The sequence below is a fragment of the Enterococcus faecalis genome (assembly GCF_029024925.1).
Lineage (GTDB): Bacteria > Bacillota > Bacilli > Lactobacillales > Enterococcaceae > Enterococcus > Enterococcus faecalis.
The window spans coordinates 173014-217500 of record NZ_CP118962.1; the positions used below are offsets into that span (position 1 = coordinate 173014).

At 39.4% G+C, this 44487-nt stretch carries 48 protein-coding genes, 1 rRNA gene and 1 riboswitch (2 of these 50 cut by a window edge); of the genes, 42 read left to right on the forward strand and 7 right to left on the reverse strand.

Going from position 1 to position 44487, the window contains the following annotated elements; genetic code table 11:
- From rplE to truA, 23 genes are all read left to right on the forward strand, one after another.
- Positions 1–8, forward strand: partial view of a 50S ribosomal protein L5 gene (rplE, locus tag PYW42_RS00780; RefSeq protein WP_002356213.1) — the end only. It extends 532 nt beyond the left edge of the window; the window shows 8 of its 540 coding nt (coding positions 533–540); its start codon lies beyond the left edge, outside the window; it ends in the stop codon at positions 6–8.
- A gap of 18 nt (positions 9–26) precedes the next feature.
- Entirely contained in the window at positions 27–212 is a 186-nt protein-coding gene (locus tag PYW42_RS00785; protein WP_002356214.1) for a type Z 30S ribosomal protein S14, read from the forward strand.
- Between the two features lie 35 nt (positions 213–247).
- Entirely contained in the window at positions 248–646 is a 399-nt protein-coding gene (gene rpsH / locus PYW42_RS00790; protein ID WP_002356215.1) for a 30S ribosomal protein S8, read from the forward strand.
- 31 nt (positions 647–677) lie between these two features.
- Complete coding sequence (rplF, locus tag PYW42_RS00795) at positions 678–1214, forward strand: 50S ribosomal protein L6 (RefSeq protein ID WP_002356217.1); 537 nt, start codon at positions 678–680, stop codon at positions 1212–1214.
- A 160-nt stretch (positions 1215–1374) separates the two neighbouring features.
- The gene (gene rplR / locus PYW42_RS00800) at positions 1375–1731 is read left to right on the forward strand and encodes a 50S ribosomal protein L18 (protein WP_002356218.1); all 357 of its coding nucleotides are present in this window, start codon (positions 1375–1377) and stop codon (positions 1729–1731) included.
- A 20-nt stretch (positions 1732–1751) separates the two neighbouring features.
- Positions 1752–2252, forward strand: a complete 501-nt coding sequence (gene rpsE, locus PYW42_RS00805; protein WP_002356219.1) for a 30S ribosomal protein S5 — start codon at positions 1752–1754, stop codon at positions 2250–2252.
- Positions 2253–2266: 14 nt separating this feature from the next.
- Entirely contained in the window at positions 2267–2446 is a 180-nt protein-coding gene (rpmD, locus tag PYW42_RS00810; RefSeq protein WP_002356220.1) for a 50S ribosomal protein L30, read from the forward strand.
- 47 nt (positions 2447–2493) lie between these two features.
- Positions 2494–2934, forward strand: a complete 441-nt coding sequence (rplO, locus tag PYW42_RS00815; protein WP_002356221.1) for a 50S ribosomal protein L15 — start codon at positions 2494–2496, stop codon at positions 2932–2934.
- On the forward strand, positions 2935–4233 hold the full coding sequence (gene secY / locus PYW42_RS00820; protein ID WP_002359350.1) for a preprotein translocase subunit SecY: 1299 nt from the start codon (positions 2935–2937) through the stop codon (positions 4231–4233).
- 86 nt (positions 4234–4319) lie between these two features.
- Complete coding sequence (locus tag PYW42_RS00825; protein WP_002356223.1) at positions 4320–4970, forward strand: adenylate kinase; 651 nt, start codon at positions 4320–4322, stop codon at positions 4968–4970.
- A 210-nt stretch (positions 4971–5180) separates the two neighbouring features.
- Positions 5181–5399: a translation initiation factor IF-1 gene (gene infA / locus PYW42_RS00830; RefSeq protein ID WP_002356224.1), complete on the forward strand. Its 219-nt coding sequence runs from the start codon at positions 5181–5183 to the stop codon at positions 5397–5399.
- Between the two features lie 32 nt (positions 5400–5431).
- The gene (rpmJ, locus tag PYW42_RS00835; RefSeq protein ID WP_002288710.1) at positions 5432–5548 is read left to right on the forward strand and encodes a 50S ribosomal protein L36; all 117 of its coding nucleotides are present in this window, start codon (positions 5432–5434) and stop codon (positions 5546–5548) included.
- 19 nt (positions 5549–5567) lie between these two features.
- Positions 5568–5933: a 30S ribosomal protein S13 gene (gene rpsM / locus PYW42_RS00840; protein ID WP_002356225.1), complete on the forward strand. Its 366-nt coding sequence runs from the start codon at positions 5568–5570 to the stop codon at positions 5931–5933.
- Between the two features lie 27 nt (positions 5934–5960).
- Positions 5961–6350: a 30S ribosomal protein S11 gene (rpsK, locus tag PYW42_RS00845; RefSeq protein ID WP_002356226.1), complete on the forward strand. Its 390-nt coding sequence runs from the start codon at positions 5961–5963 to the stop codon at positions 6348–6350.
- 80 nt (positions 6351–6430) lie between these two features.
- Positions 6431–7369: a DNA-directed RNA polymerase subunit alpha gene (locus tag PYW42_RS00850; protein WP_002356227.1), complete on the forward strand. Its 939-nt coding sequence runs from the start codon at positions 6431–6433 to the stop codon at positions 7367–7369.
- A gap of 73 nt (positions 7370–7442) precedes the next feature.
- Entirely contained in the window at positions 7443–7826 is a 384-nt protein-coding gene (rplQ, locus tag PYW42_RS00855) for a 50S ribosomal protein L17 (protein ID WP_002356228.1), read from the forward strand.
- A gap of 45 nt (positions 7827–7871) precedes the next feature.
- The gene (locus tag PYW42_RS14125) at positions 7872–8084 is read left to right on the forward strand and encodes a hypothetical protein (protein WP_002411018.1); all 213 of its coding nucleotides are present in this window, start codon (positions 7872–7874) and stop codon (positions 8082–8084) included.
- Positions 8085–8100: 16 nt separating this feature from the next.
- Positions 8101–9300 (forward strand): hypothetical protein, encoded by a 1200-nt coding sequence (locus tag PYW42_RS00860; RefSeq protein ID WP_010816083.1) that lies wholly within the window; start codon positions 8101–8103, stop codon positions 9298–9300.
- Between the two features lie 15 nt (positions 9301–9315).
- The gene (locus PYW42_RS00865; RefSeq protein WP_002359353.1) at positions 9316–10491 is read left to right on the forward strand and encodes a M20 family metallopeptidase; all 1176 of its coding nucleotides are present in this window, start codon (positions 9316–9318) and stop codon (positions 10489–10491) included.
- A gap of 201 nt (positions 10492–10692) precedes the next feature.
- Positions 10693–11532, forward strand: a complete 840-nt coding sequence (locus PYW42_RS00870; RefSeq protein ID WP_002359354.1) for an energy-coupling factor ABC transporter ATP-binding protein — start codon at positions 10693–10695, stop codon at positions 11530–11532.
- Positions 11508–12377 carry an energy-coupling factor ABC transporter ATP-binding protein gene (locus PYW42_RS00875; protein ID WP_002381364.1) on the forward strand — a complete coding sequence of 290 codons (870 nt, stop codon included), beginning with the start codon at positions 11508–11510 and terminating at the stop codon, positions 12375–12377. Before PYW42_RS00870 ends, PYW42_RS00875 begins: the two co-directional genes overlap by 25 nt.
- Positions 12374–13171 (forward strand): energy-coupling factor transporter transmembrane component T family protein, encoded by a 798-nt coding sequence (locus tag PYW42_RS00880; RefSeq protein ID WP_002373841.1) that lies wholly within the window; start codon positions 12374–12376, stop codon positions 13169–13171. The genes PYW42_RS00875 and PYW42_RS00880 overlap by 4 nt, the downstream gene beginning before the upstream one ends.
- Before the next feature lie 18 nt (positions 13172–13189).
- The gene (truA, locus tag PYW42_RS00885) at positions 13190–13939 is read left to right on the forward strand and encodes a tRNA pseudouridine(38-40) synthase TruA (RefSeq protein WP_002364524.1); all 750 of its coding nucleotides are present in this window, start codon (positions 13190–13192) and stop codon (positions 13937–13939) included.
- 50 nt (positions 13940–13989) lie between these two features.
- On the opposite strand, the gene PYW42_RS00890 is transcribed toward truA, so the two are convergent.
- From PYW42_RS00890 to PYW42_RS00900, 3 genes are all read right to left on the reverse strand, one after another.
- Entirely contained in the window at positions 13990–14301 is a 312-nt protein-coding gene (locus tag PYW42_RS00890) for a heavy metal-binding domain-containing protein (RefSeq protein ID WP_002381365.1), read from the reverse strand.
- A gap of 132 nt (positions 14302–14433) precedes the next feature.
- Entirely contained in the window at positions 14434–15789 is a 1356-nt protein-coding gene (gene brnQ / locus PYW42_RS00895; protein ID WP_002361550.1) for a branched-chain amino acid transport system II carrier protein, read from the reverse strand.
- A 90-nt stretch (positions 15790–15879) separates the two neighbouring features.
- Entirely contained in the window at positions 15880–16371 is a 492-nt protein-coding gene (locus PYW42_RS00900) for a GNAT family N-acetyltransferase (RefSeq protein ID WP_002389663.1), read from the reverse strand.
- A 173-nt stretch (positions 16372–16544) separates the two neighbouring features.
- On the opposite strand from PYW42_RS00900, the gene PYW42_RS00905 reads away from it, so the two are divergent.
- A complete protein-coding gene (locus PYW42_RS00905; RefSeq protein ID WP_002411019.1) occupies positions 16545–17129 on the forward strand; it encodes an LOG family protein in 585 nt (194 codons plus the stop codon).
- 46 nt (positions 17130–17175) lie between these two features.
- On the opposite strand, the gene PYW42_RS00910 is transcribed toward PYW42_RS00905, so the two are convergent.
- The 3 genes from PYW42_RS00910 to PYW42_RS00920 all read right to left on the reverse strand — a co-directional run bounded on the left by PYW42_RS00910 (position 17176) and on the right by PYW42_RS00920 (position 20366).
- Complete coding sequence (locus PYW42_RS00910; RefSeq protein WP_002356242.1) at positions 17176–17916, reverse strand: amino acid ABC transporter ATP-binding protein; 741 nt, start codon at positions 17914–17916, stop codon at positions 17176–17178.
- Positions 17917–17927: 11 nt separating this feature from the next.
- A complete protein-coding gene (locus PYW42_RS00915; protein ID WP_002388748.1) occupies positions 17928–19511 on the reverse strand; it encodes an ABC transporter permease subunit in 1584 nt (527 codons plus the stop codon).
- 194 nt (positions 19512–19705) lie between these two features.
- Positions 19706–19880: riboswitch (Lysine riboswitch) on the reverse strand.
- Between the two features lie 189 nt (positions 19881–20069).
- On the reverse strand, positions 20070–20366 hold the full coding sequence (locus tag PYW42_RS00920; RefSeq protein WP_002356244.1) for a hypothetical protein: 297 nt from the start codon (positions 20364–20366) through the stop codon (positions 20070–20072).
- Positions 20367–20538: 172 nt separating this feature from the next.
- On the opposite strand from PYW42_RS00920, the gene PYW42_RS00925 reads away from it, so the two are divergent.
- The 5 genes from PYW42_RS00925 (at position 20539) to PYW42_RS00945 (ending at position 26130) form a co-directional block, all read left to right on the forward strand.
- The gene (locus PYW42_RS00925) at positions 20539–21252 is read left to right on the forward strand and encodes an NAD-dependent protein deacylase (RefSeq protein WP_002381369.1); all 714 of its coding nucleotides are present in this window, start codon (positions 20539–20541) and stop codon (positions 21250–21252) included.
- Positions 21253–21256: 4 nt separating this feature from the next.
- Positions 21257–22102, forward strand: a complete 846-nt coding sequence (locus tag PYW42_RS00930) for a chorismate mutase (RefSeq protein ID WP_002389702.1) — start codon at positions 21257–21259, stop codon at positions 22100–22102.
- A 10-nt stretch (positions 22103–22112) separates the two neighbouring features.
- The gene (locus PYW42_RS00935; protein ID WP_002356248.1) at positions 22113–22625 is read left to right on the forward strand and encodes a transcription repressor NadR; all 513 of its coding nucleotides are present in this window, start codon (positions 22113–22115) and stop codon (positions 22623–22625) included.
- A 227-nt stretch (positions 22626–22852) separates the two neighbouring features.
- Positions 22853–24364: a glucosaminidase domain-containing protein gene (locus PYW42_RS00940; protein WP_025187662.1), complete on the forward strand. Its 1512-nt coding sequence runs from the start codon at positions 22853–22855 to the stop codon at positions 24362–24364.
- A gap of 275 nt (positions 24365–24639) precedes the next feature.
- Positions 24640–26130, forward strand: a complete 1491-nt coding sequence (locus tag PYW42_RS00945; RefSeq protein ID WP_002356250.1) for an aldehyde dehydrogenase family protein — start codon at positions 24640–24642, stop codon at positions 26128–26130.
- Positions 26131–26356: 226 nt separating this feature from the next.
- Here PYW42_RS00945 and PYW42_RS00950 read toward each other — a convergent pair whose 3' ends face one another.
- Positions 26357–27340, reverse strand: coding sequence for an L-lactate dehydrogenase (locus PYW42_RS00950; protein ID WP_025189128.1), 984 nt, complete (start codon positions 27338–27340; stop codon positions 26357–26359).
- A 335-nt stretch (positions 27341–27675) separates the two neighbouring features.
- Here PYW42_RS00950 and pth point away from each other — a divergent pair, with 335 nt between their 5' ends.
- From pth to PYW42_RS01015, 13 genes are all read left to right on the forward strand, one after another.
- Positions 27676–28242 (forward strand): aminoacyl-tRNA hydrolase, encoded by a 567-nt coding sequence (gene pth, locus PYW42_RS00955; protein ID WP_002361556.1) that lies wholly within the window; start codon positions 27676–27678, stop codon positions 28240–28242.
- Positions 28243–28261: 19 nt separating this feature from the next.
- On the forward strand, positions 28262–31801 hold the full coding sequence (gene mfd, locus PYW42_RS00960) for a transcription-repair coupling factor (protein WP_002364517.1): 3540 nt from the start codon (positions 28262–28264) through the stop codon (positions 31799–31801).
- A 15-nt stretch (positions 31802–31816) separates the two neighbouring features.
- Positions 31817–33406: a putative polysaccharide biosynthesis protein gene (locus tag PYW42_RS00965; protein WP_002364515.1), complete on the forward strand. Its 1590-nt coding sequence runs from the start codon at positions 31817–31819 to the stop codon at positions 33404–33406.
- 14 nt (positions 33407–33420) lie between these two features.
- Positions 33421–33684: an RNA-binding S4 domain-containing protein gene (locus PYW42_RS00970; protein ID WP_002356255.1), complete on the forward strand. Its 264-nt coding sequence runs from the start codon at positions 33421–33423 to the stop codon at positions 33682–33684.
- Between the two features lie 254 nt (positions 33685–33938).
- Positions 33939–34418 carry an FtsB family cell division protein gene (locus PYW42_RS00975; protein ID WP_002356257.1) on the forward strand — a complete coding sequence of 160 codons (480 nt, stop codon included), beginning with the start codon at positions 33939–33941 and terminating at the stop codon, positions 34416–34418.
- A gap of 44 nt (positions 34419–34462) precedes the next feature.
- Complete coding sequence (locus PYW42_RS00980) at positions 34463–34942, forward strand: S1 domain-containing RNA-binding protein (RefSeq protein WP_002356258.1); 480 nt, start codon at positions 34463–34465, stop codon at positions 34940–34942.
- An 85-nt stretch (positions 34943–35027) separates the two neighbouring features.
- Entirely contained in the window at positions 35028–36416 is a 1389-nt protein-coding gene (gene tilS / locus PYW42_RS00985; protein ID WP_002389622.1) for a tRNA lysidine(34) synthetase TilS, read from the forward strand.
- 18 nt (positions 36417–36434) lie between these two features.
- A complete protein-coding gene (gene hpt, locus PYW42_RS00990) occupies positions 36435–36980 on the forward strand; it encodes a hypoxanthine phosphoribosyltransferase (protein WP_002356260.1) in 546 nt (181 codons plus the stop codon).
- Positions 36981–37073: 93 nt separating this feature from the next.
- Positions 37074–39224 (forward strand): ATP-dependent zinc metalloprotease FtsH, encoded by a 2151-nt coding sequence (gene ftsH / locus PYW42_RS00995; protein ID WP_010816085.1) that lies wholly within the window; start codon positions 37074–37076, stop codon positions 39222–39224.
- Between the two features lie 161 nt (positions 39225–39385).
- Entirely contained in the window at positions 39386–40282 is an 897-nt protein-coding gene (gene hslO, locus PYW42_RS01000; RefSeq protein ID WP_002359370.1) for an Hsp33 family molecular chaperone HslO, read from the forward strand.
- A gap of 11 nt (positions 40283–40293) precedes the next feature.
- The gene (dusB, locus tag PYW42_RS01005; protein WP_002356263.1) at positions 40294–41292 is read left to right on the forward strand and encodes a tRNA dihydrouridine synthase DusB; all 999 of its coding nucleotides are present in this window, start codon (positions 40294–40296) and stop codon (positions 41290–41292) included.
- Positions 41293–41385: 93 nt separating this feature from the next.
- Positions 41386–42882 (forward strand): lysine--tRNA ligase, encoded by a 1497-nt coding sequence (gene lysS, locus PYW42_RS01010; protein ID WP_002389561.1) that lies wholly within the window; start codon positions 41386–41388, stop codon positions 42880–42882.
- A gap of 653 nt (positions 42883–43535) precedes the next feature.
- Positions 43536–44487 (forward strand): 16S ribosomal RNA (locus tag PYW42_RS01015) (it continues 609 nt past the right edge of the window).

The window sequence follows — 44487 nt, forward strand, 5'->3', positions numbered from 1 at the left end:
AAAAATAATATAAGGAGGCGAACTACGTGGCTAAAAAATCAATGATTGCTAAAAACAAACGTCCTGCTAAACATTCAACACAAGCTTATACTCGTTGTGAACGTTGTGGACGTCCACATTCAGTTTATCGTAAATTTCATCTTTGCCGTATTTGCTTCCGCGAACTTGCCTATAAAGGTCAAATTCCCGGCGTGAAGAAAGCTAGCTGGTAAACAAGTAAACTCGCATAAAGGAGGTAAATAGTTCAATGGTCATGACAGATCCAATTGCAGATTTTCTAACTCGCATTCGTAATGCGAACATGGTTAAACATGAAACTTTAGAAGTACCTGCTTCAAAAATCAAACGTGATATCGCAGAAATCCTGAAACGTGAAGGATTTATCCGCGACGTAGAATACATCGAAGATGACAAACAAGGCGTAATCCGTGTTTTCCTAAAATATGGTAAAAACGAAGAACGTGTTATCACAAACTTAAAACGTATTTCTAAACCAGGTTTACGTGCATACGTAAAAGCTGACGAAGTACCAAAAGTATTAAACGGTCTAGGAATTGCAATCATCTCTACATCAGAGGGTGTAATTACTGACAAAGAAGCTAGAGCGAAAAATATCGGCGGCGAAGTAATCGCCTACGTATGGTAATTCTAAAAAATACACAAGGAGGTGTCTCTAAGTGAGCCGTATTGGTAATAAAGTTGTTGTTCTTCCTGCTGGTGTTGAAATCAAGCAAGACGGAAACAACATTACAGTTAAAGGACCTAAAGGTGAATTAACACGCGAATTTTCTTCTGATATCAAAATGAACATCGAAGGAAACGAAGTGACATTCACTCGTCCAAACGATTCAAAAGAAATGAAAACAATCCACGGAACAACTCGTGCAAACTTCAACAACATGGTTGTTGGTGTTTCTGAAGGTTTCCAAAAAGCACTTGAACTTATCGGGGTCGGATACCGTGCCCAAGTACAAGGCAACAAATTAACTTTAAACGTTGGTTATTCTCATCCTGTCGAAATGACAGCACCAGAAGGCGTAACATTTGAAGTACCTGCGAACACACAAGTTATCGTTAAAGGCATCAACAAAGAAGTTGTTGGTGAATTAGCTGCTAACATCCGTGGCGTTCGTCCTCCAGAACCTTATAAAGGCAAAGGGATTCGCTATGTTGGTGAATTTGTACGCCGTAAAGAAGGTAAAACTGGTAAATAATAACAGCTGTGTAGAAAACAGAAGTCAACAACAAGCAACTGTCATTTTATGGGATTTTTCCAATAAAATGCTTTTGTCTTGTCTGCCAGCTTCTCTTTTCCGTAATCTGCTGACTGCTTGAAATATTAGTAGTAAACATTAAATCAAAGAGGTGAAAATTGTGATTACAAAACCAGATAAAAACAAAACACGTCAAAAGAGACATCGTCGTGTACGTAACAAAATCTCTGGTACTGCTGAGTGCCCACGCTTGAACATTTTCCGTTCTAACAAAAACATCTACGCGCAAGTCATTGATGACGTAGCGGGTGTGACGCTAGCAAGTGCCTCTGCCTTGGATAAAGAAATTTCAGGTGGAACAAAAACAGAAACAGCTGCAGCTGTTGGTAAACTAGTTGCTGAACGTGCCGCTGAAAAAGGCATTAAAAAAGTAGTCTTCGACCGTGGTGGATACCTTTACCATGGCCGCGTGCAAGCTTTAGCTGAAGCTGCTCGTGAAAATGGACTAGAATTTTAGGAGAAGGAGGAACACCATTCATGGTTTATATTGATCCAAAACATTTGGAATTAGAAGACCGCGTTGTAGCGATCAACCGTGTAACAAAAGTTGTTAAAGGTGGACGTCGTTTACGTTTCGCAGCTTTAGTTGTTGTCGGTGACAAAAACGGACACGTTGGTTTCGGTACTGGTAAAGCACAAGAAGTACCTGAAGCTATCCGTAAAGCAATAGAAGACGCGAAGAAAAACTTAGTTGAAGTGCCTATGGTTGGTTCTACTATCCCGCACGAAGTAATTGGCGTATTCGGTGGCGGCCGTATCCTTATGAAACCTGCAGTAGAAGGTTCTGGGGTAGCTGCTGGTGGACCAGTTCGTGCCGTATTGGAATTAGCTGGTGTAGCAGATATTACATCTAAATCACTAGGTTCAAACACACCTATTAACGTTGTTCGCGCAACTGTTGAAGGTCTAAAACAATTAAAACGTGCCGAAGAAGTGGCAGCACTTCGCGGTAAATCTGTAGAAGAAATTATCGGTTAAGGAGGACAAAAATAATGGCTGAATTAAAAATTACTTTAAAACGCAGTGTTATCGGACGTCCTCAAAACCAACGTGCTACAGTTAAAGCGTTAGGTTTAGGTAAAGTGAATAGTACTGTTACAAAACCTGCCAATGAAGCAATCAAAGGTATGGTTAACACTATCTCACATTTAGTGGACGTAGAAGAAGTTTAAGATTTATAGATTTGTAATAGAAGATTGCTTAAGGAGGTGCCAAACCTATGAAACTTCATGAATTAAAACCTGCTGAGGGCTCACGCCAAGTACGTAACCGTGTTGGACGTGGTACTTCATCTGGTAATGGTAAAACAGCTGGCCGTGGACAAAAAGGGCAAAAAGCCCGTTCAGGCGGTGGTGTTCGTTTAGGATTTGAAGGGGGTCAAACTCCATTATTCCGTCGTTTACCAAAACGTGGGTTTACAAACATTAATCGTAAAGATTACGCTGTTGTGAACTTAGATACTTTAAACCGTTTTGAAGATGGAACAGAAGTAACTCCTGTTGTCCTAAAAGAAGCAGGAATCGTTAAAAACGAAAAAGCGGGAATCAAAGTTCTTGCAGATGGTGAGTTAACGAAAAAATTAACTGTGAAAGCAGCTAAATTCTCGAAATCAGCACAAGAAGCTATCGAAGCTGCTGGTGGTTCAATCGAGGTGATCTAATTGTTCAAGCTATTAAAGAACGCCTTTAAAGTCAAAGACATTAGATCAAAAATCTTATTTACAGTTTTAATCTTGTTTGTATTTCGCCTAGGTGCGCACATTACTGTGCCCGGGGTGAATGCAAAGGGATTGTCTGATTTAAGTAGCTTACCCTTTTTGAATATGTTGAATATGGTGAGTGGTAGTGCCATGCAAAACTTCTCTATCTTCTCGATGGGGGTTTCGCCATACATTACAGCCTCTATTATTATTCAACTATTGCAAATGGATATTGTACCTAGATTTGTAGAATGGTCAAAACAAGGGGAAGTTGGGCGTAAGAAATTAAATCAAGCTACAAGATATCTAACGATTGTCTTGGGTGTGGCTCAGTCAATGGGGATCACTGCTGGTTTTAATAGCTTAAGTCAAACTGGGATTGTAAACAATCCAACCTTAGGTACCTTTGTGATGATTGCAGTTATTTTAACTGCTGGGACGATGTTTGTGACTTGGATGGGTGAACAAATTACAGAAAAAGGAATCGGAAATGGTGTTTCAATGATTATCTTTGCCGGGATTATTTCTCGTTTGCCAGGAGCAGTCAAAGAAATCTATGAAGATTACTTCGTCAATATCGAGTCTTCTCGTATTTGGCAATCTGTTATTTTCATTGCAATCTTAGTTATTGCTATTTTGGTGATTGTTACAGTCGTAACGTTCTTCCAACAAGCAGAGCGTAAGATTCCAATCCAATATACAAAACGTGTTTCTGGTGCACCAACAAGTAGTTATTTACCGTTAAAAGTAAATGCTGCTGGGGTTATTCCAGTTATCTTTGCCAGCTCGTTAATTGCAACACCAAATGCCATTTTACAAGCTTTCTCATCAAAATTCGCTGGTGAAAATTGGTATGACATTATGACAAAAATCTTCAGTTATAACACAGTTCCAGGGGCAATCATCTATACTGTCCTAATCGTTGCGTTTACGTTCTTCTATGCATTTGTTCAAGTAAACCCTGAGAAATTAGCGGAAAACTTACAAAAACAAGGAAGCTACATTCCAAGCGTGCGACCAGGTAAAGGTACAGAAGAATATGTATCTGGCGTGTTAATGAGATTAAGTGTTGTCGGCTCAATTTTCCTAGGACTTGTTGCTTTACTTCCAATCATTGCGCAAATGGTTTGGAACTTACCTCAATCAATCGGTTTAGGTGGAACAAGTTTACTAATCGTTATCGGGGTTGCATTAGAAACAACGAAACAATTAGAAGGATTAATGATGAAACGTCAATATGTCGGCTTTATCAATAAGTAAGAATCGAGTGTTGAGGTTTTACCTCAGCACCATTCTCACATATGGCTAGCTTCATAAGCCGGTCTTTAAAATTAGGAGGAGAATATATGAACCTCATTTTAATGGGATTACCTGGAGCAGGTAAAGGCACCCAAGCAGAAAAAATCATTGATACGTATGGCATTCCACATATTTCTACTGGAGATATGTTCCGTGCAGCAATGAAAAATGAAACTGCCTTGGGCCTAGAAGCGAAATCTTATATCGATAAAGGTGAACTGGTTCCTGACGAAGTAACAAACGGAATTGTTAAAGAACGCCTTGCTGAACCAGACACAGACAAAGGATTCCTATTAGATGGTTTCCCACGTACACTGGATCAAGCAAAAGCATTAGATACAATGCTTAAAGAATTAAACAAAAAAATTGATGCTGTCATTGACATCCATGTAGAAGAAGATGTATTAATCGAGCGTTTAGCTGGACGATTCATCTGTCGCACATGTGGCGCAACGTATCATAAATTATTCAACCCGCCAAAAGTTGAAGGCACTTGTGATCGCTGTGGCGGACATGAATTCTACCAAAGAGAAGATGATAAGCCCGAAACGGTTAAAAATCGTTTGGCAGTCAACATTGAAAGTAGCGCACCAATCTTAGCTTTCTATAAAGAACAAGGCTTGATGCATACAATCGATGGCAATCGCGAAATCGATACTGTTTTTTCTGATGTGAAAAAAATCATTGACGAAAACTAATTTCCAATTGCCCGCAGTTTAACCCTGTTGTTGTATTCAGTTTCTCTTGCCAAAACATAACTAAATATGGTAGAATATATCAGTCCGACTTCTACAGTTTTGTGACATCAAAATGAATAACGAAGTTAGTTGAGAATTTCTAGGTGGGAGCTGGAGTTTCCGCCGTTTTATCGTGTGAAAACGCGAAACAAGTACAAGGAGGTACTGTGCGTGGCAAAAGAAGATATGATTGAAGTCGAAGGTACAGTCGTCGAAACTTTGCCGAATGCAATGTTTAAAGTCGAACTAGAAAATGGACACCAAGTTCTTGCTACTGTTTCAGGTAAAATCCGTATGCACTACATCCGTATCTTACCTGGTGACAAAGTAACAGTTGAATTATCACCGTATGATTTAACGCGTGGCCGTATTACTTATCGCTTTAAATAATTGTACTCCGTAAAACCACAGGAGGTATTATCATGAAAGTAAGACCATCAGTAAAACCAATGTGTGAACATTGTAAAGTAATTCGCCGTAAAGGACGTGTTATGGTTATTTGCCCAGCAAATCCAAAACATAAACAACGTCAAGGATAATTAGGAGGTGTAACGAATAATGGCTCGTATTGCAGGAGTAGACATCCCTCGTGACAAACGTGTAGTAGTTTCTCTTACTTACATTTATGGTATTGGTAACACTACAGCTAAAAAAGTTTTAGCAAACGTTGGCGTATCTGAAGATGTTCGTGTACGTGATTTAACAAACGAACAAACAGATGCGATTCGTGCGGAAATTGATAAGTTAAAAGTTGAAGGGGATCTTCGTCGTGAAGTGAACTTAAACATCAAACGCTTGATGGAAATCGGTTCATACCGTGGAATCCGTCACCGTCGTGGATTACCAACTCGTGGACAAAACACGAAAAATAATGCACGTACTCGTAAAGGCCCTACTAAAACAGTAGCAGGCAAGAAAAAATAATTCCTAAGTGAAGGAGGTTAGAACTTCATGGCAGCAAAAAAAGTTAGTCGTAAACGCCGTGTCAAAAAGAATATAGAATCAGGTGTAGCACATATCCATTCTACATTCAACAATACAATCGTAATGATTACTGATACACATGGTAATGCATTAGCATGGTCATCAGCAGGATCATTAGGCTTTAAAGGAAGCAAAAAATCAACTCCTTTTGCCGCTCAAATGGCTGCAGAAGCCGCAACTAAAGTGGCAATGGAACATGGACTTAAAACTGTAGACGTAACAGTTAAAGGACCTGGTTCTGGACGTGAAGCAGCAATTCGTTCATTACAAGCAACAGGTTTAGAAGTGACTGCAATTCGTGACGTGACTCCAGTTCCTCATAATGGATGCCGCCCTCCAAAACGCCGTCGTGTTTAATGAGCGCCACTCATTCTGAGTTTGAATTAGGAACGTCATTGAACAAGACACTTTTCGTTTTGAAAGGGGTATAGATAAGAATGATTGAATTTGAAAAACCAAGAATCGAAAAAATTGATGAAAATAGAGATTATGGTAAGTTCGTCGTTGAACCATTAGAACGCGGTTACGGAACTACTTTAGGTAACTCTCTACGTCGTATTTTATTGTCTTCTTTACCAGGAGCTGCAATTACGAATATTCAAATCGATGGTGTTTTACACGAATTCTCAACCATTCCAGGTGTACGAGAAGACGTAACACAAATTATTTTGAATATTAAAGGCTTAGCATTGAAATTATATGCTGAAGAAGAGAAAACCCTTGAGATCGATATTACAGGACCCGCTACCGTGACTGCCGGCGATATTATCGTGGACAGTGATGTTGAGATCCTAAATAAAGATTTAGTTATCTGTAGTGTTGCTGAAGGAGCTACTTTCCATGCTCGCTTAACAGTGAAACCTGGTCGTGGCTATGTTCAAGCAGACGAAAACAAAAAAGAAGATATGCCAATCGGTGTACTTCCAGTTGATTCCATCTACACACCCGTTCGTCGTGTTAACTACCAAGTAGAAAATACACGTGTTGGTCGTCGTGATGATTTCGACAAATTAACAATGGAAATATGGACAGATGGTTCAATCATTCCTCAAGAAGCACTAAGTTTAGCTGCGAAAATCATGACTGAGCATTTAGATATCTTTGTAAACCTTACTGACGAAGCGAAAAACGCTGAAATCATGGTGGAAAAAGAAGAAACTCAAAAAGAGAAAATGCTAGAAATGACGATTGAAGAACTTGATTTATCAGTTCGTTCATATAACTGTTTAAAACGTGCAGGCATTAATACTGTACAAGAACTTACAAACAAATCTGAACCAGAAATGATCAAAGTACGTAATTTAGGTCGTAAATCTCTTGAAGAAGTAAAACTTAAATTGCATGATCTAGGATTAGGATTACGTAAGGACGATTAAGACTTTTACGAAGTTTCCAGTCCTGCTTAACAGCAGTGGCTCGTGAGAACAGAAACGAAGGAGGGAACCCAACGTGAGTTACCGTAAATTAGGACGCACATCAAGCCAACGTAAAGCTATGCTACGTGATATTACAACTGATTTAATCATCAACGAACGCATCGTAACTACTGAAGCTCGTGCGAAAGAAGTACGTTCAACTGTAGAAAAAATGATTACTTTAGGTAAACGTGGAGATCTTCATGCACGTCGTCAAGCAGCTACTTTCGTTCGTAATGAAGTTGCTAGTGTTCGTGAAGAAGATGAGTCTATCGTTGTTGAATCAGCTTTACAAAAGCTATTTAACGATTTAGGACCTCGTTTCGCGGAACGCCAAGGTGGTTACACTCGTATCTTGAAGACAGAACCAAGACGCGGCGATGCAGCACCAATGGTAGTTATCGAATTTGTTAAATAATTAATAAACCGATCACTTTATAGATGTTTCTTTTAGAGTGTTATGATGTTGGAGGCGACTCCGAGTCTAGCTCTGCTTTCCCTGCTAAAGATGGCTTTAGCAGGGGAGCACTCATCATATAAAGGTGATTTTTTTTTGCTTTGGGAAAACGCTGTTTTCTCAAAGCTTTTTTGTTTCTTAAAAGCATTGCAGAAGCTTTTCCGGTTTGTTATACTGGTTATTAATTGGAATTTTCAGATAATTAAACATCTGAGTTAGTAGAAGGGGGAATTATATGTCGCAAATGTTTGCTTTTTCGTTGCTGATGGTTATTTTATACATTGGTGATGTAGTTTCTATCAAAACAAAAGCTTGGATTCCATCTGTTTTTGTTTGTGGTGTTTTATTTATTCTTGGTTATTGGACTATTTTTCCACAAAATATTGTGGAAGTGGCAGGGATTCCTACAGTGGTTGCCACTTTATTAATGTATCTGTTGATTACTAATATGGGCACTCTGCTCTCTGTTAAAGTATTGGTTAATCAATGGAAAACGATTGTGATTGCTTTGTCAGGTATTCTGGGCATTATTGCCTTGTTGTTAGCTGTGGGGACTTTTGTTTTTGACTTAAAAACAGTTTTAGTTGCAATCCCGCCGTTAGTAGGAGGTTTAGTTTCTTCATTAGTAATGTCAGAAGCGGCTCAATCAGCTGGTTTAGCCTCACTTTCAGTTTTGGCAATTTTAATTTATGTCATTCAAGGGTTTGCAGGTTATCCCTTAACTTCAATTGTTCTAAAAAAAGAAGGAAAGCGGAAGCTTCAAGAATATCGAGCAGGGACATGGCAGCCGGTTCATGAACAAGAGGGGCAAGAAACAGGAGCAGAACCAGATGTGCCTAAACTATTTGAAAAAGTACCCAAACGATATCATACAGATTATTCACGAATTTTACGTTTAGCCTTAGTTGCCACACTTGCTTATTATGTTTCTGTGTGGACGGCACCGTTTGTGACGATTAGTCCTTTTGTGCTGTGTTTATGTTTTGGCGTGATTGCAACGTCTTTAGGCTTTTTAGAAAAGCAACCATTGCAGAAAGCAAATAGCTTTGGTTTTGCGATTTTAGGGTTAATGCTTTTTGTCTTTGATGGCTTAAAACAAGCCACACCTGAAATGTTGATGGATTTATTTTTACCAATGATTGGGATTATTGTGATTGGTGTTATCGGGATGTACATCTTTTCAGCAATTGTTGGTCGTGTATTAGGTGTGAGTAAAGAGATGGCATTCGCTGTTTCGTTGACAGCTTTATATGGCTTTCCAGCCGATTATGTTATTACTAATGAAGTGATTCAATCATTGACAGAAGATGAACAAGAACAGGCGGCTTTAACGAGCCATTTAATGCCACCGATGTTAGTGGCAGGTTTCGTAACAGTCACCATTGTTTCGGTTATTTTAGCGGGTATTTTTTCAAGTATTTTATTAAGTTTGTAGAAACGGGGCGTAAGTATGAAAAAAATCAAAGCACTAGTCAAGCAGCATGCACAAGAAATGATTGCTTTTCGACGGGATTTACACCAACATCCAGAATTACAATTTGAAGAATTTCGAACGACAGAAAAAGTCGCGGCAGTTCTTGATCAATTAGGAATTACTTATCGCAAAACAGAACCGACGGGTTTAATTGCTGAAATTGTGGGCGGCAAACCAGGCCGAGTGGTTGCGCTGCGAGCTGATATGGATGCCTTACCTGTACAGGAATTAAATGAAGATTTAGCTTATAAATCTTTAGAAGCTGGCAAGATGCATGCATGTGGGCATGATTCCCATACCGCGATGTTAGTAACAGCGGCTAAAGTATTAAAAGAAATCCAGGAAGAACTTCAGGGAACAGTAAGGTTAATTTTTCAACCATCTGAAGAAAATGCGCAAGGTGCTAAAGCAATGGTTGCGCAAGGCGCAATGACCGGTGTTGATGATGTATTTGGCTTACATATCTGGTCACAAATGCCTGTAGGAACCGCTTCGTGTCGAGTGGGCTCAAGTTTCGCATCCGCAGATATTTTTTCTGTTGATTTTAAAGGCCGTGGTGGCCATGGTGCCATGCCAAACGCTTGTATTGATGCGGCAGTCATAGCTTCTTCTTTCGTGATGAATCTGCAAACGATTGTTTCTCGGGAGACAGATCCTTTAGATCCAGTAGTTGTCACGATTGGACGGATGGATGTGGGGACCCGTTTTAATGTGATTGCTGAGAATGCACGTTTAGAAGGAACGGTTCGTTGCTTTAGTGTAGCAACGCGTAATCGAGTAGAACAGGCGCTACAACGCTATGCGGAACAAACAGCCGCTATTTACGGTGGGACGGCTTCGTTAGATTATCAATATGGGACGTTGCCAGTGATTAATGATGAGCAGGATGCCTTGTTTGCCCAAACACTAATTAAGGAAAATTTTGGTGAAGCGGCCTTAAGACAAGAAGAGCCGACAACCGGTGGTGAAGACTTCAGTTATTATACTGAACATGCTTCTGGTTGTTTTGCCTTAGTGGGAAGTGGTAATCCGGAGAAAGATACGGAATGGGCACATCACCATGGTCGTTTTAATATTGATGAAGATGCGATGGCAATGGGTGCTGAGTTATATGCCCAATATGCGTTTGAATATTTGAAGACACATTTTTAAAAGAAAATCAGTAACTTCTTGTTTTATGAGAACAAGAAGTTATTTTTATGAAAAATAGACCTGTCAAGACAGATAAGAGCTCCCATAATGACCGTTCTTTTGGTATAATAAAAAATAGTGTGAAGAATCAGAACAGATGATTGAAAAAACGCTACTTTTTTGGTAGTGTTAGAAAGAATAAATAGATTGAGGGAGTACGCGATGCAACCAATCATTGAACTAAATAATATCCAATTTAATTATCAACCAGAAGATGCTTCTCCCGCTTTAAAAGATGTGTCTTTTTCCATTCAACAAGGCGAATGGGTCGCTATTATTGGCCATAATGGTTCTGGTAAATCAACGTTAGCCAAAACGATCAATGGGCTGTTACTGCCAGCTGCTGGGACTATCAAAGTTGGCGGCAAAGAATTAAATGAAGCAAACGTCTGGGATATCCGGCGTATGGTAGGAATGGTCTTTCAGAATCCAGATAACCAATTTGTCGGTTCAACAGTCGAAGACGATGTGGCTTTTGGTTTAGAAAATCAAGGTATTCCGCGTGATGAAATGGTCGAACGTGTTCACGATGCATTAGAACGGGTTCGTATGTTAGATTTTGCCAAGCGAGAACCTGCTCGGCTATCTGGCGGCCAAAAACAACGAGTAGCTATCGCTGGTGTGGTTGCTTTGCGACCAGATATTATTATTTTAGACGAAGCGACAAGTATGTTAGATCCAGAAGGTCGTGCAGAAGTAATTGCTACCATTCAAAAGATTAAAGAAGAAAGCAATTTAACAGTTATTTCTATTACCCACGATATTGATGAAGCGGCTAATGCGAATCGTATTTTAGTGATGCGCCAAGGACAATTGACAAACGAAGGAACACCAGAAAAGATTTTTTCTGCAGGAGAAGCGCTTGTTGAAATGGGCTTGGATTTACCGTTTCCTGAAAAATTAAAAGTAGCTTTGAAAGAGCGTGGCGTTGTTGTGCCAACGAATTATTTAACAGAAGAAGGGATGGTGGATTGGTTATGGACATCCGTTTTAAACAAGTAGATTTTACTTACCAACCCAATACTCCTTTTGAGCAACGGGCATTATTCGATATTAATTTAACGATTCAAGACGGCTCTTATACAGCGATTGTCGGTCATACTGGCAGTGGAAAATCAACGTTATTACAACATTTGAATGCTTTGGTGAAACCAACTAAAGGCCAAGTGACAATTGGAGAGCGTGTAATTACGCCAGAAACTGATAATAAGAATTTAAAACCAATTCGTAAAAAAGTTGGGATCGTTTTTCAATTTCCAGAAGCACAATTGTTTGAAGAAACAGTGGAGCGAGACATCGCTTTCGGACCGAAAAACTTTGGTGTTTCAGACGAAGAAGCGAAAAAATTAGCTAAGAAAATGCTTGATTTAGTCGGCTTAGATGAAAAATACTTACAACATTCTCCGTTTGAGTTATCAGGTGGTCAAATGCGCCGTGTCGCAATTGCTGGTGTGCTAGCGATGGAACCAGAAGTTTTAGTATTAGACGAACCGACTGCTGGTTTGGATCCTAAGGGTCGTAAAGAAATGATGGAGATGTTTAGTCGTCTGCATAAGGAACATAATATGACCATCGTTTTAGTGACACATTTGATGGATGATGTGGCTAATTACGCAGATCATGTGATTGTTTTAGAAAAAGGACAAATCGTCCGAGCGGGAGCACCACAAGAAGTGTTTCAAGAGACACAATGGTTGAAAGAAAAACAATTAGGCGTGCCAACTGCAGCCGAATTTGCTGAAAAATTAGTGGCAAAAGGCTTTTCTTTTGAGCAATTACCATTAACGGCCGATCAATTAGCCGATCAGCTTCTGAAAAAAATGCAGGAAGCAGGTGAGGCAAAATGATGAATAAATTGATTTTTGGGCGCTATATTCCAGGTGATTCTTTTATCCATCGTTTAGATCCGCGCGCAAAATTATTAGCTAGTTTTTATTTTATTGGGATTATCTTTTTAGCAAATAATTGGCAGAGTTATGTTTTAATAGCAGCCTTTACTGCTTTTGCTATTTCATTATCAAAAATCAGCGCCCGCTTCTTTATCCGCGGTGTTCGGCCATTATTATGGCTAATTCTGTTTACTGTGGCTCTTCAAACCTTGTTTACACAAGGGGGAGAGGTGTACTTTCAGTGGGGAATTATTTCCATTACCCAGTTTGGTGTGACGAATGGGCTATTTATTTTCTGTCGTTTTGTTTTAATTATTTTCATGTCAACGTTATTAACTTTAACGACGGCACCATTAGAGTTATCAGATGCGATTGAATATTTGTTACGCCCACTTCGTGTGGTGAAATTTCCAGTTCATGAAGTTTCATTGATGTTATCAATTGCCTTACGTTTTGTCCCAACATTAATGGATGAAACGGAAAAGATTATGAATGCCCAACGTGCCCGTGGTGTTGATTTTGGTGAAGGAAACTTACTTCAAAAAATGAAAGCTATTGTTCCACTTTTGATTCCGCTTTTCGTAAGTAGTTTTAATCGTGCGGAAGACTTAGCGACTGCCATGGAAGCAAGAGGTTATCAAGGTGGCGAAGGACGGACAAAATACCGCATTCTTCATTGGCACCTACGAGATACAATAGTAATGTTTGGCTTTGTCTTGTTAACCATTGGCTTATTTGTATTAAGAACTTAGAAAAGGTGAAGAAAAATTATGCCCCGCTATAAAGCAATCATTGCCTATGATGGCACTCATTTTCATGGCTTTCAAAAGCAGCCTAATGAGCGTACCGTTCAAGAAGAAATAGAAAAAACGTTAGCACGCATGAATAACGGACACTCCGTGACGGTTTTTGGTTCAGGACGAACAGATGCAGGTGTTCATGCAATGGGCCAAGTGATTCACTTTGATTATCCGCAGGAACGTCCGTTGGAAAAAATGCGCTTTGCGTTAGATACACAAACACCAGAAGACATTGCTGTGCGCAGCGTGGAACGTGTTTCAGAAGACTTTCATGCACGTTATCACGTGATCGAAAAAACCTATCAATTTAAAGTGGATATTGGCAAACCGCGAAGTCCATTTCGACGTTTTTATGCCAGTTATTTTCCGTATCCCATTGATCTCGAAAAAATCCAACAAGCTTTACCTGATTTATTAGGCACCCATGATTTTACCTCTTTCTGTGCCTCAGGAAGTTCGGTAGAAGATAAAATCCGAACTATTCATGAAGCCAGTGTTCATGTCAATGAAACGGGGGATGAATTAACATTCACTTTTCGGGGCGATGGTTTCTTGTACAAAATGATTCGGATTTTAGTTGGTACGCTATTGAAAATCGGCAATGGGCGGCTGGAACCAACCGCGATTCCAGCAATTATCGCAGCCAAAGATCGAAATTTAGCGGGTCCGACTGCTCATCCAGAAGGATTGTATTTAGCAGAAGTGAAATATGAAAACTAAAAAGACGTAGACCTTACAAGAAAAGGTCTGCGTCTTTTTAGTTGCAAAATTTAGATGTATTTAACAGCTGTTCCGTAAGCCACGACAGATTGCATGTCTGTGCCAATTGTGCCAGAATCAAAACGCATCATCACAACGGCATCTGCACCTAATTTAGAGGCTTCTGCTTTTAAACGTTCGATTGCTTGGTCGCGTGCTTCTCGTTGCATATCAGTGTAACCTTTGATTTCACCGCCAACTACGCTTTTTAGTCCAGCGCCTAAATCTTTAAACATATTTTTAGAACGTGTGGTTAACCCGAAAACTTCTCCAATAATTTCATATTCTTGACCGCTAATTCTCTCGGTTGTTGTAACTAACATGGGCAATTTCCTCCAGTACTTGTTGGTAACTTCAATTTACCATAGTCAAGAGTTTGGTACAACGAATATACATAAAAACGACACTAGAAAAGATGCGCTTCCGCATTTTTTCTAGTGTCGTTTTGGTAAGAATTAATCAAGAATAGGATCTTTTTTAGAAATCATGACCCAAACCCAACTAATTAGAAAAGCAACCGTTGCTGGAACGACCCAGCCCATGCCAATAGTGAACAATGGTAAGTATTGGCCGGCTTTTTCTAAAAGCGTTGTTACAAACGCCGTATCTTTGATAAAGGCAGGCGCGCTATTTAATGCATCTAAAACAGCAGCAATCAATGTGATATAGGTCGTTGCTTGATAGACTTCCCGTCGATGTTTGAAAATAGGACTGATGATTACCAAAAGCATTAAAGTAATCGCCAATGGATAAAGGAACATCAAGACTGGAACGGCAAATTGAATGATGTTGGTTAAGCCGACATTTGCAAAAATAGCTGGTAAAATAACAACAATTGCCAAGAATTTTTGATAGGAAACTTTCGGAAACATTTCTTCAAAAGTCTCAGAAAAGGCTGTGCTTAAGCCGATACCGGTTTTTAAACAAGCAAGAACTACGATAAAAGCCAGTAAAATACTCCCTGGTAGGCCTAAATAGTAATTGGCAATTTGGGCTAAGGCAATCCCGCCGTTTTCACTGATTGGAAAAGCCCCGATACTCATTGTTCCCATATAAGCAAGTAAGGTATAGATAATCCCCATCAATACAACACTGAAAGCACCTGATTTAATCATTCCTTTAGCGATATCTCCTGGTTTTTCGACGCCCATATTTCGTAAAGTGGAAACGACAACAATCCCAAAAGCTAATGAAGCTAAAGCATCCAACGTATTATAACCTTCTGTAAATCCTTTAAAAAAAGGACTTGAAATATAATTTTCACCAACAGCGGCACTGGCCACATGACCTAATGGTTTTACAAAGGCTAAAACAATCAAAATTCCTAGCAATGCTAAAAATAACGGATTTAAAAATTTACCCACATAATCTAAGATTTTACTTGGCTTTCTAGAGAAGAGCCAAACAGCTAAGAAAAATAATGCGGAAAAACCAGCAAGAACCAGCCATTGCAAGTCTTTCGGAACAAATGGTGCAAGACCAATCTCAAAAGAAGTAGTTGCTAACCTTGGTAAAGCAAAGAAAGGACCAATCGTTAAATATAATAGTAAGGTAAAAATAAGAGCATAACGACGATTAATCCGAGAAGCTAAGTCAAAAACACCTGAACTTTTAGAAACACCCATAGCAATGACACCAAGAAAAGGTAAGCCAATTCCAGTGGCTAAGAAGCCCAAGTTTGCTAAAAAGACGGAAGCCCCCGCTTCTTGTCCCATATGTACAGGGAAAATTAAATTTCCAGCACCGAAAAACAAACCGAATAACATTGAACCAACGTATAGATAATCACGCCAAACTAACTTTTTTTGCATAGATTCACACTCCTTAATATTGTCTTATTATTTAAAATAACAGAAGAAGAAACAGAGAGCAACCAGTTTTTATAGAAAACATTGGTTTTCTTATTTTTCTATGAAATAAGCATACTGATAATCATCACAATAGTGTCCATTTATATAAAATTCTTCTTTAAAATGTGCTTCCTGCACAAAACCATGTTTTTCATAGAATCGAATGGCTTCTTGATTGGTAGCCATTACTCGCAAACTCAGCTTATGAATCCCGCTTATCTGGGCCATATCTTTGACATACGACAGCAAAGAACCGCCAATCCCTTGACCTTGGAAATCTGGCGAAACGCCAATACTTAGTAACCATTGCTTTTGATGAGCTGCTAACGAAGTGGGCGGATGGACTTCAATAAATCCAGCGAGTTGTTGTCCGCTGATGGCAACGAAAATCGTTTCATCCTTCATTTTTTCCTGATATGCCGCAAGCGAGAGTGGTTGTATCTCGGCAGGGGTATTCTTTTTTGTCCAAATGATTTGGTCCAAGGTATGTAATGCGGGCCAATCTGCTTCGGCAACTAAGCGAATAGTGAGTGAGGTAGACAAGATAATAGGGCTCCTTTTTCTGAAATTTTAAAATATAAAAAGACTATAGCATTTATTGTCTGAAAATTCAAATACTTTTAAAACGAAAAGAAAAATGGCTGCACCTTTTCGATAAAATCAAAATATGCTACCATAGCTACCAGAGGATAGATGGTAAAAAAGAATCTATCTAAATGGAGGGTATGTTTGTGAAAAAAATGGCAGTATATTGTGGCGCCAGTCTGGGGAATGAGCCAATCTATCAGCAAGCTGCAGTAGCGTTAGCCGCTTGGATGAAAGAAAATCACTATGATCTAGTTTATGGCGGTGGCAATGTTGGTCTAATGGGTACAGTGGCTGATACGCTTTTGGCAGAAGGTGGAGAGGTAATTGGTGTCATGCCCACTTTTTTAATGGAACGAGAGATTGCACATAATGGCATTACAAAGATGCATACAGTCAGTGATATGCATGCGCGTAAGAAAAAGATGATTGAATTGGCAGATGTGTATTTAGCTTTACCCGGTGGTCCCGGCACGCTAGAAGAAATTAGCGAGGTGATCTCTTGGGGCCGAGTCGGTGAACATATGAATCCTTGTATTTTATACAACGTGAATGGTTACTATGATTTATTAGCTGCTTTTTTTGATAAAATGGTAGAAACTAGTTTCTTAACAGAAGCGGATCGAGCTAAAATTTTCATTTCAGATTCCTTAGAAGAAATTGGTGCATTTATTGATTCCTATGAACCGCCAATGATTCGTCAATACAAAAACTAGTAAAAAAGAGGCAGTCACTCTAACCAGAATGACTGCCTCTTTTTTACTAGTTTTTCGTTAAAATCCGATGTAAGAACTCTTTTGTCCGAGCTTCTTTTGGATGGACAAAGATATCTTCAGCGGTCCCTTCTTCGGCAATGACACCTTTATCCATGAAAATAACACGATCGGATACGTCCCGCGCAAATTCCATTTCATGTGTTACAATCACCATTGTTAGCCCTGTATGGGCAAGATTTTTCATTGTTTTTAGCACTTCGCCAACCATTTCAGGATCCAATGCAGAAGTTGGTTCATCGAAAAGTAAAACATCTGGATCCATTGATAATGCTCGAGCAATGGCTACCCGTTGCTTTTGTCCACCAGATAATTGAGCAGGTTTGGCATCAATAAAACGAGCCATGCCAACTTTTTCTAAATTTTCTAAGGCAATTTTTTTGGCTTCTTCTTTGTTTCTTTTTAGGACAGTCATCTGACCAGAAGTACAGTTTTCTAAGACATTCATGTTATTAAATAAATTGAATGATTGGAAAACCATGCCTAAATGGGTCCGATATTTGGGCAAACTATAACCACGTTCTAAAACATTTTTACCATTATAGATGATTTTACCATCTGTTGGTTTTTCTAACAAATTAATACAACGTAATAACGTTGATTTACCAGAACCAGAAGAACCGATAATGGTGACAACTTCTCCTTTATTGACGTTCATATTGATATCTTTTAATACTTCGTTTTCGCCAAAGCTTTTTCGTAAATGTTCAATTTCAATAATTGCACTCATCTGTTTGCCTCCTAGCTTTCTTTTCCTTCTTCAGTTAATTCTTCTACTTTAACGTAAGCAGAAGGGCCATCCATTTTACGTTCCACAACACGTAAGATTCGTGTGATCACAAAAGTCATTACCAAGTACATGATGCCGACAATTGTAAAGGTTTGGAAGAACTGGAAGTTTGCGCCAGAAGCAGCATTCCCTTGGAAGAATAAATCTGCAACACCGATAACACTTAACACGGCCGTATCTTTGATATTAATGACAAATTCATTCCCTGTTGCAGGTAAAATATTACGTAATACTTGGGGAATAACGACTTTACGCATTGTTTGTCCATGGGTCATCCCAATCGCTTGTGCTGCCTCGAATTGTCCTTTATCTACTGCGAAAATACCTCCGCGAACAATTTCAGACATATAGGCACCAGTATTTACAGAAACGATAAATAGTGCGGCCACTGTTCGGTCTAAAGAGATGCCAAAAGCTAGAGCTAAACCATAGAAAATAACCATTGCTTGAACCATCATTGGTGTACCACGGAAAACTTCAATATAAATAGAAAGAATTAAATTTCCTAATTTTTGGAAGAAACGAGCGACTGGGTTTTCAGAATCTGGAATTGTACGGAAGACACCAATTAGTAAACCAAGGGTTGTTCCGACGACCGTCCCAATTAACGCGATAAATAGCGTTAAACCAGCACCACGTAAAAACATGTCGCCATATTGATTCCAAATATTTTTGAAATCGTTAATAAGTCCTGTTTTTTGTTCATCACTATCTGTTGCTGCAGGTTGATCCTTGATTGCTTGGTCCATAATTTTTGTCCGTTCATCTTGAGAAATACCTGCTAAAATTTTGTTTACTTTTTCAATGTCTGGATCGCCTTTACGCATGCCGACTGCTACTTGTGAGTCTTCAGCGCTAGCATCAAAGCCATTTTCTTTTGGAAATTCTAACATTTTTAATTCTTTATTGACACTAGTTGCTGTTATGCCTTCGGGGCGTTCACTAACATACCCATCAATCATGCCAGAAGCAAGTGCTGTTCGCATAGCTGAAAAGTTATCCATTGCTTGCTGTTTATTGACATTTGGAATTTGATCAATTAATCCGTAGTGGAATGTATTTAGTTGAGCTGTGATTTTAGCATCAGCTAAATCTTTCAAGTTTTTTGCATTAGCGTATTTGCCATCTTTTTTTACAATTACGACAAATTGTGATTCATAATAAGGGTTTGTAAAAGCAATTTCTTTTTTTCGTTCAGCGGTTGGGCTCATTCCGGCGATAATGGCATCAATTTTTCCAGATTGTAAGGCGGGCGCCAAGCCATCCCATTTGGTTTGGACGATTACTAATTTACGACCTAAACCATCGGCAATTTTTTTAGAAATTTGAACATCATAGCCGCCTGCATAAGAGTTGCCTTGAATAGGCACTGCGCCATGTGCGTCATTTTTCTGTGACCAGTTAAAAGGGGCGTAGCCAGCTTCCATGCCGACACGAAATTCACCATTTTCCTCCGCCGAAGCGTTGGTTGTCATGCCAAGTAACGAAAATAGCGTGACAAGTAGTAGACTGAATGAAAAAACTTTTTTGTTCATCTTTTTCTCTCCTTTAAATTTCTTGTCTGATTGATCGTTTTGTCTTTTTTCAATCAACAAGCTTTGATAATCAGCTGAGCAAAAGCGATTCTGTCTTTTTAAAGGAGAATACTTCTGTCACAACCTATTTTTGAATACAAAAAAACAACCAAACAGATGTAAGGTTGCTAGGTAATGTCGAAAAAAATTCCTCAACGAAACATAGCACAACTTAGCATCACTACTAAGACAGTCCGCAAGCTCTTAACTTACGTCCCAACACACAACAGAAGAGGCTCCGTTATGCATTTCGGCGATTGATCCTAAACTTGCTTCCCAGTGTCCTCTCACTCCACAAGCGTAATAAAAACCGCGACCTCTACCTCTTTTTTGAGGCACTATTCAGTTATTAAATTCAGTTATTAATTTTAGGATAAATCCAGAAGAAAGTCAATATGTTCCAGCAAAGGAATTTATCAAGAGGACACAAACACCATGAAATTAGCGTAACATTTTCCCTACGAAATAGAAACTAATACGAAAAAAGCAACCATTCCTAAAAGAACAGTTGCTTTTTACTTAAGCTTTGACAGCTTTTGGTTCACGACCTAAAATAGCTTGAAGAACAGTCAATACACCTAAAGAAGCTAAAATTGTATAAATTAGACTTGAGTAAGTTAAGATACCGAAATCCCAAGTTTTGTAAACTAATAAAACAATTGCTAAGGCGATAATAGCGATAACGTTGAAGAACGCAAAAGCCCAAAGATTTCCGTTTTCTTTACGAGAAAGATAAAAAACAGAGAACCAAATGCTTAAAACGCCCCAAGCGATGCAGGCAATAATTGCAGCCCAATAAATAATAAATGCGACCATTGTTGTTTCACCTCACTTTTACTCATGCATATTTTACCACGAGTTGAGAAATTTGTCACAAACTCTTTCAAGATAAATCAATATATAGGTAAGAAGTTTTCAAAAAGTGGAAAAACTTTTGGTGCTAATGTTAAAATACGTTATAATATAGAAGATTAGGAGCTGAATCGATATGCAAGATATCACGCAAGCCGAGGCAATTCATTGGTTGGCAACCCAACAAAAAATCACATTTTTAACAGGTGCGGGTATCTCGACAGCCTCAGGTGTGCCAGATTATCGTTCCTTAAAAGGTGTCTATCAAGGAATCCAGCAACCGGAATACTTATTGAGCCGGACTTGCTTAAAAACAGAGCCAGAAAAGTTTTATCAATTCGTTAAAACGCTCTATCATCCAGACGCACAACCTAATATCATTCACCAGAAAATGGCCCAATTAGAGCAAATGAAACGGGGAAAAATTGTTTCACAAAATATTGATGGGCTTCATCGAAAAGCAGGTAGCCAAGAAGTGGTGGACTTTCATGGTAATTTATATGAATGTTATTGCCAAACTTGTGGTGCAACGGTTCCTTGGCAAGACTATTTGCTTAGTGATCGGCACGCTGATTGTCATGGACAAATCCGTCCAGCTATTACTTTGTATGAAGAAGGACTATCCGAAGAGGCAATTGAAAAAGCCATTCAGGCCGTTGCTTCTGCCGACTTAATCGTGATTGTCGGCACGAGTTTTCAAGTGCATCCATTTTGCGATTTGATTCATTATAAACAACCAACGGCAACTATTTTAGCCATTAATCAAACGCCGCTATTTTTACAACAACCTTATTATTTTTTAGAAGCGAAAGCCGAAACGATATTTGCAGAATTAACGATAAAGGAGTAACGGAATGGAAGAATTTAAATCAGAAAAAGAAAAAATGATCGCAGGTGCACTATATTTTGCCTCAGATCCTGAATTAGTGGCTGATCGCAAAAAAGCCCGTGAACAAATGGCGTTAATTAACCAACAACCAGACACTTATATTCGTCGTCAATTAATAGAAGAAACGTTTGGAAAAGTGGGTGTCGGGACGTACATCGAACCGATGATTCAATTTGATTATGGCTACAACATTTCTGTGGGAAAAAATTTCTATGCCAATTTTAATAACGTTTTTTTAGATGTTTGTCCAATCGAAATTGGCGATAACTGTATGTTTGGCCCCAATGTGCAACTTTATACAGCCGAGCATCCATTACAAGCAGCCAAGCGTAATAGCGGAATGGAATCAGGGAAACGAATTATCATTGGCAACAATGTTTGGATTGGCGGTGGAACGATTGTCCTTCCTGGCGTAACATTAGGCGATAATGTAGTGGTAGCAGCAGGCGCTGTTGTGACCAAATCGTTCCCAGAAAACTGTGTGATCGCAGGTAATCCAGCACGGATAATTAAAGAATTGACTGAAGATGACACCCCAACAACTTCTTTAGAACAACAACGAGCAAAGATTAACCAAATCGATAAGGAACTGGTCCGTTTATTAGAACAGCGGATGGACGTCGTCGCAGAGATTGCTGCAGTGAAAAAGAAAGCAGGTCATGCGGTTTTTGATTCTGAAAGAGAACAACAAGTATTAGAAACTATTCTGAATCATGTTGAAAATGCCGAGTATGAAGAAACATTATCTGAGACTTTCCAGGGAATTATGGACGCCTCTAAACGTTTCCAAGAAAAACATTTAGGAGAGTGAGGCGAAGGTCGTGGATGGAGAAATCAGAAGAAGAGAGATTGTTAAAAGATTAAGAGAGACCGAAAAGCCAATTAGTGCCACTCGTTTTGCAAAAGCTTTTGATGTCAGCAGACAAATTATTGTAGGAGATGTCGCTCTATTACGGGCGACAGGGGTCGAAATTGTCGCAACAGCTCGAGGGTATATGTTGGAACAACCTTTAGAAGGAATTGAACGGAAAATTGCTTGTCAACATACACCTGAACAAACGAGAGAAGAATTGTCAGTCATTGTTGCCAAAGGTGGAGAAGTGGTAGATGTGAGTATTGCACATCCGCTTTATGGGGAATTAATCGGCAGTTTGCGCATTCAATCAGAGAAAGATATTGATAAATTTATGGACAAGTATCAAAAAGAGCATGCTACATTACTATCAGTTTTAACAGGAGGCGTCCATCTGCATACTATTCGCTGTGCAGACGAAGAAACTTTCCAAGAAATCAAAGAGGCACTTCGAAAAAAAAGTATTTTGTTTGAAGGATAACGAGAAAAAGAGAGGACGTTGATGTTTGTTCAAGCCCTTTCTTTTTTTTCTTAGAAAATTACCAAAAAAAGATAGAAGAATTTGTGAATTTTCTTCTATTTTTTTAACTTTTTGCTAGAAATTTTTTATGAAACAGTATACTATTAAAAAAGGAGCCATTTAAACAATAACTATGTCAATTATTATGTTGGTACATAAAAATAAATGGAGAAAAATAAAAAAGGAGAATGAGTATGAAAAAACAATTTGCCATGTTCTCTACCTTATTACTTTTAGGTTCATCAATGCCAGTAGGCGCATTTGCAGAAGGTAATAACTTGGTAGCTGAAAATAGTTCTGTTGCAGAAACAACCGCAGAAGCAACAACTGCTGAAGACACTGAAACGACAGCGACTAGTGAAACAACAGAAGCGACAGAAGAATCAACAACTGAAACAGAAAGTTCAACCGAATCAAGTGAATCTACAACCACGGAGTCCACGGAAACGTCAGGAACCGAAACGACAGATTCCACAACGGATTCAACATCCACAAGTACGACAGAATCGACTACTGACTCCACCTCAACGAGTACAACAGAGTCAACCACAGATTCTACGTCAACAAGTACAACTGAATCAAGTACCACGCCGACGACCACACCAAGTTCTTCTAAAGAACAGCCAAAACCTGGCACGAGTACTTCTGAATCAAAACAGCCGGCGAAACCAGTGACACCAACAGCGCCAGCTGAAAAGCCAGTAGAACAACCAGTAGCGTCAACACCGCAGCCCGAAATAGTCCCACCAGTTACAAATGAAACGGTTGGGTTAGTGGAAGACGATGAGACGTTTACGGTCAGCAAAACGAAGAAGACAGAAGAGTTTATTCAAGAAATCGGTGAATCTGCTCGGAAAGTGGCCAAGGACAAAAACTTATATGCTAGTGTGATGATTGCTCAAGCAATTTTAGAAAGTGGCAGCGGCAATAGTAAATTAAGCCAGAAACCAAACTACAATTTGTTTGGTATTAAAGGCGATTACAAAGGTCAATCTGTTTCTTTTATTACCTATGAAGACAATGGTTTCGGTAACCTATACACAGTAGAAGCAAAATTCCGTCAATATCCAACGTATAAAGAATCAATGGAAGATTATGCGAAATTATTGAAAAATGGTTTAGATTCCAATAAAGATTTCTATCATGGTGTCTGGAAAACGGAAGCCAAATCATACAAAGAAGCGACACGTTTCCTAACAGGAAAATACGCAACGGACAAAGATTACCATAAGAAATTAAATGCGTTAATTAAAACATACGATTTAACTTATTATGATAAAGAAAAAGCAACCGTTGAACCAATGGAATCAAATTTCCCAGCCTATAATGGCAAAAACTATGACACCTTTAATAGTTATGCTTGGGGCAACTGTACACAATATGTCTACAACCGTATTACGCAATTAGGTAAACGTGTGGACTTAACAATGGGAAATGGTCAAGATTGGGGCGAAACAGGTCGTGCACGCGGGTACAAAGTAAGTCGTACACCAAAAGCAGGCGCAGCGGTTTCCTTCCCAGCTGGCGTTTTAGGCGCAGACAATACTTATGGTCATGTCGCATTTGTGGAAAAAGTCTTTAAAGATGGTAGCATCTTAATTTCTGAAATGAACGTGAAGGGATTAAACGTTGTTTCGACACGTACAATCTCAGCTGATGAAACACATTTAATGAACTATATCGTTCCAAAAGATAAATAAAAAAATCAGCTCTTTGTCAATAAGAACGGATGAGTTGGAAAAATCAAAGCTAGCACTGAAGAAGCAATTTTAATTCTTCAGTGCTAGCTTTTTTTGTGGCAAAAGTTCTCTCCAATAAAGTTTAATACATTCAGTTATTGCCAGGCGGTTTCAGGTCGGGATGAGTTAGCAACAGTCGCTGATAGCTATATTTTTTTAGGTAGAATCATTTACTTTTAGGTGGAAGATGTCTTATAATTGTAAGCGGATACAAAAATAAAAAAAGAGGTGGGTAAATGAGTAAAAAAGAAATAAATCAAGTAGTTGCCAGTAGCTATCAATTGTATATTAATGGAGAGTGGACAACAGGTAGTGGTAACAAAATGATTGCTAGTTACAATCCTAGTAATGGCGAAAAATTAGCAGAATTTGTTGATGCCACAAATGCAGATGTGGATCGAGCTGTAGAAGCAGCCCAAGAAGCGTTTCAGATATGGAAAGATGTTGACGTTGTAACAAGAAGCAATCTTTTGTTGAAAATTGCTGATTTGATTGAAGAAAATCAAGAACATTTGGCTATGGTGGAGACTTTAGATAATGGAAAACCGCTTCGGGAAACGCAATCGATTGATGTCCCTGCCAGTGCAGACCATTTTCGGTATTTTGCTAGTGTGATTCGTGGAGAAGAAGGGTCTGTCAAAGAATTTGATAAGGATACGTTATCCATTGTTGTGAAAGAACCCATTGGTGTTGTGGGTCAAATTATTCCGTGGAATTTCCCCTTATTAATGGGTGCTTGGAAATTAGCACCAGCGTTGGCAGCAGGTAATACGGTTGTGATTCATCCGTCCTCGAGCACATCATTAAGTCTGTTGGAATTGTTTAAAATTTTTGATCAAGTCTTGCCGAAAGGAGTAGTGAATTTAATCACCGGTCGTGGTTCTGATTCAGGAAATTATATGTTGGCACATCCAGGGTTTGATAAGCTAGCTTTTACAGGTTCAACAGAGGTGGGGTACACTGTCGCTAAAGCTGCGGCCGACCGCCTAATTCCAGCCACTTTAGAACTTGGCGGAAAATCAGCCAACATTATTTTTGAAGATGCCAATTGGGAACGTGCATTAGAAGGCGTGCAGTTAGGGATTTTATTCAATCAAGGGCAAGTTTGTTGTGCTGGGTCTCGTGTGTTCGTTCAGTCAGGTATTTATGATCAATTTGTAGAAGCTTTAAAGGAAAAGTTTGAACAAGTGAACGTTGGTTTCCCGTGGGAAAAAGATGTTGAAATGGGCGCTCAGATCAATGAGCATCAATTGGAAGAAATTTTAAAATATGTCGAAATTGGTGTGAAGGAAGGAGCTACGCTGATTACTGGGGGGCAACGTTTAACAGAAAATGGGCTAGACAAGGGGGCGTTTTTAGCACCTACGTTATTAGCGAATGGTACGAATACAATGTGTGTGGCCCAAGAAGAAATCTTTGGTCCTGTTGCAACAGTGATTAAATTTGAAACGGAAGAAGAAGTCATTCGTTTAGCTAATGATTCTGAATATGGTCTAGGTGGTGCCGTCTTTTCTCAAGATATCAATGTGGCATTACGGGTTGCTCGTGGTGTACGGACAGGTCGGATGTGGGTCAACACATACAATCAATTGCCTGCGGGCGCGCCATTTGGCGGTTATAAAAAATCAGGAATTGGTCGAGAAACGCATAAATCAATGCTAGATGCTTATACGCAAATGAAAAATATTTACATTGTGACAAAAGAAGAAGCAGATGGACTGTATTAAGTAGTGTAGTGAATTTTAGATAATAAACTTATTTTTGGTTATTGTTATTTTTCGAGCTAAACAAAACAATAATTTTTTTAAAAAGTTGAGTGATGAGTAAAGTAAAACAGATTAAAAGTAAAGCCTGGTACAAAAATCACTTTGGATTTTTGTACCAGGCTTTAAAGCGGAGTAACAATAGTGTTCACTCTTGGTTGTTTTTAATTTTTGACTATTGTAGAAGGAGTTATTTTGCTTCTTCTGCTTCAAATTTAGCAAAAGCTGTTTCAATAACTTCTTTTAATGCAGAAGCAGAAGCTTCCATTTTTTCTTGTTCATCATCTGTTAATGGAATTTCAATGACTTGTTTAACGCCTTGGCGGTTGATGATCGCTGGTGCACCGATATAAATATCGTTTTGACCATATTCACCTTCTAAATAAACAGATAGTGGTAACACAGAGTTTTCATCGTTTAGGATAGCTTTAGTGATACGCGCTAGTGCAACCGCGATTCCATAGAAAGTAGCTCCTTTTTTCTCGATGATTGTGTAAGCAGCGTCGCGTACGTTGAAGAATAAATTAACCATTGCTTCTTCATCGACGTCAGGATTATTTTTCACCCATTCGTAAATTTGTAAGCCAGCGACATTCGCATGTGACCAAACTGGGAATTCTGTATCTCCGTGTTCCCCTAAGATGTAGGCATGGACATTTCGTGCATCAACATCAACTAATTCGGCAATTGCTTGACGGAAACGAGCAGAATCTAGTGAAGTTCCTGAACCGATTACTCGTTCTTTCGGGAAGCCAGAGAATTTCCAAGTTGAATAAGTCAAAATATCAACTGGGTTTGCGGCAACTAAGAAGATACCGTTGAAACCAGAATCAACAATTGTTGTAACGATTTCTTTATTAATTTTCAAGTTTTTATGAACTAAGTCTAAACGAGTTTCGCCTGGTTTTTGAGGCGCACCAGCTGTTAAGACAACTAAGTCTGCATCATGGCAATCGTCATAAGTAGCAGCATAGATTTTTTTAGGAGAAGTAAATGCTAATGCGTGAGATAAGTCCAACGCGTCTCCTTCAGTTTTTGGTACATTAATATCAATAATCCCAACTTCTTGAGCAATATTCTGAGTTACTAAAGCAAAGGCATAGCTAGAACCTACGGCACCGTCCCCGACTAAAATTACTTTTTGGTGATCTTTATTCCCTGCGGCTGCAGTCATGTGTACCATTCCTTCCTCTACATTCTTTTTCGTGAGCAACGAGTTTTTATTTCCTGTTGCTAAAGTGATAGTAACATGGTTTGTAAAAAATGTCACGAACTTTGATTGTAAAAATGATACAGTTTTCAGACCTGTTTCAAAATGGTAGCTCTTACATGTGCGTAATTTCACTATCTTGCGCATGTTTAAATTTCTAAAAAATTTTTTTACATCTTTCTTAATCTTCAAAGACTGCGAGTTTTTTTATTTCTATGGTATAATGAATAAAACTGGGTAGCGCATACGCTTCCCAGCCATTTTGTGTTGGCAAGCTTATAATCCAAGGAGAATGAAAGATGAAAGTAATCGTAGGACTGGGAAATCCCGGTAGTAAATACAAAGAAACAAAACACAACATTGGCTTTATTACGCTAGATGAAATTGCGTATCGGCAAAATGTTTCGTTTAATAATAGTAATTTTGAAGCAGATATTGCAGAGTTTTTTATAGGGACTGAGAAAGTATTGTTAGTGAAACCATTAACATTTATGAATGAATCAGGTCGCTCTGTTGGTCCGTTGTTGACCTACTTTGGGGTAGATGAGGAAGACTTGATTGTTATTTATGATGACTTAGACTTAGAGGTCGGTAAAATTCGTTTACGGCAAAAAGGTAGTGCTGGCGGCCACAATGGGATAAAAAGTCTGATTGCCCATTTAGGAACAAATGTCTTTCCTAGAATTAAAATTGGCATTGGTCGGCCCTCAAAAAATGATACAGTTATCCACCATGTACTAAGCACTTTTCCCAAAGAAACACACGAAGAGATGTTACTTGCTGTAAAGAAAGCAGCCGATGCCGCTTTATATGCATGCGAAGGACATACGTTTGTTGAAACAATGAATCAATTTAATGGAAAATAGCAGAAAGGAGGGCTCTTGTTTGAATATTATCGAACGAATTAGCCAAACAGAAATTGCTAAATCATGGCGCAGTCAACTAATGACAACAGGAACGCGTCAACTAATTACTGGGTTATCAGGCTCTGCTAAAACATTACTGATGGCAGGCGCTTTACAAAAGACGCATCAAAAAATTGTTATTGCGGTCCCAAACCTATACTATGCCAATCAATTAGTAGATGATTTTTTAAATATTTTACCTTCAGAACAAGTTCATCTATTTCCAGTAGATGAAGTGTTATCCGCCGAAATGGCCTTTTCTTCACCAGAAGCGCGCGCAGATCGAGTGAGTGCGTTAAATTTCCTGATGACAGCGAATGCAGGAATCGTGGTCGTACCAGTAGCTGGACTACGAAAATATTTGCCAACGAAAGAAACGTGGCAAAATGCGCAACTTCATTGGGAAATCGGGACAGAAGTAGAACCTGAAATCCTCGCGCAACGCTTAGTGTTAATGGGCTATGAACGCCAATCGATGGTCGGAAAGCCTGGCGAATTTAGTATTCGCGGAAGCATTGTTGATGTCTATCCGCTAAATGCCGAATACCCTGTTCGGGTGGAACTGTTTGATGTTGAAATTGACTCAATCCGTTATTTTGAAGCGGATACTCAACGCTCATTAGAAAATCTTGAAGAAGTAACGATTTCACCAATGACTGATTTAGTATTCTCAAAGGCAGATATGAATCATGGCATGACGAGGTTACAAGATGCTCTAGAAAAACGTTTAGCGACAGCTAAAGATCAAACGGAGACCGATTTTTTAGAAGAATATTTTGGTCAGTTGCTGTCTTCTTGGGAACAAGGGATTCCTACAGAAAATGCTCACTATTATACAGATTTTCTGTACCAACAAAAAACTACTCTGTTAGATTATTTACCAGAAAATAGTTTGCTTTTTGTGGATGATTATTCTCGTATGATGGAAACGGAGCGAGAAATCGCTAGAGAGGAAGCGGAATGGCAAACCCTGAAAATTGAAGAAATGCGCGTGTTTTCTGAACAAACTTTTGGCGTAGACTTTCATGATCAATTGCGAAAAACTGCACGAAATACGACCTTCTTTTCACTTTTTCAAAAAGGGATGGGGAATCTTCGTTTCCAAGAAGTCCATAATTTCCAATATCGTTCAATGCAACAATTCTTCGGTCAAATGCCGTTGCTAAAAGCGGAAGTGGACCGTTGGCAAAAGCAAAACCAAACGGTCGTTGTTTTTGTTCCTACGAAAGAACGGATTCAAAAAGTCGAAGAGCTATTTCAGGACTTTGACATACCTAGCGTAGTAAGCAATTGGGATCAGTTGTTAGATGGGCATGTCCAAATTGTCCAAGGGGCATTACAAACAGGGTTTGAATTACCTAAAAACAAGCTCGTGGCGATTACGGAAAAAGAAATTTTTCATACAACGACCAAAAAACGGGCACGTCGTCAAACAATCTCTAATGCGGAACGTTTGAAAAGTTATAGCGACTTAAAAACGGGCGATTATGTCGTTCATGCGAATCACGGGATTGGTAAATATATTGGTATGGAAACCTTAGAAGTTGATGGGGTTCATCAAGATTACATGACTATCTTGTACCAAAATGATGACAAGTTATTTATTCCAGTAACACAATTGAACTTGATTCAAAAGTTCGTTGCTTCCGAGTCTAAAACGCCGAAAATTAACAAGCTAGGCGGCAGTGAATGGACGAAAACTAAACGAAAAGTTGCTTCGAAAATTGAAGATATCGCGGATGATTTAATCTTACTTTATGCGACAAGAGAGTCGGAAAAAGGCTATGCTTTTCCGCCAGATGATGCGTATCAAAAAGAATTTGAAGAGGCTTTTCCGTATTCTGAAACAGATGATCAATTACGTAGTGCTGCCGAAATTAAACACGACATGGAAAAATCTCGACCAATGGATCGTTTGTTAGTTGGCGATGTAGGGTTTGGTAAAACAGAAGTGGCTTTACGAGCGGCCTTCAAAGCTGTTAGCAACAATAAACAGGTCGCCTTTTTAGTGCCAACAACTATTTTAGCGCAACAACATTACGAAACGATTCAAGAGCGGTTTGAGGGCTTTCCTGTAGAAATTGGTTTATTAAGTCGTTTCCGCACGAAAAAACAGCAAAATGAAACAATAGAAAAAATTAAACATGGACAAGTAGATATTGTGATTGGTACCCATCGTTTATTGTCGCAAGATATTAATTTTAGTGATTTAGGCTTGTTGATTATTGATGAGGAACAACGGTTTGGAGTGAAACATAAAGAACGACTAAAACAATTGCGTTCACAAGTGGATGTCTTGACGTTAACAGCAACGCCAATCCCAAGGACCCTTCATATGTCGATGTTAGGTGTCCGTGATTTATCCGTCATCGAAACCCCACCAGAGAATCGTTATCCGATCCAAACGTATGTCATGGAAAATAATCCTGGGGCGATTCGGGAAGCGATTGAGCGAGAAATGGCCCGAGATGGTCAAGTCTTTTATTTATACAATCGAGTAGATACGATCGAACGAAAAGTTGAAGAGTTACAAGCGCTAGTTCCAGATGCACGAATTGCGTATGCACATGGGCAAATGACAGAAGTACAACTGGAGAATACTTTGTTTGATTTTATTGAAGGACAATATGATATATTAGTCACTACAACAATTATTGAAACAGGAGTAGATATTCCTAATGCTAATACCTTGTTTGTAGAAAATGCGGACTACATGGGCTTATCTACGTTGTATCAATTACGTGGTCGTGTGGGGCGTAGCAATCGAGTGGCCTATGCTTATTTTATGTACGAACAGCAAAAAATCCTAAACGAAGTTAGCGAGAAACGTTTAGAAGCAATTAAAGACTTTACGGAATTAGGTTCTGGGTTCAAAATTGCGATGCGTGACCTTTCCATTCGAGGGGCCGGAAACCTTCTTGGTGCCCAACAACATGGCTTCATTGATTCGGTTGGGTTTGATATGTACTCACAGATGTTATCTGAGGCAGTTGCTCGTAAACAAGGAAAAAATATCCAAGACCAAAAAACGTCTGTTGAGATTGATTTAGGCATTGATGCTTATATTCCAGGAACGTATATTACAGACGAACGACAAAAAATTGAAATTTATAAACGGATTCGTCAATTAGAAAATATGGATATGTACGAAGAATTAGAAGCGGACTTGTTAGACCGCTTTGGAGAGTATCCTGACGAAGTGGCGCATTTATTAACCACTGGCCGTATCAAAATGGATGGCGACCGTGCCTTGTTAGAAAGTATTCGTAAACGCGATCAAAAAGTCAAGTTTGTGTTAAGTAAAATTGGCACAAAAACATACTCTGTGGAGCAGTTGTTTGAAGCGTTATCGGCAACCAGCTTAAAAGCGGATCTAGCAGTTGAGAAAGAACAAATGACTATTTCCTTGAAGTTGCCGAAAGATTGTAAAGAAGCTGTTTGGATTCAAGAAATTGCTGCTTTTACAACCGCATTGCGACAAGAAAAATACAAACATTCGCAAGAAACGGATTCCCTTTAAAAGGAGGCCTAGAAGATGGCGCAAAAAGAAATGCAACGAATGATGCAAGGTGCCGTTGTGTTAACCATTGCTTCCTTCATTGCAAAAGTGTTGAGTGCGTTTTATCGCGTTCCTTTTCAGAACTTTGTAGGGGATGAAGGATTTTACGTGTATCAGCAAGTTTATCCAATCTATGGGATTGCGATGACATTAGCATTGTCAGGCTTACCGCAATTTATTTCCAAAATTGTTGCTGAACAACCAGATATTCGGAGTCAAAAACAAGTGTTGCGCCAACTATATCCCTATGTGTTATGGTTAGCGATTGCTTGTTGGGCCTTCTTTTTCTTTGGTAGTCAAGAAATTGCTATTAGTATGGGGGATGCTGCACTCCAACCATTAATGGAAGTTGTTTCCTTTACCTTTTTACTCGTTCCAATTCTTTCCTTCTATCGTGGAAATTTTCAAGGTCATTTGTTGATGGTGCCTAGTGGTATTTCACAGGTGATGGAACAGTTTGTGCGTGTCGGGGTTATTCTAGTAGCTGCGTTGTCCTATCATTACTTTGGTGGCTCCATTTACCAAACGGGGACGGTGGCTATGAGTGGTGCGTTGGCTGGCGGTGTCTTAGCGGTACTTGTCTTATGGTACTACAATCGAAAAATTCTTAGTGGAAGTACGGAATACTTGCATCAATGGAAGATTATGCCTCAAACCACAGGACTATTTAAACGTTTAATGATTGAGGGTGGTTTGGTCTCTTTATATAGTGCTTTTCTGATTCTATTTCAATTAATTGATTCCTTTAAAGTAAAAAATGCCCTCATGCTTTTCGGGCTCTCTGATTTAGCTGCGAAAGTGGACAAAGGGGTCTATGATAGAGGACAACCACTAGTTCAATTAGGATTGGTAATTGCTTTAGCTTTAAGCTCGACCTTTTTACCAGGTTTGACAAAATATTTTATGAAAAAAGACCGTCAACAATTTTTACAAGTTGCAAAAATCTTTTTGCGCCTTACCACAACCTTGGCATCGGCGGCTTCGATTGGTCTAATGATGTTATTGCCGTACATGAACTTTACACTTTTTAAAGATTATAAAGGCAATGATGTTTTAGGGGTGTATGTTTTATCCATCGCTTTTATGGCCATTATTCAGGCCTACCAAAGTATTGAACAAAGTCGCAATCGTTTTAAAGGTCCTTTAGTGGCAGCTGGTGTGGGCTTATTAGTGAAGTTACTGACAACGGGCTTTTTCACCATTCGTTGGGGAACATTAGGTGCTAGTTGGTCTACTATTCTTGGGTTACTAGCGACGCTATTCGTTTTAGTCCGACAATCGGATGCAGCGATTAATTGTTTTGTTCGAGAACGAAACTTTTTGAAAAAACTGTTGCTTAGTTTAGCAATCATGATGCTGTCATTACTGGTCTATCAAGGAATTATCTCCATCTTGTTCCAAGGTGTGCATCACCGAAGTCAAGCGTTTTTCGTTACAGTTTTAGGTGTTGCAGTGGGTGGTACAGTTTTTATTAGCACCATCATTAAGTTAGAATTATTTACGATACGTGAATGGTTAAGTTTACCGTATGGCGCAAAAATTTTACGGATGAGACAAAAAAAATAAAAGAGGTGAATGTGATGCGGTTAGATAAATTTTTAAAAGTTTCTCGCATTATTAAAAGAAGAACAGTTGCCAAAGAAGTCGCTGATAAAGGTCGGATTCAAATCAACGGAGTCTTAGCCAAATCTTCTAGTACTGTGAAGATTGGTGACCTTGTCAAAATTCAATTTGGGAACAGAATTTTAGAAGTAGAAGTCCTGCAACTAAATGACTCTACGAAAAAAGAAGATGCCACAAAAATGTATGAAATAAAATCAGAAACACGTGTCTCTGAAGAATAAGCAGGTGAGGATGGAGCGCTTGGCAAGTTCATTGAAAAGATGAATATTCCAAGCGCTTCATCCTTTCAGCGTTTTAATGAAACAGACGCGCCGCTTTTGAAAAAAATTAATAAATCAACCACTGTTATTTCAAAAGCAAAGAATATTTTAGAAAAAAGCTTGATTTTCTTTAACTTCTCTGAAATTAACATTAGACAAGGTTCTTAGATGTTGGTATAATAAAACGGACAATCCAAAGCGAGTGGAGCGAGACGATGGGAAAGAATGAAAAAAACTCGAAGAAAGTTGCGGCATTGGAAAATGACTACACGAAAGAACAGTATGTCGAATTCCAAAAACAACAGAAACAATTGATTTTTAGACGCAGACGCTTGGCAGCGATTTTTCTCGTGGCCTTCATTATTTTTGCCTTTTCTGGCATCCAATTGATGAAAGATTATCATCGCTTAGGTGCTTTCAAACAAGAACGAGCAGATGCAATTGCTGAATCCGTAGCAGTTGATAAGAAGGTCAAGGATCTAAAAAAAGACGTTGCTTTGTTAAAAGATGATGATTATGTGGCAAAATTAGCACGTAGCCGTTTCCTTCTCTCAAAAGAAGGCGAACAGATTTATCCCACACCAGAACAAATGAAAAAAACACAGACTTCTGGAGCGGAAGAAAGCAAGAGCAGTTCAGAAAAAAATAGTCAATCACAGTCTTCAACTGAAACAACTAAGTCTTCAGCTGAATAAACTGCAATTATAATTAGGGAAAAAATAGGAGGAACAATTTTTTTATGTCAATCGAAGTAGGAGCTAAATTGCCAGGAAAAGTGTCAGGGATTACTAACTTTGGTGCATTTATTGATTTAGGAGAAGGAAAAACTGGGTTAGTACACATCAGTGAAGTGTCTAATGGATTCGTTAAAGATATTCATGATGTATTAACAGTAGGTGACGAAGTAACAGTGAAAGTAACCTCAGTTGGTGACGACGGCAAAATTGGCTTATCGATCCGTAAAGCACAAGAGCCAGCAGAAGGGCAACAACCAAAACGTGAATTTCAACGTCGTGAAAACAATTATGAGAATCGTGACCGTAATCCACGCGCAGGGGGCAAAAAGCCTTTCAATAAACCACAAGCAAATAACAATAACAATAAACAAGATTTTGACTCATTGATGAGCTCTTTCTTGAAAGATAGTGATGACCGTTTATCTTCATTAAAACGTAATACTGAAGGCAAACGTGGCGGACGTGGCGGACGTCGCGGCTAAGCACAAACAAATAGGGGGACTGGGGATAACGAATGGGTTATTTCTCGGTTCCTCTTTTATTCTAAGGAAGAAAGAAGGGCGGACAATGTTTTGGCAGTTTTACAAACGAGGAAAAGAACAAGGATTTTGGCAACCGCATCAAACAATCGTGGTCGCCGTTTCTGGTGGTGTAGACTCCATGGCCCTTTTGACGTTAATGGAACAGGTGGCAGAAAAAGAACAATTACAATTGGTTATTGCACACGTCAATCATCAATTGCGAGAAGCGTCGGCACAGGAAGCGCAATATCTCGCTACCTATTGTCAGCAACGAGAGCTAACGTATTATGAAACACGTTGGGAAGACCCTGAAAAGCAACGAAATTTAGAAGCAAAAGCGCGCACATTTCGTTATGAATTTTTTAAAGAAGTCATGGAAATTGAAGGTGCGGCGGTCTTAATGACGGCACATCATCTAGACGATCAAGCGGAAACGATTTTAATGAAGCTGATTCGAGGAACTAATTTTTCCCATTCCGCAGGCATTAAAGAGAGACGTCCTTTTGCGACAGGGGAATTGATTCGTCCGTTACTTATTTATCCAAAAGAAGAATTGTATCAATTTGCACAGCGCCAAGCATTCGTTTATTTTGAGGACGAAACGAACCAAACCAATGAATATTTGAGAAATCGGCTCCGTAATCAGGTTTTGCCGCTATTAAAGCAGGAAAATCCGCAATTCTTAGATCAGATTGCTTCTTTTAGTAATGAACAACGTTTTGCCCAAGAATTTATTCAAGAACAAATTGAGCCTCAATTATCTGAAGCCGTAGAACCGACCAAACAAGGATGGCGCATTCCTTTGAAGAGATTATTAAAAGAAACGCCTGCGTACCAGCACTTCTTTTTAACCGCGTTTTTCCAAAAAACATTAGTGCCATTAGGGGTTTCGTTAAACCAACGCCAGATGACACAAATTTTAAAAGTTTTGAATGATGAACGCCAACCGCAAGGCTCGGTTATGTTAGAACAGCAATGGCAACTAGCTAAAAGTTACGATTGGCTGTGCTTAGAACAAAAACAGGTTGCACTGCGAGAAGAAGTTACACATTTATTAGTACCTGGTGCGGGGATTTATTTATCGGAAACCGAGTGGCTAGGATTAATTGCGACAGACAAACCGTTTCCTCTTCCTGAAGAGATTAATCAATGGGCGGGCCAGTTGTTGGCAATCCCGTTGACCACAGCCACACCTTTGACCGTTCGTCATCGCCAAAGTGGTGATCGGATTACATTAAAACTAGGGTTTACGAAAAAATTAAGCAGAGTTTTTATTGATCAAAAAGTGCCAAATGAAGCGAGAGAGAGTGCTTGGGTCATTACGGATGAGCAAGAGGAAATCATTTGGGTACCAAAATTTGCAAATTCCTATTTGAGTATTCCTTTAGAAACTGATAAAATACACTACAGACTCCTTTTTAAGACAAAGGAGTAATGCTGAAAGGAGCGCACTATGATAGAAAAAGATATTGAGAAAGTCCTAATCTCCAAAGAAGAAATTCTTGCGAAGTCTGCAGAGCTTGGCAAGCAACTGACAGAAGAATATCAAGGGAAAAATCCTTTAGTGGTCGGTATTTTAAAAGGTGCAGTACCATTTATGGCTGATTTGACTCGTGAAATCAATACTTATTTAGAATTGGACTTTATGGATGTATCTAGCTACGGCAACGCGACAGTTTCTTCAGGCGAAGTAAAAATTGTCAAAGACTTAGACACAAATGTCGAAGGTAGACATATTTTAATCGTAGAAGATATCATCGATAGTGGTCGTACATTAGCGTATTTAGTAGATTTGTTTAGATACCGTAAAGCTGCATCTGTGAAAATTGTTACCTTATTAGATAAACCAGAAGGCCGTGTAGTAGACATTAAAGCTGACTACGTAGGGTTTGATGTGCCCAATGAGTTTGTGGTCGGTTACGGATTAGACTATGCAGAAACGTACCGCAACTTGCCTTATATTGGCGTTTTAAAACCTGAAGTTTACGAATCAAATTAATATCTATCAAGGAATTAATTGTGTTACAATGTAAAGGTCAGGATTGATAAAAGAATAACATGAATTGTAATGATGAGCATAAGGAGGACAGGCATGAACAAAAAGAATAATGGCATGAAAAATGGTTTATACTACGTCTTAGTAGTACTTGCCATGGTCATGGTTGTCTATTTCATTTTTGGAAATAACAACCAACAATCGCCAGACATCGATTACTCAACCTTCCAACAACAATTGGAAGACGGAAAAGTCAAAGACATGACCATTCAACCAACCAATGGGGTTTACCGGATTGAAGGTCAGTATAAAGAAAAACAAGAAGTAAAAGACACAGGTGGTCTGTCATTGTGGGGCTCAACGCAAGCGTCGTCAAAAGGCTTCACAACAACCGTTTTACCTAGTGATACAACCTTAGCTGGCATTCAAGATGCGGCACAAAATAACAAGGTGAAGCTAGTTGTCAAAGAACAATCAACAAGTGGTGCTTGGTTGTCACTGTTGTTTAGTTTCCTACCATTAGTGATTATTTTCTTCTTCTTCTACATGATGATGAGCCAACAAGGCGGTGGCGGCGGTGGCCGTGTGATGAACTTCGGTAAATCAAAAGCCAAAGAAGCCGATAAAAAAGCTAACCGTGTCCGCTTCTCAGATGTAGCTGGTGCGGAAGAAGAAAAACAAGAATTAGTTGAAGTAGTGGAATTCTTAAAAGATCCACGTCGTTTCGCTGAATTAGGCGCACGGATTCCTGCGGGCGTACTATTAGAGGGACCTCCAGGGACTGGTAAAACGTTACTTGCTAAAGCCGTAGCAGGTGAAGCAGGTGTGCCATTTTACTCAATCTCAGGTTCAGATTTCGTTGAAATGTTTGTCGGGGTCGGTGCTAGCCGTGTCCGGGATTTATTTGAAACAGCGAAGAAAAACGCGCCTGCGATTATCTTTATCGATGAAATCGATGCAGTTGGTCGTCAACGTGGTGCTGGTATGGGTGGCGGACACGACGAACGTGAACAAACCCTTAACCAATTATTAGTTGAGATGGATGGTTTTGATGGCAATGAAGGAGTTATCGTAATTGCTGCAACGAACCGTTCAGACGTGTTAGACCCAGCGTTGTTACGTCCAGGTCGTTTTGACCGCCAAATCTTGGTAGGACGTCCAGATGTCAAAGGTCGTGAAGCGATTTTACGTGTTCATGCGAAAAACAAGCCGTTAGCTGATGACGTTGATTTGAAAGTTGTTGCACAACAAACACCAGGTTTTGCTGGTGCTGATTTAGAAAATGTCTTAAACGAAGCAGCCTTAGTTGCCGCTCGTCGTAACAAGAAAAAAATTGATGCTTCTGATGTGGATGAAGCCGAAGACCGCGTAATTGCTGGTCCAGCTAAAAAAGATCGCGTGATTAATAAAAAAGAACGCGAAATGGTGGCTTACCATGAAGCGGGACACACAATTGTTGGTTTAGTCTTAAGTCGTGCCCGTGTTGTCCACAAAGTAACAATTATCCCTCGTGGTCGCGCAGGCGGTTATATGATTGCTTTACCAAAAGAAGATCAATTCTTAATGACTAAAGAAGATATGTTTGAACAAATCGTTGGCTTACTTGGTGGACGTACAGCAGAAGAAATTATCTTTGGCGTTCAATCAACAGGGGCTTCAAATGACTTTGAACAAGCAACAGGGATTGCCCGTAGCATGGTAACTGAATATGGAATGAGCGACAAATTAGGACCTGTTCAATATGAAGGAAACCATCAAGTCTTTGTCGGTCGTGATTATGGTCAAACAAAAGCTTACTCAGAACAAGTGGCGTTTGAAATCGATCAGGAAGTTCGTCGTATCTTAATGGATGCTCATACGAAAGCGCATGAAATTATCGAAGCGCACCGTGAACAACATAAACTAATCGCTGAAAAACTATTAGAATATGAAACATTAGATGCAAAAGCAATCAAATCATTATTTGAAACAGGTAAAATGCCTGAAGGTACTGACAGCGACTATCCTAGTGAAAAAGAAGCGCAAACATTCGAAGAAGCAAAACGTGCTTTAGAAGAAAAAGAAGCGCAAAAACAAGTTGAAGAAAAGCAAGACTTTGAAGAAGCGAAAAAAGAATTACATGATGAAGCAGAAGAAGTCAAAGTAGAAAGCGAACAAACAGAAAAAGAAGTCCAATCTGAAGAGAAAAAAGATTCAGATTCCAATTCTGAATATGATCGCAATAACTACGAAGATCGTTATAAATAACCAATTAGTAGAAGGTGCAGTATTTGTCGAGTTGACGAATACTGCACCTTCTATAATATTAAGATATTCTATAGAAGGAAGATTATTTGGTTGAAAAAACACCTGATTCCTAGTATTATCTGACTAATGGACAAAAAAGCACCAAGAGAAGAGGAAAAAGAATGGAAGATTATTTGGTAAAAGCCCTTTGTTATAAAGGTTCAATTCGAGCATATGCCATCAGTGCCACTGAAACTGTTAGCGAAGCGCAAAGAAGACATGATACATGGAGTTCTTCTACCGCAGCGTTAGGGCGCACATTGATTGGAGCCCTTTTACTAGGAGCGACTTTAAAAGGTGACGATAAATTAACTGTAAAAGTACAAGGGAATGGCCCAGCTGGTGCTATTATTGTCGATAGTAATGGCCGTGGAGAAACAAAAGGCTACATTAAAAATCCACATGTCAGCTTAAAGTTGAATGCAACAGGTAAAATTGATGTACGTGGCGCTGTCGGTAACGAAGGGATTTTCACAGTCATTAAAGATTTAGGATTAAAAGAAACCTTTTCTGGACAAACACCTATTGTTTCTGGTGAAATCGGTGAAGACTTTACATATTTTATGGCGGTCTCTGAACAAGTTCCTTCAGCTATCGGTTTAGGTGTATTGGTGGACACGGATGAATCTGTGAAAGCAGCCGGTGGTTTTATGATTCAAGTAATGCCAGGTGCCGATGAAAGTACCATTGATTTTATTGAACAGCGTCTAGCGGAAGTGCCACCAATTTCACAATTACTAGAAAATGGAGAAACACCTGAACAAGTCTTGTATCGCTTATTGGGAGAAGACGAAGTAGAAATTTTAGAAAAAATGCCTGTACAATTTAAATGTGACTGTTCCAAAGAAAAATTTGCGACCGCTTTGATTGCCGTTGGGATCGATGAATTAAATGCGATGATTGATGAAGATCATGGAGCGGAAGCAGTTTGTCAATTCTGTAACAATAAATATCACTATAGTGAAGAAGAATTAATTGAACTTCGCGATGAAGCGATTCGCAATACGAAACAAAAGTAGGAGGAAAGACTATGTGGAAAATTGGAGACGTTGAAATCCCCAACCGTGTTGTCGTAGCTCCGATGGCGGGTATTAGTAACGCCGCTTTTCGTGTGACTGTAAAAGAATTTGGCGCAGGATTAGTCGTTTGTGAAATGATTAGTGACAAAGGAATTAAATTAAGAAACAAAAAAACCTTAGAAATGCTATATATTGATGAGCGAGAATATCCTTTAAGTGTACAAATTTTTGGTGGAGATAAAGAAACATTAGTGGAAGCTGCTAAGTTTGTGGAAGAAAATACGCAAGCGGCGATTATTGATATTAACATGGGTTGCCCTGTCAATAAAATAATTAAAGCTGAAGCTGGTGCGAAATGGTTGCTGGACCCGAATAAAGTGCATGAGATGGTTCACGCAGTCTCTTCGGCAGTTTCTTTGCCTGTCACTGTAAAAATGCGAACAGGCTGGGATGAAGATCATCTATATGCTGTAGACAACGCTTTGGCTGCCGAACAAGCAGGGGCTTCGGCCATTGCTATGCATGGTCGGACACGTGTCCAAATGTATGAAGGGACAGCCAACTGGGACGTTTTAAAGGAAGTGAAAAAGCATTTAACCATTCCTTTTATGGGAAATGGCGATGTCAAAACGCCTGAAGATGCTAAACGCATGTTAGAATATGTTGGAGCGGATGGTGTGATGATTGGTCGAGCTGCTTTGGGCAATCCTTGGATGATTCAACGGACGAAAGAATACTTGGAAACGGGCGAATTGATGCCTGAGCCTTCACCAGCTGAAAAAATTAATATTGCAAAAGTTCATTTACAACGATTAGTGGATTTAAAAGGTGAAAAAATTGCGGTCCGTGAGTTTCGCCAACATGCTTCTTACTATCTAAAAGGAATCTCGCGAGCAGCCAAAGTGAAAGTTGCGATTAACCAAGTCGAAACACAACAAGCAGTTGTCGATTTACTTGATGCCTTTGTAGAAAAGATTTCCAAAGTTGCTGTAACTACTATAGAAGAATAAAAAATTCAAGCCGAAAGTAAAATTCGGCTTGCTTTTTTTCGAATTACTGTGGCATTATTAGGATAGGTTAAAATCAAGAATGGAGGAACAACAGTGGCAGAAGAACAACAAGCGCATTTAGAGGATTTAAATGATCAAATGCTCGTGCGCCGCGAAAAAATGGAAGCTTTACGTGAAGAAGGGATTGATCCTTTCGGTAAACGTTTCGATCGCACTCATAATTCAGCAGAACTTCATGAACAATATGATAATCATACAAAAGAAGAACTTAGTGAAATGAATACAGAAGTCAGCGTTGCTGGACGTATGATGACAAAACGTGGTAAAGGAAAAGCTGGTTTCGCCCATTTGCAAGACCGTGAAGGCCAAATTCAAATTTATGTTCGGAAGGACCAAGTTGGAGACGAAGCCTATGAACTATTTAAACATGCTGACTTAGGCGACTTCTTTGGTGTGACAGGTCAAATAATGAAAACCAATACGGGGGAAGTTACTGTTAAAGCTCAAACAATTACGTTATTAACTAAAGCTTTGCGTCCATTGCCAGATAAATACCATGGATTAACGAATGTGGAACAACGCTATCGTCAACGCTATTTGGATTTAATCAGTAACAAAGAAAGCTTTGATCGTTTCATGAAACGCAGTCAAATTATTAGCGAAATCCGTCGTTATCTAGATGGCAATGGCTATGTCGAAGTAGAAACGCCTGTCTTGCATAACGAAGCAGGAGGAGCTGCTGCTCGTCCATTTATCACACACCATAATGCATTAGATATGGACTTATACTTACGCATTGCCCTAGAGTTACATTTAAAACGTTTAATTGTCGGTGGCATGGAAAAAGTATATGAAATTGGTCGTGTCTTCCGTAATGAAGGAATCGATACCACTCATAACCCAGAATTTACAATGCTAGAAGCTTATACCGCTTATACTGATTATCAAGATGTGATGGATTTAACAGAGGGAATTATTCGTAATGCTGCGGAAAAAGTCTTAGGAACTACTGATATCACGTACGATGGTCAAGCGGTTGACTTAGGAAGTCCTTTCAAACGTCTACACATGGCAGATGCGGTCAAAGAACAAACGGGCGTAGATTTTTGGCAAGAGATGACGATAGAAGAAGCCCGTGCGTTGGCTAAAGAACATAATGTTGAAATTACAGATGCCATGACAGTCGGTCATATCATTAATGAATTTTTCGAAACATTTGTAGAAGATACGTTGCAACAACCAACATTTATTTATGGTCACCCAGTAGCTGTTTCACCATTAGCGAAGAAAAATCCAGAAGATGGTCGTTTCACTGACCGCTTTGAACTATTTATTATCGGAAAAGAGTTTGCTAATGCATTTACAGAATTAAATGATCCAATTGACCAACGTGAACGTTTTGAAGAACAAGAAAAAGAACGGGAACAAGGAAATGATGAAGCACACGGAGTAGATGAAGATTTCATCGAAGCCTTAGAATATGGCTTACCACCAACCGGAGGATTAGGTATTGGGATTGATCGACTAGTTATGTTATTAACTGATGCACAATCAATTCGTGATGTCTTGCTATTCCCAACAATGAGATAAAAAAAGATGCCTTAAGGGCATCTTTTTTTTGTATTCGCAAAAAATTAAATAAAAAAAGAATAGAAAAACAATTGAAACCAATTCTTTTTTTCTAAAAAAATCGAAGATGGGTAATAAAAAGAATGGGTAATCTGATAAAAAAACGAACTTTATCTAATCGGATAAGAAAGAATAATCGGTATTGAAAAAAAGTTTAAAAAAAGTGAAAATAATGATTGACCAATGCTTGAAATCTTGGTATATTATTACATGTCGCAAGGCGAGTCACACAGCTGAGCGATTCAGAAATCAATAATTAAATAACAATTCTTGATTTCAAATCTCTCGAAAAAAGTTTGAAAAAACAACAAAAAAAGTTGTTGACAAATAACAAACGAGATGATAAGATATAGAAGTTGTCACAACAGACGACAACAACCGAGCAAAACAACTTAAAAAAACTTTTTTAAAAAAGTTCTTGACATTCAAGCGAAAGTTTGTTATGATATAAAAGTTGCTGCGAGGTAACGTAGACCTTTGAAAACTGAACAAAGAATAGACGAACCAAATGTGTAGGGCGTCTTGATTCAATTCAAGACAACAAACATTTTTAACAAGCAAGCAATATGCTAGCAAACAATTGAGCTTAACAATCGCAAGATTGTTCTAACTTTTATTATGAGAGTTTGATCCTGGCTCAGGACGAACGCTGGCGGCGTGCCTAATACATGCAAGTCGAACGCTTCTTTCCTCCCGAGTGCTTGCACTCAATTGGAAAGAGGAGTGGCGGACGGGTGAGTAACACGTGGGTAACCTACCCATCAGAGGGGGATAACACTTGGAAACAGGTGCTAATACCGCATAACAGTTTATGCCGCATGGCATAAGAGTGAAAGGCGCTTTCGGGTGTCGCTGATGGATGGACCCGCGGTGCATTAGCTAGTTGGTGAGGTAACGGCTCACCAAGGCCACGATGCATAGCCGACCTGAGAGGGTGATCGGCCACACTGGGACTGAGACACGGCCCAGACTCCTACGGGAGGCAGCAGTAGGGAATCTTCGGCAATGGACGAAAGTCTGACCGAGCAACGCCGCGTGAGTGAAGAAGGTTTTCGGATCGTAAAACTCTGTTGTTAGAGAAGAACAAGGACGTTAGTAACTGAACGTCCCCTGACGGTATCTAACCAGAAAGCCACGGCTAACTACGTGCCAGCAGCCGCGGTAATACGTAGGTGGCAAGCGTTGTCCGGATTTATTGGGCGTAAAGCGAGCGCAGGCGGTTTCTTAAGTCTGATGTGAAAGCCCCCGGCTCAACCGGGGAGGGTCATTGGAAACTGGGAGACTTGAGTGCAGAAGAGGAGAGTGGAATTCCATGTGTAGCGGTGAAATGCGTAGATATATGGAGGAACACCAGTGGCGAAGGCGGCTCTCTGGTCTGTAACTGACGCTGAGGCTCGAAAGCGTGGGGAGCAAACAGGATTAGATACCCTGGTAGTCCACGCCGTAAACGATGAGTGCTAAGTGTTGGAGGGTTTCCGCCCTTCAGTGCTGCAGCAAACGCATTAAGCACTCCGCCTGGGGAGTACGACCGCAAGGTTGAAACTCAAAGGAATTGACGGGGGCCCG

What these genes read in the sequence shown, in the direction of transcription:
- rpsH (WP_002356215.1), top strand. Translation starts at nt 248, where the DNA reads ATGGTCATGACAGATCCAATTGCAGATTTTCTAACTCGCATTCGTAAT.
- rpsE (WP_002356219.1), top strand. Translation starts at nt 1,752, where the DNA reads ATGGTTTATATTGATCCAAAACATTTGGAATTAGAAGACCGCGTTGTA.
- rpmD (WP_002356220.1), top strand. Translation starts at nt 2,267, where the DNA reads ATGGCTGAATTAAAAATTACTTTAAAACGCAGTGTTATCGGACGTCCT.
- rplO (WP_002356221.1), top strand. Translation starts at nt 2,494, where the DNA reads ATGAAACTTCATGAATTAAAACCTGCTGAGGGCTCACGCCAAGTACGT.
- PYW42_RS00825 (WP_002356223.1), top strand. Translation starts at nt 4,320, where the DNA reads ATGAACCTCATTTTAATGGGATTACCTGGAGCAGGTAAAGGCACCCAA.
- rpmJ (WP_002288710.1), top strand. Translation starts at nt 5,432, where the DNA reads ATGAAAGTAAGACCATCAGTAAAACCAATGTGTGAACATTGTAAAGTA.
- rpsM (WP_002356225.1), top strand. Translation starts at nt 5,568, where the DNA reads ATGGCTCGTATTGCAGGAGTAGACATCCCTCGTGACAAACGTGTAGTA.
- rpsK (WP_002356226.1), top strand. Translation starts at nt 5,961, where the DNA reads ATGGCAGCAAAAAAAGTTAGTCGTAAACGCCGTGTCAAAAAGAATATA.
- PYW42_RS00850 (WP_002356227.1), top strand. Translation starts at nt 6,431, where the DNA reads ATGATTGAATTTGAAAAACCAAGAATCGAAAAAATTGATGAAAATAGA.
- PYW42_RS14125 (WP_002411018.1), top strand. Translation starts at nt 7,872, where the DNA reads ATGTTGGAGGCGACTCCGAGTCTAGCTCTGCTTTCCCTGCTAAAGATG.
- PYW42_RS00860 (WP_010816083.1), top strand. Translation starts at nt 8,101, where the DNA reads ATGTCGCAAATGTTTGCTTTTTCGTTGCTGATGGTTATTTTATACATT.
- PYW42_RS00865 (WP_002359353.1), top strand. Translation starts at nt 9,316, where the DNA reads ATGAAAAAAATCAAAGCACTAGTCAAGCAGCATGCACAAGAAATGATT.
- PYW42_RS00870 (WP_002359354.1), top strand. Translation starts at nt 10,693, where the DNA reads ATGCAACCAATCATTGAACTAAATAATATCCAATTTAATTATCAACCA.
- PYW42_RS00875 (WP_002381364.1), top strand. Translation starts at nt 11,508, where the DNA reads ATGGACATCCGTTTTAAACAAGTAGATTTTACTTACCAACCCAATACT.
- PYW42_RS00880 (WP_002373841.1), top strand. Translation starts at nt 12,374, where the DNA reads ATGATGAATAAATTGATTTTTGGGCGCTATATTCCAGGTGATTCTTTT.
- truA (WP_002364524.1), top strand. Translation starts at nt 13,190, where the DNA reads ATGCCCCGCTATAAAGCAATCATTGCCTATGATGGCACTCATTTTCAT.
- PYW42_RS00890 (WP_002381365.1), bottom strand. Translation starts at nt 14,301, where the DNA reads ATGTTAGTTACAACAACCGAGAGAATTAGCGGTCAAGAATATGAAATT.
- brnQ (WP_002361550.1), bottom strand. Translation starts at nt 15,789, where the DNA reads ATGCAAAAAAAGTTAGTTTGGCGTGATTATCTATACGTTGGTTCAATG.
- PYW42_RS00905 (WP_002411019.1), top strand. Translation starts at nt 16,545, where the DNA reads ATGGAGGGTATGTTTGTGAAAAAAATGGCAGTATATTGTGGCGCCAGT.
- PYW42_RS00910 (WP_002356242.1), bottom strand. Translation starts at nt 17,916, where the DNA reads ATGAGTGCAATTATTGAAATTGAACATTTACGAAAAAGCTTTGGCGAA.
- PYW42_RS00915 (WP_002388748.1), bottom strand. Translation starts at nt 19,511, where the DNA reads ATGAACAAAAAAGTTTTTTCATTCAGTCTACTACTTGTCACGCTATTT.
- PYW42_RS00920 (WP_002356244.1), bottom strand. Translation starts at nt 20,366, where the DNA reads ATGGTCGCATTTATTATTTATTGGGCTGCAATTATTGCCTGCATCGCT.
- PYW42_RS00925 (WP_002381369.1), top strand. Translation starts at nt 20,539, where the DNA reads ATGCAAGATATCACGCAAGCCGAGGCAATTCATTGGTTGGCAACCCAA.
- PYW42_RS00930 (WP_002389702.1), top strand. Translation starts at nt 21,257, where the DNA reads ATGGAAGAATTTAAATCAGAAAAAGAAAAAATGATCGCAGGTGCACTA.
- PYW42_RS00940 (WP_025187662.1), top strand. Translation starts at nt 22,853, where the DNA reads ATGAGTATGAAAAAACAATTTGCCATGTTCTCTACCTTATTACTTTTA.
- PYW42_RS00945 (WP_002356250.1), top strand. Translation starts at nt 24,640, where the DNA reads ATGAGTAAAAAAGAAATAAATCAAGTAGTTGCCAGTAGCTATCAATTG.
- PYW42_RS00950 (WP_025189128.1), bottom strand. Translation starts at nt 27,340, where the DNA reads ATGACTGCAGCCGCAGGGAATAAAGATCACCAAAAAGTAATTTTAGTC.
- pth (WP_002361556.1), top strand. Translation starts at nt 27,676, where the DNA reads ATGAAAGTAATCGTAGGACTGGGAAATCCCGGTAGTAAATACAAAGAA.
- PYW42_RS00965 (WP_002364515.1), top strand. Translation starts at nt 31,817, where the DNA reads ATGGCGCAAAAAGAAATGCAACGAATGATGCAAGGTGCCGTTGTGTTA.
- PYW42_RS00970 (WP_002356255.1), top strand. Translation starts at nt 33,421, where the DNA reads ATGCGGTTAGATAAATTTTTAAAAGTTTCTCGCATTATTAAAAGAAGA.
- PYW42_RS00975 (WP_002356257.1), top strand. Translation starts at nt 33,939, where the DNA reads ATGGGAAAGAATGAAAAAAACTCGAAGAAAGTTGCGGCATTGGAAAAT.
- PYW42_RS00980 (WP_002356258.1), top strand. Translation starts at nt 34,463, where the DNA reads ATGTCAATCGAAGTAGGAGCTAAATTGCCAGGAAAAGTGTCAGGGATT.
- tilS (WP_002389622.1), top strand. Translation starts at nt 35,028, where the DNA reads ATGTTTTGGCAGTTTTACAAACGAGGAAAAGAACAAGGATTTTGGCAA.
- hpt (WP_002356260.1), top strand. Translation starts at nt 36,435, where the DNA reads ATGATAGAAAAAGATATTGAGAAAGTCCTAATCTCCAAAGAAGAAATT.
- ftsH (WP_010816085.1), top strand. Translation starts at nt 37,074, where the DNA reads ATGAACAAAAAGAATAATGGCATGAAAAATGGTTTATACTACGTCTTA.
- hslO (WP_002359370.1), top strand. Translation starts at nt 39,386, where the DNA reads ATGGAAGATTATTTGGTAAAAGCCCTTTGTTATAAAGGTTCAATTCGA.
- dusB (WP_002356263.1), top strand. Translation starts at nt 40,294, where the DNA reads ATGTGGAAAATTGGAGACGTTGAAATCCCCAACCGTGTTGTCGTAGCT.